The organism is Corallococcus sp. AB049A, from assembly GCF_003668885.1.
GTDB lineage: Bacteria > Myxococcota > Myxococcia > Myxococcales > Myxococcaceae > Corallococcus > Corallococcus interemptor.
In genome coordinates, this window is record NZ_RAWL01000019.1 from 1 (window position 1) to 40848 (window position 40848).

At 71.1% G+C, this 40848-nt stretch carries 33 protein-coding genes; 17 read left to right on the plus strand and 16 right to left on the minus strand.

Annotated features, from left to right (window positions below; translation table 11 throughout):
* The first annotated feature begins 43 nt into the window (after positions 1-43).
* From D7X55_RS03745 to D7X55_RS03755, 3 genes are all read left to right on the plus strand, one after another.
* The gene (locus D7X55_RS03745; protein WP_121722252.1) at positions 44-1648 is read left to right on the plus strand and encodes a restriction endonuclease fold toxin 5 domain-containing protein; all 1605 of its coding nucleotides are present in this window, start codon (positions 44-46) and stop codon (positions 1646-1648) included.
* Positions 1649-1660: 12 nt separating this feature from the next.
* Entirely contained in the window at positions 1661-2419 is a 759-nt protein-coding gene (locus D7X55_RS03750; protein ID WP_121722265.1) for an immunity 52 family protein, read from the plus strand.
* A 111-nt stretch (positions 2420-2530) separates the two neighbouring features.
* The gene (locus tag D7X55_RS03755; RefSeq protein ID WP_147468298.1) at positions 2531-3094 is read left to right on the plus strand and encodes a hypothetical protein; all 564 of its coding nucleotides are present in this window, start codon (positions 2531-2533) and stop codon (positions 3092-3094) included.
* Positions 3095-3221: 127 nt separating this feature from the next.
* Here the strand turns inward: D7X55_RS03755 and gor are convergent, their stop codons facing one another.
* Complete coding sequence (gene gor, locus D7X55_RS03760) at positions 3222-4652, minus strand: glutathione-disulfide reductase (protein ID WP_121722254.1); 1431 nt, start codon at positions 4650-4652, stop codon at positions 3222-3224.
* Positions 4653-4843: 191 nt separating this feature from the next.
* On the opposite strand from gor, the gene D7X55_RS03765 reads away from it, so the two are divergent.
* Both D7X55_RS03765 and D7X55_RS03770 read left to right on the plus strand, forming a co-directional pair.
* Positions 4844-8392 (plus strand): serine/threonine-protein kinase, encoded by a 3549-nt coding sequence (locus tag D7X55_RS03765; protein WP_121722255.1) that lies wholly within the window; start codon positions 4844-4846, stop codon positions 8390-8392.
* 7 nt (positions 8393-8399) lie between these two features.
* Positions 8400-9263, plus strand: a complete 864-nt coding sequence (locus D7X55_RS03770) for a methyltransferase domain-containing protein (RefSeq protein ID WP_199746854.1) — start codon at positions 8400-8402, stop codon at positions 9261-9263.
* Here the strand turns inward: D7X55_RS03770 and D7X55_RS03775 are convergent.
* Both D7X55_RS03775 and D7X55_RS03780 read right to left on the minus strand, forming a co-directional pair.
* On the minus strand, positions 9253-10113 hold the full coding sequence (locus tag D7X55_RS03775; RefSeq protein ID WP_233609555.1) for an SDR family NAD(P)-dependent oxidoreductase: 861 nt from the start codon (positions 10111-10113) through the stop codon (positions 9253-9255). The genes D7X55_RS03770 and D7X55_RS03775 overlap by 11 nt on opposite strands.
* Positions 10114-10180: 67 nt before the next feature.
* Entirely contained in the window at positions 10181-10951 is a 771-nt protein-coding gene (locus D7X55_RS03780; RefSeq protein ID WP_199746855.1) for a 3-keto-5-aminohexanoate cleavage protein, read from the minus strand.
* 132 nt (positions 10952-11083) lie between these two features.
* Between D7X55_RS03780 and D7X55_RS03785 the strand changes: the two genes are divergently transcribed.
* Complete coding sequence (locus D7X55_RS03785; RefSeq protein ID WP_120548537.1) at positions 11084-11626, plus strand: DUF2378 family protein; 543 nt, start codon at positions 11084-11086, stop codon at positions 11624-11626.
* A gap of 3 nt (positions 11627-11629) precedes the next feature.
* Here the strand turns inward: D7X55_RS03785 and D7X55_RS03790 are convergent, their stop codons facing one another.
* Entirely contained in the window at positions 11630-13897 is a 2268-nt protein-coding gene (locus tag D7X55_RS03790) for a hypothetical protein (protein WP_121722256.1), read from the minus strand.
* A 210-nt stretch (positions 13898-14107) separates the two neighbouring features.
* Between D7X55_RS03790 and D7X55_RS03795 the strand changes: the two genes are divergently transcribed.
* Genes D7X55_RS03795 through D7X55_RS03805 form a run of 3 tightly spaced genes read left to right on the plus strand, consistent with a single transcriptional unit; the run spans position 14108 to position 16362 of the window.
* A complete protein-coding gene (locus D7X55_RS03795; RefSeq protein WP_120548573.1) occupies positions 14108-14650 on the plus strand; it encodes a DUF2378 family protein in 543 nt (180 codons plus the stop codon).
* Positions 14651-14701: 51 nt separating this feature from the next.
* Entirely contained in the window at positions 14702-15850 is a 1149-nt protein-coding gene (locus tag D7X55_RS03800; protein ID WP_120548539.1) for an ImmA/IrrE family metallo-endopeptidase, read from the plus strand.
* The gene (locus tag D7X55_RS03805; RefSeq protein ID WP_120548540.1) at positions 15847-16362 is read left to right on the plus strand and encodes a hypothetical protein; all 516 of its coding nucleotides are present in this window, start codon (positions 15847-15849) and stop codon (positions 16360-16362) included. The genes D7X55_RS03800 and D7X55_RS03805 overlap by 4 nt, the downstream gene beginning before the upstream one ends.
* A gap of 3 nt (positions 16363-16365) precedes the next feature.
* Here D7X55_RS03805 and D7X55_RS03810 read toward each other — a convergent pair whose 3' ends face one another.
* The 8 genes from D7X55_RS03810 to D7X55_RS03845 form a co-directional block, all read right to left on the minus strand.
* On the minus strand, positions 16366-17109 hold the full coding sequence (locus D7X55_RS03810; protein WP_233609557.1) for a lysophospholipid acyltransferase family protein: 744 nt from the start codon (positions 17107-17109) through the stop codon (positions 16366-16368).
* A complete protein-coding gene (locus tag D7X55_RS03815) occupies positions 17106-18074 on the minus strand; it encodes a 3-oxoacyl-ACP synthase III family protein (RefSeq protein WP_121722257.1) in 969 nt (322 codons plus the stop codon). Before D7X55_RS03815 ends, D7X55_RS03810 begins: the two co-directional genes overlap by 4 nt.
* Entirely contained in the window at positions 18071-19936 is a 1866-nt protein-coding gene (locus D7X55_RS03820) for a cyclic nucleotide-binding and patatin-like phospholipase domain-containing protein (protein ID WP_121722258.1), read from the minus strand. The genes D7X55_RS03815 and D7X55_RS03820 overlap by 4 nt, the downstream gene beginning before the upstream one ends.
* An 87-nt stretch (positions 19937-20023) precedes the next feature.
* Positions 20024-23224, minus strand: coding sequence for an efflux RND transporter permease subunit (locus D7X55_RS03825; RefSeq protein WP_121722259.1), 3201 nt, complete (start codon positions 23222-23224; stop codon positions 20024-20026).
* A 9-nt stretch (positions 23225-23233) separates the two neighbouring features.
* Positions 23234-24445 (minus strand): efflux RND transporter periplasmic adaptor subunit, encoded by a 1212-nt coding sequence (locus tag D7X55_RS03830; RefSeq protein ID WP_121722260.1) that lies wholly within the window; start codon positions 24443-24445, stop codon positions 23234-23236.
* Complete coding sequence (locus D7X55_RS03835) at positions 24433-25992, minus strand: TolC family protein (RefSeq protein WP_199746856.1); 1560 nt, start codon at positions 25990-25992, stop codon at positions 24433-24435. Before D7X55_RS03835 ends, D7X55_RS03830 begins: the two co-directional genes overlap by 13 nt.
* A gap of 235 nt (positions 25993-26227) precedes the next feature.
* On the minus strand, positions 26228-26845 hold the full coding sequence (locus tag D7X55_RS03840) for a hypothetical protein (RefSeq protein ID WP_147470023.1): 618 nt from the start codon (positions 26843-26845) through the stop codon (positions 26228-26230).
* A gap of 86 nt (positions 26846-26931) precedes the next feature.
* Complete coding sequence (locus D7X55_RS03845; RefSeq protein ID WP_121722262.1) at positions 26932-28977, minus strand: HEAT repeat domain-containing protein; 2046 nt, start codon at positions 28975-28977, stop codon at positions 26932-26934.
* Between the two features lie 158 nt (positions 28978-29135).
* Between D7X55_RS03845 and D7X55_RS03850 the strand changes: the two genes are divergently transcribed.
* From D7X55_RS03850 to D7X55_RS03860, 3 genes are all read left to right on the plus strand, one after another.
* Positions 29136-29963 carry an alpha/beta fold hydrolase gene (locus tag D7X55_RS03850; RefSeq protein ID WP_120548550.1) on the plus strand — a complete coding sequence of 276 codons (828 nt, stop codon included), beginning with the start codon at positions 29136-29138 and terminating at the stop codon, positions 29961-29963.
* A 34-nt stretch (positions 29964-29997) separates the two neighbouring features.
* Complete coding sequence (locus D7X55_RS03855; protein WP_120548551.1) at positions 29998-30282, plus strand: DUF427 domain-containing protein; 285 nt, start codon at positions 29998-30000, stop codon at positions 30280-30282.
* A 117-nt stretch (positions 30283-30399) separates the two neighbouring features.
* The gene (locus D7X55_RS03860) at positions 30400-31428 is read left to right on the plus strand and encodes an ABC transporter ATP-binding protein (RefSeq protein WP_120548552.1); all 1029 of its coding nucleotides are present in this window, start codon (positions 30400-30402) and stop codon (positions 31426-31428) included.
* Here D7X55_RS03860 and D7X55_RS03865 read toward each other — a convergent pair.
* Positions 31419-31616: a hypothetical protein gene (locus D7X55_RS03865; protein WP_120548553.1), complete on the minus strand. Its 198-nt coding sequence runs from the start codon at positions 31614-31616 to the stop codon at positions 31419-31421. The genes D7X55_RS03860 and D7X55_RS03865 overlap by 10 nt on opposite strands.
* 154 nt (positions 31617-31770) lie before the next feature.
* Between D7X55_RS03865 and D7X55_RS03870 the strand changes: the two genes are divergently transcribed.
* The 4 genes from D7X55_RS03870 to D7X55_RS03885 all read left to right on the plus strand — a co-directional run bounded on the left by D7X55_RS03870 (position 31771) and on the right by D7X55_RS03885 (position 35282).
* A complete protein-coding gene (locus tag D7X55_RS03870) occupies positions 31771-32106 on the plus strand; it encodes a DUF2171 domain-containing protein (RefSeq protein ID WP_233609559.1) in 336 nt (111 codons plus the stop codon).
* Between the two features lie 143 nt (positions 32107-32249).
* The gene (locus D7X55_RS03875) at positions 32250-33350 is read left to right on the plus strand and encodes a kelch repeat-containing protein (RefSeq protein WP_199746857.1); all 1101 of its coding nucleotides are present in this window, start codon (positions 32250-32252) and stop codon (positions 33348-33350) included.
* Between the two features lie 74 nt (positions 33351-33424).
* Positions 33425-33742 carry a hypothetical protein gene (locus tag D7X55_RS03880; RefSeq protein ID WP_120548556.1) on the plus strand — a complete coding sequence of 106 codons (318 nt, stop codon included), beginning with the start codon at positions 33425-33427 and terminating at the stop codon, positions 33740-33742.
* Between the two features lie 106 nt (positions 33743-33848).
* Positions 33849-35282, plus strand: coding sequence for a M24 family metallopeptidase (locus tag D7X55_RS03885; RefSeq protein WP_120548557.1), 1434 nt, complete (start codon positions 33849-33851; stop codon positions 35280-35282).
* A gap of 3 nt (positions 35283-35285) precedes the next feature.
* Here the strand turns inward: D7X55_RS03885 and D7X55_RS03890 are convergent, their stop codons facing one another.
* From D7X55_RS03890 to D7X55_RS03900, 3 genes are all read right to left on the minus strand, one after another.
* Positions 35286-36449, minus strand: a complete 1164-nt coding sequence (locus tag D7X55_RS03890; protein WP_121722264.1) for a cytochrome-c peroxidase — start codon at positions 36447-36449, stop codon at positions 35286-35288.
* A 153-nt stretch (positions 36450-36602) separates the two neighbouring features.
* Positions 36603-37007 (minus strand): hypothetical protein, encoded by a 405-nt coding sequence (locus tag D7X55_RS03895; RefSeq protein ID WP_120548558.1) that lies wholly within the window; start codon positions 37005-37007, stop codon positions 36603-36605.
* A 212-nt stretch (positions 37008-37219) separates the two neighbouring features.
* Positions 37220-38974 carry a S8 family serine peptidase gene (locus tag D7X55_RS03900; protein ID WP_120548559.1) on the minus strand — a complete coding sequence of 585 codons (1755 nt, stop codon included), beginning with the start codon at positions 38972-38974 and terminating at the stop codon, positions 37220-37222.
* Between the two features lie 347 nt (positions 38975-39321).
* On the opposite strand from D7X55_RS03900, the gene D7X55_RS03905 reads away from it, so the two are divergent.
* The coding region (locus D7X55_RS03905; RefSeq protein WP_233609562.1) for a serine/threonine-protein kinase at positions 39322-40848 on the plus strand (1527 nt) is incomplete at its 3' end.

Consider the following 40848-nt stretch of genomic DNA (forward strand, 5'->3'; position numbering starts at 1 on the left):
CTGCGGCCGGGCGCTTTCGCGTCGGTGGGCCTGGGGGTGGACAATGCGCGCTGACGTCCTGCTCACGTGCGTGGCCCTCCTCTTCACCGGCTGCGCATCCGTGCCCCACGCGCCCGGAAGGACGCTGAGCTACACGGCCACGGACTCCCCTGGGACGTGGGAGTCAAACGACGGGGCGCCGCGTGCATCCGCTCCGGCGCCGAGTAGCACGCACCGAGAGGAAGCGCCGCCGCTGTACCGCCGCAAGGCCGTGCGCGAAGTGATGACGGGGGCAAGCCCCGTTCGCACGGTGGCCATGGCGGACGTCACCAGTCCTGACGATTCGCAGCCGGACGTCTGGGAGCGATTGCTGACGAACGCGGGCCTGGAAGCGCGGGACGAGCGCCCTCTGGGAGGGGGACTGACGCCCGCACAAGCCGCGCGTCTGCTGGACGTGCTGGTGGGCAAGCCCGTCACGTTGAGCGCCTTCCCGCCTCGCATGGCCGCGGGCTTCATCCTGCGCGAAGTGATGGAGGGAGGCGAAGTCACGCGGCAGGAGCTGTTGCGGCGGGTCGAGCGCTTCTCCCGGGAGCAGATCGCGGTGTTGCGACCGGACGGCTATCTGGCGTGGGCCCTCACTGGGCGCACGCAGCAGAAGGTGGCACCCGTCGAGTGGAAGGACGGTGCCTTCCGTGCGCACGGCTTCGAGCTGGGCCGATTCTACAGCGGCAAGGGCGGTGTCTTCCGCGCGATGGACGCGCAGCTCCAGTCCTCGGATTGGCGGCCCCTGGCCGAGGTGTACGACGACGCGGACGCCCTCAGCCGCACCCTGGATGGAGCGGAAGATGCGTTCGTGGAGCTGTACCACGCGCTGGGCCAGTTGCTCACGCGCCCCGTGGACAGCCTCGCGGGACTGAGCCACCTGCCAGCAGGCGTGGCGGCGCTCATCGCGGCTTCACCCATGTACTGGGATCGCTTCCAGTCCATGACCCGTGGCGAGCAGATCCGCGAGGTGTCGCGGCTGACGACAGGCCTGCTCATCACCGGGGGCGCAGCGTCGGCCACGACACGGACGCTGAAAGGGATATCGCTGGGAGCGGAGGTTTCGGTGCCGGTGCTCTCGCTGTCGTCGGAGGGCGCGCTGGCGCTGGAGCACGTCGCGGTGCCAGCAGGGCGCGCGGCGGTGGCACTCAGCGGCGGCCCTGGGGCGGCCATCATCCTCCAGCGGGCAAACGCGGCCTCGAAGGGCGGAGCGCCTTCTCAGGGGCCTGGACAGTGGGGACCGGCGAAGGAGTCCATGAAGCCGCCCGCTCGGCGCTATCAGGAGCAGATCACGGGACACTCCGCCGATGATGCCTACTGGGTCGGCGGCACGAGCACGAAGGCGGGTGGCGTGAAGTTCGACGGCTTCAAGGACGGCGTGCTGCTGGAGGCCAAGGGACCCGGCTACGCGAAGTTCTTTGATGGCCTTGAGCCCAAGGAGTGGTTCCGGAACTCCGGAGCGCGGATGCTCGTTGAGCAAGCAGAGCGCCAGAGCAGAAAAGTTCGTGGCACGGGTATTCCTGTCCGGTGGCATGTCGCAGAGATGGCGGCTGCCGATGCCTTCCGCGAACTCTTCAAGAACGCACGTGTTGTAGGGGTCGAAATCGTCCACACCCCAGCTTTCTGAGTGGATAACCTCATGCTCGTGAAGCTCGACTCAGAGACCTATCCCGATACCTACTTTGCAGGTGCCTACTGGGGGCCGCGCAAAGAGTCTCCCGAGGAGTGCGCCCGTCGCACAGCGGGCTTCCTCAATCTCTTGGCGGAGTGCGATCCGTTCCTGGCCCACTGGTACAAGCCCGCCAAGTCGCGCAGGGACGCGCGCAAGCATCCCCTCATGCCGCCCGACATGCCTACGCTCGCTGAGATGTTCCGGCGAGGCGTCAACCGGGAGAGAGGGGGGCCTGTCTTTGAGGACTTGGGCTTTAGCTTCTGGTTCGACAACGGCGGAACCCGTCGTGATTGTGCAGCCCTGCGCATCCACTGCGGCGGATATGCGGAAGCGTTTTCTAACTCCTGTTTCTTGTCGCTCCCCAGCGAGGGAGCGAACGCGGAGCGTATTTTCACGGCGTCCGTGCTGGCCGAGGTGGTGCGCAGCATGGCGCTGGCCTGGGAACCTGAATGGGTCTCGGCCCTGTCCCGCACGCATCGGGACCTAGACGACAAGGACGGCAAGGCCGACGTGTGGCTTGGCTGGGTGACATACCTCGCTCGTCATCGGGGCAGTGTGCCGCCACTCCCCGCCCCGGTGCGAATCGAGCCGGTCGAGGACAAGGGCACCCTGATCATCCTCACCCCCGAGCGCTTCACAGTGGCCAACCCGGAGCATGTGGCGCTGGCGCGGCGGGTGCGCGAGTTGCTGGTCAGGGCTGGTCTCATGCCGCCCATCTCGGTCTGAGATTCCAGTCTGCTGTTAAGTCGGTGAGCAAAGGTTCCTGACAAAAGACGGCGGCTTGATCCACGAAGCCGCTGACGCTCCACAAAACCAGCCCAACTTTAGAAACCCGATATGGCACGCCTGAATTCGTACGAAGAAATCGTCAAAGCCTACCAATGGGGACCGCGCCTGAAGGCGATGGAGGAACTCGAATACTTCGCGAAGCTTCCGTCGCTTGAAGAGGCCATTGAGGCAGTGGCAGACGCGCGAAAGGAGAACGGCGCGCTCTTCAACCACCAGCGCCACCTGGAGCAATCCACGGTGGATGAGGTCCGTCGGGTGCTAATCGCGAACCAAGAAGCGATTCGTCAAGTCCCGAGCTTCGATGAGTTGTTCGCGATCCTCGAGCGCCTGCTGACTCCGATTCGCGGTGCCAAGGAAATGTACATCTACGACGCCGCGCTGCGGTTGGGATCCTACCTGAAGAAGATGCCGGAACGCGTGTACCTGCACATGGGCACCAGGGTTGGCGCTGAGGCGCTCGGCATCGCAGTCGCGGAACGTGCGTGGATCGCGGTCGAGGAACTTCCCTCAGCCTTCAGTCCCCTGAAGGCGTACGAGATCGAGGACGCGCTGTGCCGGTACAAAGACGATCTCAAGAGAGTACATGGGCGTCTCAAGCAGCGGCTTCGCTGAGTCGCTTACTCGACGCCGCTAATCCGGTCACTCGAAGCTCTCGACACCAACGGGGCTCGCTCTCCTCATTGCGAGGTCAGGCGTGTTGGAACCCGTCATCGCTCGCTGATTCGCCCGTGGCCTTGCGCTACTTCCGCGTGTCCCCCGGAGGCGTGGCCACCACCTCTCGCCCCAGCTCCAGCATCGTGGCGCTCTCCGACGGATCCGGTCGCTTGTCCCGCAGCGTGACGAACTCCTCCGCGGCCGTGGGGTGGATGCCCACCGTGGCGTCGAGCTGCTTCTTCGTCACGCCGCACTTCAGCGCCACCGCGAGCCCCTGGATGATCTCCGGCGCGTCCGCGCCCACCATGTGGAAGCCCAGCACGCGCTCCGTGCCCCGCTCCACCACCACCTTCATCATCGACCGCTCGTCACGGCCCGTCAGCGTGTGCTTCATGGGCCGGAAGCTGGAGACGTAGACGTCCACCTTGCCATAACGATCCATCGCCTCCCGCTCCGTGAGCCCCACCGTGCCCACCGGCGGCTGGCTGAAGACCGCGGACGGGACGTTCTCGTGGTCCATCGTCACCGGGTTGTTCCGGTACAGCGTCTCCACCATCGCCCTTCCTTCCGCGATGGCCACCGGCGTGAGGTTCAGCCGGTCCGTCACATCCCCCACCGCGTAGATGCTCTCCACCGACGAGCGCGACTGCGCGTCCACCATCACCGCGCCCCGCTCGTTCAACTTCACGCCCGCCTCCTCCAGCCCCAGCCCCTGCGTGTTGGGCACGCGGCCGGTGGAGTACAGCACCGCGTCCACCTCCAGCGTCTCCCCCATGCGCGTCAGCAGGCTGAGCGTGCCGTCCTCGCGCTTCTCGATGTCCTGCACGAACGTCTCCGGGCGGATGTCCACGCCCTTCTTGCGCATCTCCTGCGTCAGCGCCGCGCGGATGTCGTTGTCGAACCCGCGCAGGACGGTGTCGCCGCGGATCAACATCGTCACCTTCGCACCCAGCGCCGTGAAGATGCCCGCGAACTCCACGCCGATGTAGCCGCCCCCCACCACCGCCACCCGGCGCGGCAGCGCGGGCAATTCCAGCGCCTGCTCGGACGTGAGCGCGTGCTCGATGCCCGTCACCTCCGGCAGGTAGGGCCGCCCACCCGTGGCCACCAGGATGCGCTCCGCCGTGTAGCGCTTGCCCGCGACCTCCACCGTGTGCGCGTCCACCACCCGGCCCCGGCCCTCCACCAGCGTCACGCCCGCGTCGCGCAGCAGCCGCCCGTAGATGCCCGTCAGCCGGTCCAGCTCCTTCGCCTTCACCGCCTGGAGCTTCTTCCAGTCCAGCGCCGGGCCACCCGCCGTCCAGCCGTAGCCGGCCGCGTCCTCGAAGTCGTAGCGGTAGTGCGCCGCGTACACGAGCAGCTTCTTGGGCACGCACCCGCGCAGCACGCAGGTGCCGCCCACGCGCCCCTCCTCGCAGATGGCCACCTTCGCCCCGGAGGACCCCGCGCGCCGGCTGGCCGCCACGCCGCCCGAGCCCGCGCCCAATGTGAACAAGTCGAAGTCGTAGCCCGCCATCCGGTGTCCTCCCTGCGTCAAAAGTGATGTTTCAGCGCTCCAGAGGGAAGGAACCCTGCCGGGCCCCGCCCGCCGGGCTGCCCCCCGGGGTCCGAAGCGCCTCCTGCTTCGCCTGCCGTCCGGCACATTCAAATCCCCTCCCGCACGAGAAGGGGGGATATCCTTGCGCGCGCGCAGGGCGGCTCCCCCTCATGTCTCACCCCCCTTCCTGTCAGACCTCCCGCCGGGCGGACGCCCCGGACATCGACACGTCTCCGGGCATGGACCCGGAAGTGGTGGGTCGGCGCTACCGCATCCTCGACCTGCTGGGGCGCGGCGGCGCGGGCACCGTGTGGCGCGCGCAGGACGGGCTGTCCGGCCCCGTGGCCCTCAAGCGGCTGCACAGGACGGTGGCGGACCTGGCGCGGCGGCCCGGCCGGGGCACCCCTTCCGCCTTCGCCACGCAGGGCATGGCGCTGTCGCTGGCCCACGAGTTCCAGACGCTGGTGTCCCTGCGACACCCCCATGTCATCCGCGTGCTGGACTACGGCTTCGACGCGGAGGGCCGGCCCTACCTGGCCATGGACCTGCTGGAGGACGCGCGCACGCTGGTGGAGGCCGGCACCGACGCGCCCCTGGCGACGCAGGTGGGGCTGCTCATCCAGACGCTCCAGGCGCTCGCGTACCTGCACCGGCGCGGCATCATCCACCGCGACCTGAAGCCCGCGAACGTGCTGGTGGTGCGCGGCCAGGTGAAGGTGCTGGACTTCGGCCTGGCCGTGGGACGCGACCAGCAGGGACCTCGCGCGCAGCCCGCGGGCACCCCGGGCTACCTGGCCCCGGAGCTCTTTGAAGATCAGTCCCCCTCCGAGCTGACCGACCTCTTCGGCTTCGGCGCCATGGCGTGCCAGATGTTCTTCGGCCGGCTGCCTCACGCTGGCCAGGTGTTCGCGACGCCGGGCTTCCCGCCCGCGCTCAAGGCCCTGCTGGAGCAGCTGGTGGCGCCCGAGCCCCACCGCCGGCCGCGCGACGCGGAGGCCGTCATCACCGCGCTGAGCGACGCCGTGGGCCAGCCCCGGCCCGCCGAGTCCGCCGCCACGCGCGAGAGCTTCCTCCAGTCCGCGCGCTTCGTGGGCCGCGTGAAGGAGCGCGAGCACCTGAAGGACGTGCTCGACGCGGCGCTCGCGGGGCAGGGCGGCGCGTGGCTCATCGGCGGGGAGAGCGGCGTGGGCAAGTCGCGCCTCCTGGAGGAGGTGCGCTCGCTGGCGCTGGTGCGCGGCGCGGTGGTGCTGCGCGGCCAGGCGGTGGACACCGGCGGCGTGCCGTACCAGGAGTGGCGCGCGGTGCTGCGCTGGCTGCCCATGCTCACGGAGCTGTCCGACCGCGAGGCGCGCGTGCTCCGGTCGCTGGTGCCGGACCTGGAGGCGCTCCTGGGCCGCGAGGTGCCCGCCGCGCCGGAGCTGGACGCGGACATGGCGCAGCTGCGCCTGCACCAGACGGTGGAGGACCTCTTCGCCCGCCTGCCGCAGCCCACCGTGGTCATCCTGGAGGACCTGCACCAGACGCACGCGGAATCCCTCCAGCTCCTCGCGCGGCTGGCGGCGAGGGCGCCGGGGCTGCCGCTGCTGCTGCTCGCGAGCTTCCGCGACGACGAGTCCCCGCAGCTGCCGGAGCGCCTGCCCGGCACGCGCATGCTGCGGCTGCAGCGGCTGAACGCGGAGGAGATCGCCCAGCTGGGCGAGTCCATGCTGGGCGCCGTGGGCCGCCAGCCCGGCGTGGTGGAGCTGCTGCGCCGCGAGTCGGAGGGCAACCCGTTCCTGCTGGTGGAGGTGGTGCGCGCGCTGGCGGAGGACGCGGGCGGCCTGGACCGGCTGGGCGCCATCACGCTGCCCCAGCGCGTGTGGGCGGGCGGCATGCGCGCGCTGGTGCAGCGCCGGCTGGAGAAGGTGCCCCGGGAGGCGCGGGAGCTGCTGGACGTGGCGGCGCTCCTGGGCCGGGAGCTGGACCTGGCGGTGCTGGAGCGCGCCGCGCCCGGCGTGGACGTGGAGGCGTGGCTCACCGACTGCGCGGCGGCGGCGGTGCTGGACGTGGCGGACGGCCGCTGGCGCTTCGCGCACGACAAGCTGCGCGAGCGGCTCTTGGAGGACCTGTCCCCGGCGCTCCGGCCCGCGCTCCACCAGCGCGCGGCCCTGGCGCTGGAGGCCGCGCATCCCCTGGGCTACGCCTCGGCGCTGTCGTACCACTGGGGGCAGGCCGGGGACGTGGCCCGCGAGGCGCACCACGCGCGCATCGCCGGCGAGGAGGCCCTGGCGGTGGGCGCGTGCCGCGAAGCGGTGCCGCTGCTCACGCGGGCGCTGACGGTGATGCCCGGGGCCACGCCGCTGGAGCGGGGCCGCGTGGAGGCGCTGCTGGCGGAGGCGCACTTCCAGCTGGGAGACCTGGAGGACTTCCGCGTGCTCGCGGAGGCCGCGCTCGCGCACTTCGGCTGGCGCGTGCCCTCGTCGCGCGTGGCGTGGGTGCTGGGCACGCTGGGGCAGGTGCTGTCGCGGCTGGCGCAGAGCGCCCGGCCGGACGCGTACGTGGATGACTCCACGCGGCGCCGCGAGTCGCGCCGGGTGGCGGGCCGGCTGCTCATGCGGCTGACCGACGCGTTCATCTACGCGCAGGAGGCGCTGCCCGTGCTCTGGAGCGGCCTGCGCATGCTCAACCTGTGCGAGCCCGCGGGGCCCACGCCGGAGCTGGCGCGCGGCTACACGGTGATGGCGGTGGTGGCGGGCACGGTGCCGGTGCACCGCGTGGCGGACGCGTGGGTGAAGCGCGCGCAGGAGGTGGCGGAGCGCGTGGGCCGCCCCGCGGACCTGGCCTACGTGCTCAACCGCAACGCCGTCTGCGCGGTGTACCAGGCGCGCTGGCAGGACGTGGAGACGTGGCTTGCCCGGGCGACGGCCATCGTGGACTCGGTGGGGGACCTGCGGCTGGCGGAGGAGTGCCGCGCGCTGCTCACCGTGTCCGCCATGTACCGGGGCCAGTTCGCGCGGGGCCTGCCGCTGATGGACTGGCTGGAGGCGTCCGCGGTGCGGCGGGGCTCGGCGCAGACGCGGCACTGGGCCCAGCACTACCGCGCCCACATGCTGCTGCGGCTGGGGGAACACGCGCGGGCCCGCATGGCGCTGGAGCCGGCGCTCGCGTGGACGGAGGCACATGGCGGCGCCACCGACCGCATCATCACGGACGGCACGCTGGCGCTGCTGTGCCTGCGCGAGGGCGACACGGCGGGCGCGCGCGCGGCGGCGGAGAAGGCGCTGGTGCGGCTGTCCGCGGGCAAGCCCGTGGCGCACTTCGTCTACTTCGGCGCGACGGCGGTGGCGGAGGTGCTGCTCACGCTGTGGGCGCGCGAGACGCCCGGGCCCGGGTTGCAGGCGCTCACGCACAGCGCGCGGGCCGCGCTCAAGGCCGTGGAGGACTTCGCGCGGGTGTTCCCCTTCGGCGAGCCCGCCGCGTGGCTGTGGCGGGGCTGGGAGGCGTGGCTCACGGGCAAGCACGCCAAGGCCTTCCGCGCGTGGAAGCGCTGCATCGTGGAGGCCGACAAGCGAGGCCTGCCCTACGAGGCCGCGAGGGCCCGGCTGGAGTGGGCGCGGCACCTGCCCTCGGGCGACGCGGAGCGCGCGGAGCTGCTACGGCGGGCCGTGGAGGACTTCACCCGGCTGGGGGCGCGCGAGGACCTGGCGCGGGCCCTGGCCGAACAGGGGACGGCAGGGTGACGAAGCGATGATGTGGCTGCGGGACGTGGCGTTGCTGGCATGCCCGGATTGCCGGGGCCAGCTGGTGTGGCACGGGCAGAGCGAGGACGCGCGGCTGGACGAGGGCCGTCTGCTCTGTGGTGGCTGCGGCGAGACGTGGGAGGTGGCGGACGGCCTGGCGCGGCTGTACCGCGAGGACCGCGTGCGGGGCACGGACCGCCTCATGCGCCACCTCTATGACGGGCTGCCCGCGCTGCACGACCCGCTGACGACGGTGCTGACGCCGCTGTTCCAGTCCGTCTCGGAATCGCGGATGCGCGACGGGTACATGCGCAGGCTGGAGCTGGGCGCGCTGAAGCCTCGCGATGACGGGCAGCCCGTGCGCGTGCTGGAGGTGGGCGTGGGCGCGGGCGCGAACCTGCCGCGCATCCGGGGCGCGCTGCCGCCGGGCCTGCCCGTGGAGGTGTGGGGCCTGGACCTGAGCACCGGCATGCTGGCGCAGTGCGAGAAGCGCCTGCGCAAGGGCCGGGGCGTGAAGGACACGCGGCTGATGGTGGCGGACGCGCACTCGCTCCCATTCCGGGACGCCACGTTCGACCGCGTCTTCCACGTCGGCGCGATGGGCAGCTACCGCCAGCCCGCGGTGGCGCTGCGGGAGATGGCGCGCGTGGCGCTCCCCGGCACGCCGCTGGTGGTGGTGGATGAGCAGCTGGACGCGGCCTTCCGCCCGTCGCTGTTCCAGCGCGCCGCCTTCCGCGCCCTCACGTTCTACACGCGCGAGGCGAAGAGCCCTCGCGAGCTGCTGCCGCAGGGGGCGGAAGACGTCATCGAGGAACAGGTGTCACCGTTCTACTACTGCCTCACGTTCCGCGTTCCGGCCGTCACGGGTTGAGCACCAGGTCCATCAGCTTGAGCGTCATGCCGCCCGTGAAGTCGATGGTGGCGCCGTTGAACCACGCGGCGTCATCTCCCACGAGCACGGTGACGAAGCGGGCCACGTCGTCCAGCGTGCCCATGCGCCCCGCGGGGTTCATGGCCGCGTGGCGCGCTTCCAGCTGGGCCAGCGCCTCCGGCGAATAGACGTGGCGCAGCGCGGGCGTCAGCACCGTGCCGAACTTGAGCAGGTTGACGCGGTGGCCCTTCGGGCCCAGCTCGATGGCCAGGTGGCGCACGTACATCTCCAGCGCGGCCTTGGCGGAGCTGATGAGGCCGGTGTTGCCCAGGTGCGTCTGATCCAACGGGTTCTGCAGGCCCAGCAGGCGCGCGTCCGGAGCCAGCAGGTCGCGCCGCACCAGGGCCTGCGTCCAGTACACGAACGAGTGCGCCATGCAGTCGAACGTGCGATGGATGCGGCGCGGGTGCAGCCGGTCCGGCCCTTCGGAGAGGAAGCGCCCCACGGACGCGCCCGCGATGGCGTGCACGAACAGCTTCACGCTGCGAGGGCCCGCGCGCTGGAGCAATTCGTCCGCGCCAGCCTCCGCGGCCTCGGGCGTGGAGGCATCCGCCTGCCGCAGGTGGATGTCCCGGCCCACGTCGCGCACACGGGCTTCCAGCTCACGCGCGGTGTCCAGGTAGCGGCCCCGGTGCACGCCGAAGACGTTCAGGCCCGGCTTGCGCGCGACGGCCTCCGCGATGGCCGCGCCCGTGCCGGAGGAAGCACCCAGGATGAGCGCCCACGCAGGGGACGGCGGATCCTCCTCCCGGGCTGGAGGGGATCCGCCTGCTGAGGGAGGCTCGTGCATGGTGCCCCAATCATAGGAAGCCGGGCGCGGCGGGGCTTGGGAGATGATCCATGCGGGCCGTGAAGACTCACCGTTCGCGCATGACCCGGATGGCCGCGGACACCAGCGCGGCGTTGTCTTGCGCGCGCTGCCCGTCCGGAAGCACCAGCGTGTCCTCCAGTCCAATGCGCGTGTCGAAGCCGTGGCGCCGGGCCCAGCCGAGCACGGCCCACGCGCCTCCTTCCGAGCCGTGCACGAGCAGCGGCCTTTCGAGGCCCGTGGCGCGCAGCAGCTCCACCAGCGTCCGCGCCTCCTGACACGCGGCCTCGGGTTGGGAGGACTGCGTCTCCACGAGGATGCGCAGGCACTTCGAGGCCTGGGGCCACGCGGTCAGCCGTGACACGTCCTCCGGAAACCACACGCCCGCCTCCACGCCGATGCCCGCGTCGAGCAGCGCGTCCGCGATGGACTCCCAGCCGGGCTCGGACAGGTTGACGGAGGCGAAGTCGGGACGGGTGCTGACGGACAGCGCCTTCCAGCTGGCGACGCGCGCGTGGCGGGCCTTCACGTCCGGGACCATCCACGCGCCCGTGCTGACGCCCACCGGCACGCCCGGACACGCACGGCGGAGGTCCGCCACCGCCGCGCCGAGGTCCGCCGCGTCCAGGGACTCGAAGCCGTGCGCCGCGCGGGGGTGCACGTGGAACGCACCCGCGCCCACGGCGTGACAGGCGGCGGCGTCCTTCGCCAACGCTTCCGGGGTGACAGGCACGCGGGGATGATCCACGGCCGCGCGGGCTCCGTTGAGACAGGCCTTGAGCAACATGCTCCCCATGAAGCCATGGATGGCGCTGTCCACGGGCCTGCTGAAGTTGCTCCGTCCGCTGGTGGAAATCCCGCTGCACGAAGGGAGGGGTGGGTTGTTCCGGGGTTCGTGACGGTCTACCGATGAAGGACGCATCCCCGCGCCAGGGAGGAGGCACTTCCCGTCATGCGTCGCCTGGAAAAGGTCGTGTTCAGCCACACGGTCGAAGGCTTGGTGGTGGTCCTGGAAGGGCACCTGGATGGAGCGCTCCGGGCGCGGCTGAAGCGCGTGGGGCTGGACCTGGACCAGAAGCTGGCGCCCGCCTATCCCCGGGAACAGTGGCACCAGATGCTGCTCCTCGCCGCGGAGGCGCTCTTTCCCCACCGCCCGCCCGCGCAGGCGCACTGGTTCCTGGGGGAGCGGTTCGTCTCGGCCTACTTCGCCACCCACATGGGCCGCGCGCTACAGAGCGTGCTGCGGTTCCTGGGGCCCGCGCGCACGCTGGAGCGCACCACGCGCAACATGGCCTCCGGCAACAACTACCTGCAGGTGGACGTGCAGCGCCTGGCCGCCACCGACTACCGGCTGACGGTGACCGACGGCGGCGTCCACCCGGAGTTCATCGGCGCGCTCTGCCACTTCGGCACCCTGACCACCGGCGTGAAGGGGCTCTCCACCGAGGTGGAGACCCACGCGCCCCCCGCCGCGACGTACCGGATCCGCTGGTAGCGCTCAGCCGTGGGAGATGACGAACTCCTGGTCTCCCACGCGCACCTGGAGCAGGCGCTGGATGCCCGACCCCAGCTTCCACCGCAGGGCGAGCTGATCCATCCACGAGACGAACGCGGTGACGCGGAAGTCGTCGCAGGCCAGGTCATCCAGCGCCGTGAACACCTGCTGCACGGCGGAGGTCGCGTCGTTCTCCGCGATGACGGCTTCCGACTGGATGGCCTTGTTCAGCGCGATGAGCTTGTCGAGCAGGTCCTTCCAGAACACGTACACCTTGCCGTACGGCCGGCTCCCGATGTCGCCTCCGTAGCGCGAGCTCTGCACCAGCACGTCCGCGAACGTGCCCGTGCCGCCGGTCTGCTCCCAGTGTGACGCGACGAAGCCGTCCGCTCCCGCCTGGGTCTTCAGGTGGTACGCCACGCTCGCCTTCGCCCGGTCCAGCGTCCAGTCCTTCGCCCCGTCCTTGAGGTACGCGTCCCAGAGCGGCGTGTAGAGCTCCTCGCGGCGCTGGAGGCTCGTGCGCACGGGCTGGTTGACCCGGGGCATGGCGCGCGCCAGGGCCCGCGCGAAGGCGTTGCGTTCGAAGACGGGCTCGGAGCCCAGCTTCGCCAGCAGCCGCCGGAAGCTGGGGTTGTCCACGCGCAGGTCCAGCCGTGTTTCGGTCTTGGTGCCGGCGGGCGCCGCGCGGAAGAGGCGGTCCACCAGTGCTGGCGCGTCCTCGGGCCGGACCGCGCCCCAGAGGGTGGCCGCGTCCACCGCGCGCTGGATGAGCTCCTTGGACAGGCCGTCCTCCACCTGGCTCTGGCCGAAGAAGGCGTATTCGAATTCGTCCGCGCTGGGCGTGAGGCTGAAGCGCGGCATCTGGGCGCTGAAGTCGAGCCCCCAGCGGGACGTCTTCCCGTACAGCACGCCGGAGCTCGTGTAGCTGCGCGCGCCCAGGAACGCGTAGCGGCGCGGCCCCTGCCGGTGGTCCCGGGACGCGTGCTGGACCACGGCCTTGAGCTTCCGGCGGTCCTCCTGCGAGGCGAAGTTGAAGTCACGCCAGCCCAGGCCCAGGCCCCAGACGCGCTGGGACTCCACGGACTTCATGTGGAAGTAGCGCCGCAGCCAGGCGTCGTTCACCCGGCGCTGGATGGACGCCAGGTCGCCGGAGACGAGCGCGCCGTGCGCACCCGCCAGCTCCGCCACGGGCACCTCCAGCTCCAGCAGGGTCGCGTCCTCGGTGGTGCGCGCGTACTCGTACTCGAAGCCGGCCTTGAGCGAGCCGCTCACCACGCTCTCCACGAAGTCCTTCAGCTCTTCATACGCGGCCGTCACCGCCGCGACCGTGGGCTCCACCGCCTTGAGGAACCCCAGCTGCTTCAGCAGCGCGGCGGCGACGCCGAGGAGCGCGGGCTGGAGCGAGCCCTGCTCCAGGCCATCGACGATCTTCAAGGCGTCCTGCACCTTGGCGTCCACGGCGCTCAGGATGGAGGCGAGCAGCGGCGACGTGTATTCCAGCGACACGCCCGCGGAGACGTGGACCGCCGCGGCGTCCGACGTGGCCTTGCGCACCGACACGCGGAAGGGGCCGCCGTCCTTCGGGCGGGAGAAGACGATGCGGAACGTGTCCTGGAGGGACACGGTGCCGCCGATGGACGCGCCCGCTTCCGCCTTCAGCTCGAACACCAGCTGCCCGGCGATGCGCTTCGCGAGCGCCGTCACCAGGGACGTGCTGATGGCGGACCAGGACACCTTCACGCCGGCCTTCAGGGCCACGCACGACTGGAACGACAGGGCGTCACCGGGCTGGAGCGCCTGCACGTCCGCGAGCACGAAGGGCAGCCGCAGGGACTTCACGTCCGAGCCCATCGCGGCCTCCAGCGTCTGGGTGGCGGCGTGGTGCCGGTAGTCCGCCACCTGCACCTGGAGCGAGCCTGATCCGCTCAGTCCGACGAAGGGGAAGTCGCCCTGGCCGTTGGCCTCCGCGCTCAACTCCGCCGCGTACTTCAGCCAGCACGCGACGCCGTCCGGGGAGAAGAGGGGCTCCACCGTGGAGCCATCCAGCTCCTTGGGGGGCACGCCGATGATGCCGTACGCGTCCTTGTCGTCCCGGTCGTTGAAGAGCTCGACGGGGACCTTGAACGCGCCGGTCAGGGACACCTGGCCGCCCTGGATGGGGATGGCCTTGTTGCCGTTCAGCTCCGCGTGGCCCAGCGCCTGTTCATGCGCGGCGTTGCCCAGCGCGAGCTTGAGCGTGTTCACCGCGGGAATGTGGATGCTCCAGCTCATATGCCCCCCAAGGCCGTGTCCCATGGACCGGTGAGCAATCATTGACGTGGAGCCCGCCTGGACGCTTCTGACGGCGGGGAGGTGCGACTGTCCTCACCGTGAAATCGTCATCACCCCGGGGATGTAGGGGTTGTCCACAGGTGCATGTTCGAACTAACCAGGGGGCACCCAAGCCACGTCATCCCCCGAGACGTGGCGGAGGAGCCCCTCGTGTCGAACCCGTCGGAGATCGTCTTCGGCCATACGGTCGAAGGACTGCTGTTGGCCTTGAAGGGCCGGCTGGAAGGTCCGCTGCGCGCGAAGCTGAAGGAAGCCGGGCTGGACCTGGACCGGAAGCTGGAGCCCGCGTACCCGAACGCGACCTGGCAGAAGCTGCTGCAGATTGGCGCGACGGAGCTGTTCCCGGACGTGTCCATGAACGAGGCGCAGTGGCTGCTGGGCGAGCGCTTCGTCGCGGGCTACTTCGAGACGAACATGGGCCGCGCGCTCCAGACGGTGTTGAAGCTGCTGGGCCCCGCGCGCGCCCTGGAGCGCACGTCGCGCAACCTGGCCTCCGGCAGCAACTTCCTGCACGTGGACGTGGAGCGCCTGGCGGACACGGACTACCGCATCAAGGTGAACGAGGGCGGCACGTATCCGGAGTTCATCGGCTCCATCTGCCACCACGGCACGCTGACCACCGGCGTGAAGGGCCTGACCACCGTGGTGGAGTCCCGCCAGGGCCGCGCCGCCATCTACCGCGTGCGCTGGTAGTCGTCCCCCGGTGGCCTTGCCACCCGGGAGGCCCTGCTTGATGCTGGAGGCATGACGCAAGGGCCACCCACGGATGACGCCTCGGATGCCCTGAGGGAACTGGGACGCCGGCTCTCCAGGCGGAGGAAGGAAGCCGGGTTGGAGGTGGAGGCCCTGGCCGCGCGTGCGCGGGTTTCCGCGCACCTCATCCGGACCTTCGAACAGGGCGAGCAGGCGCTGGGGCTCAGCGCGCTGACCCGGTTGGCCTCGGCACTGGGACTCTCGCCCACGGCCTTCTTCCATACGTCCGCGCCCGTTGAGAAGGCCCTCATGGAGCCCACGGCGCTGTTGAAGGGAAGCACGGCCAGCGCTTCGCTCTCCGACGTGGATCGGGCCTTCCTCGTGGACGGGCTCCGGCAGGCACGGGCCTTCAGTCTGCTGGGGGCGCTCCGGCAGGTCCCCCGGCTGGCGGAGCAGTTCCAGCCCGAGCCGCCTCCCTCGAAGAATGCCCACCAGGCGGGATATGCGTGCGCCCGGAGGGTCCGTGCCCTGCTGCCGGAGCGGCAAGGGCCGCTGCGCAATCTGGGCCGGCTGATGGAGAGTCACTTCGACATCCTCGTCCTCCGCCATGCCTTCACGAACCCCGCCGTGAATGGGGTCAGCTGCCGCTCTGGCGACGCCCGCCTCATCGTCATCCATGAGGCGCTGATGCATGAGCCGGTGCGCCGCTTCGTGCTGGCTCATGAGCTGGCGCACCAGCTCCTCGACCTGTCGGAGAGCGACGTCCAGACGGATGAGGGGCGCTTGGACTCGTCACGCTTCTGGATGGAGAACCCTCCCGCCGAGAAGCGGGCCAATGCCTTCGCCGCCATGCTGCTGGCGCCCGAAGAGGCCGTGGCCCAGAGCCTGGGGGCCGCGAAACCGGAAGGCTATGGCCTGAAGGCGGCCCGCGAGTTGGTCATCCGGGCCCGCACCCACTTCGGCCTCAGCTTCTCCGCCATGGCCTGGCATCTCTACAACCTCCGGTACATCCGGGAGCGGGAGACCGTGGAGGCCCTTGTGATGTCACCGGACGAAACAGTCCTGGACAGCTTCGAGGAGGATACGCGCTTCACCGGCATCGAACGCCGTGCCCTGGATGCACATGCCCACGAGTTGATTTCGTCGAGCCGGGCTCGCGAGCTGCTCGGACGTCCTGTCGAGGATCTCCTCGCCACATGAGCCAATACGTTGTCGACACCGACGTGCTGGCGAACATCCAGCGCGCGGGTCATGCCGCTACGCTGATGGCGCTGGGAGCCCTGCCCGTCGTCATCACCGACACGGTCTGTGATGAGTTGACCGTGGGCGCCTCCCAGGCTGGCGCCCCGGAACGGCTGGTCCAGGAAGCGGAAGCGATGCTGAAGGCCATCGCGGGGGCGCCCATCGTGCTGGTGCCGCAGAGCCCGGAGGCCGAGACCCTGGTCCAGCTCCAACTCCCGCCGGTGACAGAAGGGATGGGGGAGCACTCGGTGATTGCCTACGCTTGTCACCATCCCGACGCGACGGCGATCCTGCATGATCGCCGCGCCCTCCACCGGGGCATCGAGGAGCTTCGCGGGCGAGTCCTCTCCCTGCACGGGTTCCTGGACGTGCTGCGCCGGGAGCACGGGCTTGCATTGAAGGCCGCCCACCAGATCTCTGAGTGGTACTGCGCCCGCTTCAAGCCGCAGCGACGCCCGCTCTGGGGGTGATGCTCAGGACGGCCGCGCCGCGTCCAGCAGTCCCTGCACCGCGCGCGTCACGTCGCGGTGCACCGTGAGCAGGGCCTCCCGGTCCGCCGCGTCGAAGCCCGGGGCCAGGTGGGTCGTCAGCGGTTCTCCTACCCATTGGGTCATCTTCACCGGGAAGGGGAGGGACAGCGGCCACAGGCCCGTGGCGCCCACGCCCAGCCACAGTGGCAGTCTTCCGGGCATCCCCACGCGCTTGCCCCACGCGTAGCCGTCGTTCAGGCCCACGTAGGCGTCGTCCATGCCGTGGCCCGCGATGGGGACGATGGGCAGCCCGTAGCGCACGGCCAGCCGCAGGTAGCCCAGGCGCTCTCCCCAGTCCACGCGGTAGCGGTGACGGAAGTCGCGGCAGCCCTCGCGTGTGCCTCCGGGCTGCACCAGCACGTGCTCGCCTTTCGCTACTGCTTCGGCCAATAGCGGCCCGTCGCCGGTGACGAAGCCCAGCCCGTCCGCCACCTGACGCATGCCGGGGATGCGGTCGAACGCGCCGTGCGCGATGCCGTGGGGGAGGTAGCCCAGCCGGTCGTGCAGCGTCACCGTCAGCATGCACAGGTCCACCGCCAGGGGGCGCCCGTGGTAGCCCACCAGCAGCTTCGCGCCGGGCTTCAGCAGCGGCTCCAGGTTCACGACTTCGTAGCGGTGGTAGCGCTGGAGCAGGCGGAACGTCGTCAGCCACGCGGCCCTCGCCGCCACCGCTGCCGCTGAGTTCACCCGCTCACCCGGTACAGCACCGCGCCGTGCGCCACGCCGGCGCCCACGCCCACCAGCAACACCCGGTCCCCGGGCTTCACCGGCCGCGTGCGCCACAGCCGGTCCAGCCCCACGCCCAGCGACGCGGAGCCCACGCTGCCCACGGTGTCCACGACCGTGACGCTCTTCTCCTCCGGCACCTCCAGCGCCTGGAGGATGGCCGCGAACATGCTCCCGTTCGGCTGGTGCATGAGCACCCACTCCACGTCCGCCACCGTCAGCCCCGCGCCCTGGAGCACCGCCGAGGCCGCGCGCGTGAGTGCTCCCAGCGCCACGCGGGTCATGTCTCGCGATGCGGTGAGGAAGCGCATGCCTTCGCGCTGGCCCGTCTGGTGCGGGTTCTCCAGCACGACGTCCGGCGGCAGCGTGCCGTCGTTGCCGAACGCCACGCCCAGCACGCCCTCGCCGGGCCGCGCCTCGCCCAGCACGACGGCCGCAGCCGCGTCGCCCAGCACCAGGTAGGGACGTGGATCCTCCGGCCGCGTGGTGCGCGACAGGAGCTCCACGGACACCACGCCCACCGGCCCCAGGCCTGTCGCGACCGAGCGCGCCGCCAGGTCAAATGCGCTCAGGAAGCCCATGCACGCGTTGCCCACGTCCATCGCGTCGCACGTCCCGGACAGCCCCAGCGCCGCCGCCACCCGGCTGCCATTGGCCGGAGTGATGACGTCCCCGCCCATGGACGACACGAAGAGGATCCGCTTGAGCGCCGTCGCCGGGAGCCCCGCTGCCTCCAGTGCGCCCCGCAGCGCCTGCGCGCCCAGGTCCGCCGCGCGCATCCCCTCCGGAGCGAAGTGCCGCGTGCGAATGCCCGTCTTGCGCTCCACCTCCGCCGCGTCCCGGCCCACCCGCGCGCAGACCTCCGCGGTCGTCACCGGCGGACCGGGCAGCACGCTCGCGGTGCCGAGGATGCGGACCGGAATCACGCGGCCCTCCTTCCGCCGGCCGTGCTTCCTCGCGTGCGCAGGGCTTCCCAGGCCTGCTTGAGCTCCAGCAGCTTCTGCTCCAGGCCCATGTCGCGCGCGGCTTCGTCCAGGACCTCGTCCACGTGCGTGAAGCGCATGGATCCGAGCAGCGGTTGATCGCGCGTGCCCACGTCGTATCTCAGGTCGCCTCGCGCGGACTCCAGGTCTCCGCTGCGGTGCAGGAGCAGCACGCCACTGGCCAGGAGATCCTTCGCCCTCGCCACCGGGTTGAGCGCGGAGAGGAACAGCCCCACCGCTCCAGGCAACAGCGGCCTCGCCGCGTGGTGATGGCCCGCGGGGAAGATGTTGCTGGAGAAGATCAGGTCCGCCCCCGAGTGCAGCAACACGTCCACCGGCACCATGCTGGTGAAGGCCCCATCCACGTAGCGCGCGGGCGGCTGGAGCGTGGGCGCCCAGACTCCTGGCGCTGAACCGCTCGCGCGCACCGCCAGCGCCAGCGGCCCCTTCTCCAACACCACGCAGCGGCCCGTGGTCAGGTCCGTCGTCACCGGCAGGAAGCCCACGGGCAGCTCCTCCAGCGCCAGGTCTCCCAGATCGCCGCGCACCAGCCACTCCATGGCCTGCGTCGTCACGACCGACGACAGCGCCGCCGCGGACAGGTGCCCGCCCCGCGCCCGGTGCTGGAGCCTTCTCAAGCCATCCAGTCCCTCACGCCCGTCACGCGCGGTGCCGCAGTAGTACGCGCCCACCAGCGAGCCCATGCTGGCGCTGCTGAGCAGATCCACCGGCACGTCCAGCGCGGCCAGCCTGCGCAACAAGTGCACGTGGTAGAAGCCCCACACCCCGCCGCCGCTGAGCGCCAGCCCCACGCGCCGGCCGGTGATGGCGCGCGCCCACCGGGACAGCGCGTCCCGCGTCCCCGCATCCAGTCCCAGCGCCGCCAGCGGCCGCGCGTCCCCTGGCCGCACCACCCACCGCCCCCAGTCCAGCCGCAGCCGGCACCCGGGCGGAGGCACTTCCTCATCCCAGCCGTCCTCGTCCGGCAGCGAGCGCCCCAGCAACGTCGGGCTGCCCTGCGGCCGCCACGGCGACAGCAACACCGTGGGCAGCACCTGCGCGCCCGGCGTCCCCACGGCGTCCGACTCGCCTCCCGGGGGCACCAGCCACACCTCGCGCGGCGTCAGGCCCTCCGGCGCCGGCACGCCGTCCAGCAGCACGCAGTCGAAGTCCTCCCCCTCGGCAAGCACCGGCGCGTGCGGAACCACCGTGCGGCGGAACACTCCGTCCGCGCCGCGCACCGCGCCCTCCGAGCGCTTCGTCCCCGCGCGCACCAGCAGCACCCGGTCCCCGAAGTCATGGACCATCACCTTCGCCACCAGCTCCACCATCAGGGACAGCGTCGCGGGCGGCAGCTCCAACCCCCGCGCGCGGAACGTCACCACGTCCGTGCGCGACGCCACGCCACCTCCAGAGCCACCGGCAAAGCCTCCGGGCCGGGGCACCGCCGCCACCGCCTCCAGCTCCGCGCGCGGAAGAAAGAGCGCATGCGACGCGGACTCCGCCGTCACCGTGACGGGCCACGTGCCGCGCGCGAGCGCCTCCACGCCCAGCGACATGCCCGGGCGCAGGTGCAGGAGCACCGTCCCTCCCGTCGTCACCCGCCACTCGCCCGAGCGCAGAAGATGGACACCGTCCACCGGCTCGCCTTCACGGCAGATGACCTCGCCCGGCTGGGGCTCCACCGGCCGGGCCCTCTCCAGCAGCCGCAGCAGGACGGACGCGCGCGTGTGGCGCAGCGCGGGCGATTGCTTCAACGAGTACAGCCACCGACGCCGCTCATCGACAGTCAGGGGAGAAGCCATGCGTCGCCCAAGGATAATCAGGACGCTCCAGCGCCGGATAGCGCGCCGGAGTGCCTGCCCGCCGTGCGGGTCCTGCGCGATGCGTCGCTACGCCGGCTGGGGTCGCGGCGGCTCCCCCTCCGGAGGGATGGACGGCGGCGGCGGATTGTGCGGCGGCCCGCTCTGCGGATTGCCGTGCTTGCGGTGTTTCAGGATCTTCGTACGCGCCCCCTCCACCAGCGCGTAGAGCACCGGGATGAAGATGAGGTTCACGAAGGTGGAGAAGAGCATCCCGCCGAAGACGGCCGTGCCCAGAGACTTGCGCGCGGAGGCGCCCGCGCCGGTGGCCAGCATCAGCGGCACCACGCCGAAGAGGAACGCGAAGGACGTCATCAGGATGGGGCGCAGCCGCGTCTCCGCCGCGTTGATGGCGGACTCCACCACGCCCTGACCCTGCGCGCGCAGCTGCTCGCCGAACTCCACGATGAGGATGGCGTTCTTCGACGCGAGGCCCACCAGCATCACCAGGCCCACCTGGCAGAACACGTCGTTCACCAGCCCGCGCAGGTTCTGCAACAGGAGCGCGCCCATCATCGCGACGGGCACGGCGAGCATGACGACGAAGGGCAGGGCGAAGCTCTCGTACTGCGCGGCCAGCACCAGGAACACGAACACGATGCCCAGCGCGAAGATGACGAGCACGGTGTTGCCCGCGCTCTTCTGCTCCTGGGACAGGCCCGTCCACTCGAAGGTGAAGCCCGGCGGCAGGGCCTGCTTCGCCACAGCCTCCATCGCGTTGAGCGCCTGGCCGGTGGAGACACCGGGCGCGCCCTGGCCGTTGATGTTCGCGGAGCGGAAGAGGTTGTAGTGCGTGATGTTGGGCGCCGTCGTCATCGGCGTCACCTTCACCAGCGACTCCAGCGGCACCATGGCCCCGGTGTCCGAGCGCACGTACAGGCTGCCGATGTCCTTCGGGTTGTCGCGGAAGGGCGTCGCGGCCTGCACGAACACGCGGTAGACGCGGTTGGAGAAGGTGAAGTCGTTCACGTACTGGCTGCCCAGGTACACCTGGAGCGTGGAGAACAGCGAGGACAGCGGCACGCCCAGCGCCTTGGCCTTCTCCCGGTCCACGTCGATGTTGAGCTGCGGCGAGCCCGCGGTGAACGCGGAGAACACGCCGCGCAGCTGCTGCTCCGCGCTCGCACGGCCCACCAGCGCCTGGGTGGCCTGCGCCAGCTCATCCAGCGTGCGGCCGCCCTGCTGGTCTTCGAGCACGAACTCGAAGCCGCCCACGCTGCCCACGCCGCGGATGGCGGGCGGTTGCAGGGGCAGCACGCGCGCGCCGCCCACCTGGGACAGCTGGGGACGCAGGCGCTCGATGATGCCCGCGACGCTGGACTCCTTCGTCGTGCGCTCCTCCCAGGGCTTCAGGTTGATGAAGAGCGAGCCGTAGTTGGCGCCCGTGCCCAGCAGCGAGAAGCCGCCCACGGTGAAGATCTGCGTCACCTCCTCCTGCTGCTTGATGATGTCCTCCACCTGGATGAGGACGTTGCGCGTGTACTCCAGCGACGTGCCCTCCGGGCCCTGCACCGCGATGATGACGTAGCCCTGGTCCTCGTCCGGGATGAAGCCCGTGGGCGTGGACCGGTAGAGCAGGCCCGTGGCCACGAGGAACACGGCGAAGATGCCCACCACGACCCAGCGCAGCTTGCCCAGCATCAGGCGCAACAGCTTCCCGTAGCCGCGCCGGAGCGCGTCCAGCCCCTCGTCGAACTTGCGCGCCAGGACGAACTTCTGGCCCTCGTTGGGGCGCAAGAGGCGCGCGCACAGCGCGGGGGACAGGGTGAGCGCGACGAGCGCGGAGAGGCTGATGGAGAACGCGATGGTGAGCGCGAACTGGCGGTAGATGGCGCCCGTGGTGCCGGGGAAGAAGGACACCGGGATGAACACCGCGGACAGCACCAGCGCGGTGGCCACCACCACGCCGGCCACCTGCTGCATGCCCCGGTGCGTGGCCTCCTTCGCGTCCACCTTCTCGTGCTCGATGACGCGCTCCACGTTCTCGATGACCACGATGGCGTCATCCACCACCAGGCCCGTGGCCAGCGTGAGGCCGAAGAGCGTCAGCGTGTTGAGAGAGAACCCGAACGCGTTGACGAACATGAACGTGCCCACCAGTGACACCGGCAGCGTCGTCACCGCCACCAGCACGCTGCGCCAGCCGTGCAGGAAGATGAAGATGACCAGGACCACCAGGAGGATGGCCTCGCCCAGCGCCTTGAGCACTTCTTCAATGGAGGCGCTCACCGCGGCCGTGGTGTCGAACGCCACCTGATAGGTGAGGCCCGGCGGGAAGCTGGCGGACAGCCGCGTGAGCTCCGCCTCCACGCCCTCGCGCACCTCCAGCGCGTTGGAGCCGGGCAGCTGCGTGATGCCCAGGCCCACCGCGTCCTGGCCGTTGAAGCGGAGCAGCTGCTGGTAGTTCTCCGCGCCCAGCTTCACGTCGCCCACGTCGCGGATGCGCACCAGCGCGCCGTCCTGTCCGCGCTGGATGACGATGGCGCCAAACTCCTCCGGCGACGTCAGCTGGCCCTTCACCTGGAGGGACAGCTGGTACGCCTGCTCCTTGGAGGACGGGGCCTGGCCCACCTTGCCCGCGCCTACCTGGACGTTCTGCTCCTGGAGCGCGTTGAGCACGTCCTGCGCGGTGAGGTTGCGGCGGGCCAGCTCCGTGGGGTCCAGCCACAGGCGCATGGCGAAGCGGCGCTCGCCGAAGATGCGCACGTCGCCCACGCCCTTCACGCGCAACAGCGCGTCGCGGATGTAGACGTCCGCGTAGTTGCTGATGAACTCCGTGTCGTAGCGCTTCTCCTTGTCATAGACGCCAAAGGAGACCAGCAGCTGCGTCTGCGCCTTGCGCACGGTGACGCCCAGCGCGTTCACCTGCGAGGGCAGCTGGGGTGTGGCGGTGGCCACGCGGTTCTGCACGTCCACCGCGGCCAGGTCCACGTCGCGCGACGGGTCGAACGTCGCGGTGATGGTGCTCTGGCCGTCGTTGGTGCTGGTGGAGGACATGTAGCGCATGCCCTCCATGCCGTTGAGCTGGCGCTCCAGCACGGTGGTGACGGCGCTCTCCACCGTCTCCGCGGACGCGCCCGTGTACGTCGCCGTGATTTGAACCTGCGGCAGCGCCAGCTCCGGGTACTGCTCGATGGGGAGGCTGGGAATGGAGATGGCGCCCACCAGCGTGATGAGGATGGACAGCACGCTGGAGAAGACGGGGCGCTGGATGAAGAAGTCGGTGAACATGGCAGCCCCCTACTGACCCGCGTCCGAGCCGCCGCCCATGCCCTGTCGCGCGGGCGGCAGGGGCATGCCCTCCGTCTGGCCCCGCGCCTGCTGCGCGGGCTTCGGCTGGATGGGCATGCCGTCGCGCAGCTGCTGCACCCCGCTGATGATGACCTGGGTGCCCGCGTCCAGGCCCTTGAGCACCTCGTAGTCGTTGCCCTCCACCAGCCCCAGCGTCACGGGCTGGCGCTTCACCACGGTGCCGGCGTCGCCTTCGCCCACCACCAGGGCGAAGGACTGGCTGCCCTGCCGGGTCACCGCGGTGGTGGGCATCTTCAGCGCGTCCCGCACGTCGTAGACGAGCTGCGCGCGCACCAGCTGTCCGGCACGCAGGCCCACGGTGTTGTCGAAGGCGGCCTGCACCTCCACCAGCTGCGTGTTCGGGTTGGGCGTGGGGGCCACGAAGAAGGCGGGGGCGCGGACAATGGGCTCGCCGTCCTCGTCGAGGATCTCCAGCGGCGTCTGGCCCACCTTCACCCGCGCGGCCTGGTCCACCGGCACCTGCACGGACAGCTCCAGGGCGCGGCTCTGGTCCAGGATGGTGAGCGCGGTCTGCGGCGTCACGTAGTCACCCAGCTTCACGGGGATGTCGCCCACGACGCCGTCGAAGGGGGCGCTCACGTTGAAGAAGCCCAGCTGCACCTGCTGGTTTTGAATCTGCGCCTCCGCCTGCTGGGCCTGGGCCTCCGCTTGCGCCGCCTGGGCCACGGCCTGTTCGTAGTCCTGGCGGCTGACGAGCCCCTCCTTGAGGAGCTGCGCGCTGCGCTCGCGCGTCCGGCGCGCGAACTCGCGGTTGGCGACCGCGGAGGCCTTCTGGGCCTGGGTGGCGCGCAGGGAGGCCTGCTCCTGCCGGGGGTCCACGACGAGCAGCACCTGGCCCGCCTTCACCTTCTGACCGGGGCGGGCGGGAATCTTCTGGATGTAGCCGGCGACCTGCGGGACGACGGTGATGCTGCTGCGGGAGATGAGGGTGCCCACGTATTCGCGGGTGTCGCGCACCGGGCCGGGCTTCACCGCCATCACCTGCACGGGCATGGGCTTGCCGCCGCCCTGGCTCTGCTGGCCTCCCTGGGGGCCGCCTCCGGGCGAGGCCTGACCGGGCTCCTTGCCACCGCTGCATCCGCCTGTCGTCAGCGCGAGGACGAGTCCCCACGCGCCCCAGCCGCTCCTCACCAATCGCATGCCGCCTCCGACAGGAATGCATCCACCTGGGCCTGGCGGAACTGGAAGTCCCGGAGGACGAGCTCCAGTTCGGCCTGCCGCAGGGCCCCGGCTGACTGCACCAGCTCGAGGCTCGTTCCGGTGCCCACCTCGAAGCTGCGGCGGGTGAGCCGGTCACTCTCTTCCGCGAGTCCGCGCTCGCGCTCCGCCAGGTCGCGCGTCGCCTGGGTCACCTGCACGACGCGCTTCGCCTGGGTGACCTCGATGACGACATTGCGCTCGCGAGCGGTGGTGTCCGCGCGGGCCTGCTCCAGTTGTCCGCGGGCCTGGCGCAGGCGGCCCTCGCGCGCGCCGCCGTCCCAGAAGGGCAGCACGAGGCTTGCGCCGACGTTCCAGATGGGCACCTCCGCGAAGCCCGGGTTGACGGTGAGCGCGGTGGTGGTGCTGGTGAGGTTCAGGGTGGGCGCGTACTGGCGATACACCTCGCCGATGGCGCGCTCGGCCACCACCTGGCGCGACTTCGCGGCGGCGATGTCCGGGCGGTTCTCCACCGACTCCAGCGTGCGGCAGGTGGCCTTCGCGCCCTGGAGCAGGGTGGTCAGCTCCAGGCCCGGCTTGAGGCCCACGGCGGACGGGGTGCCCAGGGCCAGGCCCAGCGCCTCGCGAGCCTGGCGCAGGTTCTCATCGCCGGTGACGACGTTGCGCCGGGCCACCTGGGCGTCCTGCTCCACGCGGACGACGTCCAGGCGGGTGCCGGCGCCCAGCTCGAAGCGGCGCTGCGCCAGGGCCAGGCGCTCCAACGCGGTGCGCAGGTTGACGCGGTTGACCTCCGCCAGGCGCTCGTTGGAGGACACGGAGACCAGTGCCTGCGCGAGCCCGCGAGTGAGCTGCCGGCGCGTCTCCGCGAGCGACAGGGCGGCGGTGCGCCGCGACTCCTTGGCGCTGCCCAGGGCGTAGAGGCCGGCCAGGTTCACGACGGGCACGTTGGCGTTGAGCACGCCGATGCCCAGCAGCTCCGTGGGCGTGAAGCCCTCGGCGCCGCCCACGCCACCTCCGATGCCGCCGCCCGCGCCACCGCCGACCGCGGGGATGCTCGGGTTGAGGACGTTGTACTGGACGGACAGGTTGCCATCGAAGGCGGGCAGCAGGCTGGCGAGCGCGATGCGCCACGTGCCCGCGGCGAACTCCACCTGGCCCAGGACGGCCTGGAGGTCGGTGGAGCGCTGGCGCAGGAGCGTGAGCGCTTCGTTCCAGGATTGGATCTGCTGGGGCGCGGCGGGCGCGGGAGTGAGCAGCGGATCCGACACGTTCGCCTGGAAGGGCGGAGGCACGTCCGGAACGTCGTCCGGGTTCTGGGACGCGGGCTGCCGCTGCGCGGGAGGATTCGGAGCCTGGGCTTTCGGCGCCGAGGCGGGAGGCGAGGGCGGCGGAGGCGCGGGTGGAGCGCGCCGCGGTGGCGCGGTGGACTGCGCGACGAGCGGCAGGGAAGGTCCGGAGCCGGTAGATGCTGTCGCCTCGCCGGGGACCCCGGCGGGGACGAGCAGGGCTGCGAACACGAGCGCATGCATAGGGGTGCTCCCCAGGTAGGGGCGAGGCCAGCCCCCGGCCACAGGTCGCGCCCCCCGGCGCTCCGATGGACGACACAGCAGGGCGGGGAAGTGCTCAGCAGTCGATGAACAGGCCTCCCGCCAGTGGTGGGAGGTCGTGGGCCAGGGAAGGCCCCAACGTGCATCACGAGCGCCGAGCAGGCGTCTGTCTCGAAGGGAGGCCGGGCGTTCAGCACGCCACGGCCGTCACGCCCTGCTATTCGTGATACTTGCCCGCATCCGCGCTGGGAGCGATGAACGGCAAGGGCACGGAACCATCAGGTGGATCGAAGGACCGGCCGACCTCCGACGTGGGGACCAGGATGCCGGGCCCAGCATCCGTGGGCACCCGGGATTCATCCGGCTCGCCATCCCGGAGGCGACGGAGGAGCCGGCCATCGCTCCCGACGGCATACTGCGCGCCTGAGTGCAGCGCGGGAACCGTCAGCCCACAGGCCTGGGGATCCTCATCGATCCGGATGAAGAGGATGCCTTGCCGCTGAATGACCCGGTACCGGTGTGACTCACGCCGGTCCACGCAGGGCGTGTTGGCATCTTGTGGCCCCAGGAAGTCAGCGGCGGCGACTTCAAGCGCGCGCAGGACACTGCCGCTCAATTCGACCGTGCCTGCTTCGATGGCGGGCTGCTCGAAGAACTGTGGGAACTCGATGGACGTGTCGTTCGTCCAGGGCTCACGCGTGGGCGTGGACCGCAGGCAGCCCGCCAGGAGCAGCGCTGCCGGAAGCATGAAGTGCTTTGTCGCCATGAGCCCTCGTGAACGCGCCGGCCTCGGGCCCTGGATTCGCTCGGGAATGTCGCGGGCGTTGATCTGCACGACTCCGGGTGTCGCCGCGGGCTGCGCGCAGGCCAGCGCGACAAGCAGCGGCGACGCACCCAGGAGCCTTGCACCGGCACCCGCCATCACTGCACCGGCAGCATGCCCAGCCGCTGCTTCGCGAACTTGTTCTGCGGGTCGAACCGGAGCGCTTCCTCCAGCCGGTCGCGGCCCTTCTGCGGGTTGCCCTGCACCACGTAGAGGTCCGCCAGCCGCACCAGCACGTCCGCGTTGTAGGGCTGCAGGTCCAGCGCCTGTTCGAACTCGCGCGTCGCCGTGACGACGTCGCGCTTGCGCATGGCCAGCTGCCCCAGCATCACGTGCGGCTGCACCAGCCCGCGCGTCTCCGGCTCCGTCGCCAGCGCCTGCAGGGCCGGCATCGCCCTTGGGTCCCCGAACGCCGCCAGCGTCAGCGCCGCGCCCTGCCGCACCCACAGCGAGCCGTCCTTCAGCAACGGCACCAGGTCCTCCGTCGCCTCGCGCGCGTTCGCCGCGCCCAGCCCGTCGATGATGTCCGAGCGCAGCGTGGGGTCCGTCGTGCCCTTCAAGGCCGCGCGCAGCGCCGGCACCGCGTCGTGCTTGAACCGGCGCGCCAGGAACTTCGCCGCCGCGCCCCGCAGCGTGCCCGCCTCCGCCGTGTCCGCCAGCACCGCCTCCAGCGCCCCACGGCTTCCCGCTGCCGTCTTCTCGTCGAACGCGTCCGCCAGCCGCAGGCGCCGCTGCTGCCGCGCCTCCGCCTTCGGCCACCACTTCACCAGCGACGCCTGCATCGCGTCCGGCGTCTGCTTCGCATGGCAGGTGTTGCACGCATTGGGGATGTCATGGCGCGCCGTGTTCTGGGGCACCGGCACGTCCAGCGCGTGGTCCGCGAAGTGGTCCAACACGCCCGACACCACCGGAGGCATGTGACACGCCAGACAGTCCTGCGCCGCGGCCGCCTTGTGGTGCGTGTGCTGCTCGCCCTGCGCCACCACGTCCTGATGACAGCCCTGGCACGTCGCCGCGTTCACCGACGCGCGCGCCGCCACCGGCTTCTGTTTCTTCACCTCGTTGGGCGCGCTCGGGGCGTGCGGCGCCGTGTGGCACGTCAGGCACGTGGCCCCGCCCTTCAGGTGGCACTGGGACTGGATGAGCGCCTGGTACTCGAAGCTGGAGGTGCTGGGCCGCCCGTCCGCGAAGAAGTCTCCGGACCGGTCGTTGCCCACCAGCAGCACCATGGGCTGATAGCTCGCGTCGTAGCGCTGGCCGGGCTGGAAGTGGTGCTTCGCGTCCAGCATGGGGAACAGCGTGCGGCGCGGCCCGTGGCACTGCGCGCACACCGCGAAGCCCTCGTCCTTCGACAGCTTCGCCGGCTGGATGATGTCCGCCGGCAGCTGCGACTCCGCGTGCCGCCCGCCGGGTCCGTGGCAGGACTCGCACGCCACGCCCGCGTCCGCGAACTTCGTCTCCCACTGGTGGCTTGCCCTGTCGTAGCGCGCGTCCAGCCCCGTCACGTGGCAGTCCATGCACGCGTGCTGCGCGCTGCGGCGGAAGTTCGCCCAGAAGAACGGGTGGTCCGGCGCCAGCGCCCCCTGCTTCTTCTCCGAGTAGTCCACCCACTCGCCCTTGCCCGTCACGTGGAAGTACACCGGCAGCACCTGCCAGCGGCCGTCCGGCAACAGCGTGATGGGGTCCTGCATCCGCTTGCCGCCCACCACCCACTGCACCGGCCACTCGCCCAGGTTCCCGTCCGCGCCCTTGGTGCGCATCAGGTAGTGATTGCCGTCGCGGCGCATCCACGCCTCGCTGGACTCGCCCTTGAAGTGCGTGCCCGCCGTGAACGTGCCCGCCACGTACGCCTTCGTCGCCGGGGACAGCGCGCGCGAGTGCCAGTCGTGCTTCCAGCCGGCGTGCTGCTCCTCGTGGCAGTCCGCGCACACCTGCGAGCCCACGAAGTGGTTCGGCTGCGCGGGCGGCGCCTCCACCGTCTTCACCGGCACGGGCGCCGGGGGGGCCGGAGCCTGGGGCGCTGGAGCCTGGGCCACCGGCGGCGCCGTCGCGGGCGTGGGCGCCGGGGCGCGCAGGAAGAAGAACAGGCCCGCCGCGAGAACCACCACCGCGAGGGCGACAAGGACAGGGCGAGAGGAGCGCATCCGGAAGGTGCGCCCATGCTCCTCCCAAGCGATGGATGGCACAAGCGGCGCTCCGCGCAAGCCCTTCTCCTCCAGTGGACAATGACCTCCCAGGGAGGGCTGCGGTCCTGGCGAGGTCTGGATTAGGGTCCCCCTTCAAGCCAAGGGAGGCCGTGCCCATGCCCATGCGGTCCGTGAATGGAACCCGGCTGTATTACGAGGACACCGGCGGCTCCGGAGACGTGGTCCTCTTCAGCCACGGGCTCCTCTGGAGCACCCGGCTGTTCGACCCGCAGGTGGAGGCCCTGCGCGGCCGCTTCCGCTGCATCGCGTACGACCACCGGGGTCAGGGCCAGAGCGACGTGCCCCCGGACAAGGTCATCGACGTGGAGACGGTGTACGCGGACGCGGTGGCGCTCATCGAGTCCCTGGGCGTGGCGCCCGTCCACTTCGTGGGCCTGTCCATGGGCGGCTTCGTGGGCATGCGGCTGGCGGCGCGGAGGCCGGAGCTGCTGCGCTCGCTGGTGCTGCTGGAGACGTCCGCCGACCCCGAGCCCCCCCTCAACGTGCCGCGCTACACCGCGCTCAACCTCGTCGCCCGCTACGTGGGCCTGGCCCCCGTCGCCACGCCGGTGATGCGCATCATGTTCGGCACGTCGTTCCTCACCGACCCGGGCCGCGCCGAGGAGCGGGCGCTGTGGGACGCGCGCCTGAAGGGCAACCGCCGGGACATCTACCGCGCCGTCAACGGCGTCATGAAGCGCAAGGCCATCGCGGACGAGCTGCCGCGCATCCGCACGCCCACGCTCGTCATCGTGGGGGAGGAGGACCGCGCCACCGTGCCCGCGAAGTCGGAGCGCATCCACTCCCTCATCCCCGGCTCGAAGCTGGTGCGCCTGTCGCGTGGCGGCCACTCGTCCACCGTGGAGGAGCCGGCGCTGGTGAACGCGGAGCTCGCTCCCTTCCTCACCCAGCACGCGTCCGGTCAGGCCGCGCAGGTGGGCTGACGCGCCGTTAGCGAAGTCCCCAGGAGGCTTTCCCATGCCAGTCGCGAAATGGAACGGCGCGGTGCTCGCGAAGAGCGACACCTACGAGACCGTGGAGGGCAACATCTACTTCCCGCCCGACAGCCTGTCGCGCGAGCACTTCAAGCCCAGCGCCACGCACACCACCTGCCCGTGGAAGGGCGAGGCCAGCTACTACTCGGTGGAGGTGGACGGGAAGACGAACGCGGACGCGGCCTGGTACTACCCGGAGCCCAAGCCGGCCGCGTCCAACATCCAGGGCTACGTGGCCTTCTGGAAGGGCGTGACGGTGGAGCGCTGAGGTTGGAACTGTAGGGGATGTAACGGGCCCCACGGGAACGAGGCTTCACGGAGGGACGCGAGCGGCGATGCTGCGGCCTTTCGCGGGGGCATGGCCCTCGCGTGGAGGAGCGGAGCCTTGGCGACGGTGTCCCTGCAGGACGTGCGCAAGGTGTACCGGGGCGGGGTGGCCGCGGTGAAGGGCGTGACGCTGGACATCGCGGACGGCGAGTTCGTGTCGCTGGTGGGCCCGTCCGGCTGCGGCAAGTCCACGACGCTGAACCTCATCGCCGGCCTCGAAGAGCTGTCCGGCGGCGAGCTGCGCATCGACGGGCAGCTGGTGAATGACCTGTCTCCGCGCGAGCGCGACATCGCGATGGTGTTCCAGAGCTACGCGCTCTATCCGCACCTGGACGTGGCGGGGAACCTGGGGTTCCCGCTCAGGGTCGCGGGCATGGGCGCGAAGGACGTGGACGCGCGCGTGCGCGAGGTGTCCGGCGTGCTGGGCCTGGAGGCGCTGCTGTCGCGCCGGCCCAAGGAGCTGTCCGGCGGACAGCGGCAGCGCGTGGCACTGGGACGCGCGCTGGTGCGCAGGCCCAAGGTGTTCCTCTTCGACGAGCCCCTGTCCAACCTGGACGCGGCCCTGCGCACGCAGATGCGCGGCGAAATCAAGAAGCTGCACGAACAGCTCAAGGCCACGTTCATCTACGTCACGCACGACCAGGCGGAGGCCATGACGCTGTCGGACCGCGTGGTGGTGATGAGCCAGGGCGAGGTGCAGCAGGTGGCCCCCCCGCGCGAGCTGTACGACGCGCCCGCGAACCTCTTCGTGGCGGGCTTCTTCGGCTCGCCGCGCATCAACCTGGTGAAGCCGTCCACGCTGGGCCTGTCCGACGCGGACACGGTGCTGGGCCTGAGGCCGGAGCACCTCCAGGTGGGGCAGGGCGAACGGCCAGCGGACGCGCGCGAGGGGCGCGTGTACCTGGTGGAGCCCATGGGCGCGGAGGTCTGGGTGACGGTGGAGACAGGCGGCGAGCGGCTGGTGGCGCGGGCGCCTGGAGACTTCCGGGCCTCCAGTGGAGACACGGTGTGGCTGCGCCACGACGCGCGCTACCTGCGCCGGTTCGACGCGAAGTCCGGGCGCGCGGTGTCAGCGGGTCAGGCGTAGACCTGTTCGCTCTCCACGACGGGTTCCAGCCGGCGCTGGAGGGCGGCGAGCCGGTCGTAGCGCTGGTGCAGCGCCTCCTTGTGCTCGGCCCGGTCCGCGTGGGCGATTTCATCCAGCAGCGTCTGCAGCGAGGAGTCCACGGCGTCCTTCAGCACGCGGGATTCGTCATTCGACAGTTCCAGCAACATGGGGGGCCTCCTTGAGGCAACGTTAGGCACCGCGTGTCAGGGCCGCGCGCAGGGCAGGCGCGCAGCCGTGGAAGAAGGCGGCCCGAGGGCCCACCGGGCTGCCTGCCGCGTCGCGCACGACAGCGGGAGCGACCCCACTCTTGGTGAGGACCCCATGAGCGCGAGGAGCGACGCGATGATTCACGCGGGAGCGGTTCGTGAAGGCATGTCGGTGCGCACCGCCGACGGACATTCGCTGGGCCGGGTGGCCGGCGTGGGCGACACGCACTTCGAACTGGAGCAGGGGTTGGTGCCCATTCCCCGGCGCGACTACCTGGTCGAGTACAGCGACGTGGAGGCCGTGACCGGCGACGAGGTCCTGCTCAAGCCGGCGGACCACCCACAGCTCACGCTGGAGGAGGACGACGACGGCGGAGCCCTGCCGCCGCGCCACAGCGAGGGCCTGGAGGCGGAGCCCACGAACGACCCCGTGGGTCCCTCGCGGCACTAGCGCGTCCAACCCGGCAGGCAGGCCAAGGCCCTGGAATCACAGGGTCTTGTGGCTGCCTGGGTGTCAGACCGGCAGGTTAAACGGACCCCTCGACCAGACGTCCCGGTGGGGTCATGCGACGGTTTTCGACATCTTGCGTCACGATGCTGTGGTTGGGAGTGGTGTTCGCGTGCGGGCCCGCGCCGCGAGCGGACGCGGGCGGCGTGGAGGCGCCGGTGCCGGGCATGTTGTCCACGCCGAGGCGGCTGTTGCCCTACGTCGCGTTGGAGGACGGGCGGGTGCTGGCGGCGGGAGGCCATGACGGCAGCCGCACGCTGGGCAGCAGTGAGGTGTTCGACCCGGACACGGGGCGCTGGCGGACCACGGGGGCGCTGCGCACGGCGAGGCGCAACCACGCGGCGGTGCGGTTGTTGGATGGGCGCGTGCTGGTGGTGGGCGGCTCCAACGGCGTGACGGTGGGCGCGCTGGCGAGCGCGGAGCTGTACGCGCCGGACGCGGGCACGTGGACGCAGGCGGCGCCCATGCGCGACGCGCGCAACGACCCTGCGGCGGTGGTGTTGCCGGACGGGCGCGTGCTGGTGGCGGGCGGCACGGACGTGGATCTGCGGCCGGTGCGTTCGGCGGAGCTGTTCGACCCGGTGACGGGGACGTGGAGTCCGGCGGAGGCGCCCGCGTACGCGCGAGGCGGCGCGGGGACGGCGGTGGTGCTGCGCACGGGCAAGGTGCTCTTCGTGAGCGGCTTGCAGTCGGAGCTGTACGACCCGGCGACGGGCCACTGGGAGAAGGCGGGCGTGGTGGGCGGCGCGGCGGGGACGCACCGGCTGGGGCACACGGTGACGCTGCTTCCGGATGGGCGCGTGCTGGTGGTGGGAGGCACGACGACGCAGGCTGCGAGGACGGCGGAGGTCTACCTGCCGGAGCAGAACACCTGGGAGCAGGTGGAGGCGCCCGCGGTGCCGCGAGAGCACCACGCGGCGCTGGTGACGGCGGAGGGCGCGGTGCTGGTGGTGGGCGGCGAGCACTCGTCACGAGGCACGCTGGACTCCGCGGAGCGCTTCGATCCGGCGAGGAACACCTGGACGCAAGCGCCCACGCTGCACGAGCCACGAGGCGAAGCCGGAGCCCTGTGGCTGCGCCGGGGCACGGTGCTGGTGGTGGGCGGAGTGAACGAACTGGGCACCCTGGCCACGAGCGAGGAATACGTCCCCGCCCCGGCCGTGGCCCAGGTCGAGCCGGGCGAATAGCGAACGGATGGCTGGCACTTGGGGGATGCCGATTTGAGAAGCGTGGCAGCCGCAGCTCTGCTGAGCTTTCGTCCATGAACCCTGGCCCTCCGCACCACGCGTCCATCGACGACCCCGTGGCCGACGACTACTGGTCCTTCGAGGACGACCACGGGCGCAAGCACGTCTCCCGCGTCACCCTGGGCCGGCCCGTGCCCATCCCCCAGGATGCGAATGGGGACTGGTACTGCCCGCTGATCATCGGACACGCGGTGCCCATCACCGTCAGCATGGTGGGCGTCGGTCCCGTGGATGCCCTGCTCAACGCCGCGCGCTTCGTCCGCGAGCACTTCCACGAGCTGCGCAAGGTCAGCCCCCGCGCCCCGCCGCCAGGGTCCACGGATTCGAAGTGAAGCCAGGACAGTGCGTCTGGCTTTTCCCGGGATGACTGACAACGGCGGTTCCTGAGACTCATTCGCGCCGCGCGGCGTGAAAGGGCGCGTGACAGACTGCGCGCCCATGCGCTCCTGGAAACACCTGCTCGTCGTCCCGCTCGTCTGTTCCTCCGCCTGCGCCACCGCGCCCGCCGCTCCCTCGAAGCCCGAGGCCCCGGCCGCCGCCGCGCCGGCCGCTCCCGTCGCCGCCGTGACTCCGGCGGCTCCCGTGCGCCCCTTCGGCACGCTGCGCGAACAGGCCGCGCGCCAGCAGGCGTGGCTCAAGGAACGGCTGGAGACCGGCGTGCCCCAGCTCATGCGCAAGTACGGCGTGCGCATGTGGGTCGTCCCCATGCGCGAGTACAACGAAGACCCTGTCTTCAAGGCGCTCGTCGCCCCCACCACCTTCTCCGCCCGCCGCCGCACCATCTACGTCTTCTTCGACCGGGGCGGGGACCAGGGCGTGGAGCGGCTGGCGCTCGGCGGCAGCACCCAGGGCGGCCTCTATGAGGCCCGCCGCGCTCCCATGATGGTGGACCGCGGCGGCTCGCAGCGCGCCGCGGAGCTCCTGGGCCCTGAACAGTGGGTGCTCCTCAAGCAGGTCGTGGAGGAGCGCAAGCCGGACTCCATCGCCATCGACGTGTCCCCCGCCATCGCCTTCGCGGACGGCCTCACCCACGGCGAATACGAAGGCATGACCCAGGCCCTGGGCCCCACCTGGACCAGGCGCCTCAAGCCCGCCGGCGGCCTGCCCCTGGACGTGCTCGGCTGGCGCAGCGCCGACGAGGTCCGCTTCTACGCCGACCTCCAGAAGTACGCCTGGAACCTCATCCAGACCGCCTTCTCCAGCGCCGTCATCACCCCCGGCACCACCACCACCCAGGACGTGGAGTGGTGGATGCGCCAGCGCCTGGCCGACGACGGCCTGGACACCTGGTTCCAGCCGGACGTGGACGTGCAGCGCCAGGGCGCCACCGACGAACAGCTGGGCGACAACCCCGTCATCCAGCGCGGCGACGTGCTCCACTGCGACTTCGGCGTCACCGCGCTCCGCCTCAACACCGACACCCAGCACATGGGCTACGTGCTGCGCGACGGAGAGACGGACGCCCCCGCGGGCCTCAAGGCCGCGCTCAAGGCGTCCAACCGGCTCCAGGACATCGTCACCGGTGAAATCAAGCCGGGCCGCACCGGCAACGAAGTGCTCCGCGCCTCGCTCACGAAGATGAAGGCCGAGGGCATCGACGGCACCGTGTACTCACACCCCATTGGCCTGCACGGCCACGGCGCCGGCCCCATGATTGGCATGTGGGACCGCCAGGAGGGCGTGCCCGGCAACGGCGAGCACAAGGTGATGCCCAACTCCTGGTTCTCCATCGAGCTGCAGGCGACCCGCCCCGTCCCGGAATGGAAGGACCAGCCCGTGCGCTCCGCCCAGGAGGAGGACGTCGTCGTGGACGCGGAGGGCACCGTGCACTGGGCCCTCCAGCGTCAGACGTCCTTCCACCTGGTGCGCTGAGGCCTACTTCGCCGCGCCCGTCATGGACTTGAGCAGCGTCACCAGCGCCTGCTTCTCCTCGCTGCTCAGGTCCAGCTTGACGATGGTCTCCGTGCGCACGCCCGCGAAGGTGCCGTCCGGGTCGCCGCCCTCGTTGTAGAAGTCGACCACGTCCTCCAGCGTCTTCTGCGCGCCGGTGTGCATGTACGGCGCGGAGAGCGCCACGTTGCGCAGGGTGGGCGTGCGGAACGCGCCCTCCACCTCCGTGGGCTTCGCCTGCGCCTGCGCCTTGAGCGTGGACAGCCGCGCCGCGTCCGTGCCCGAAGGCGCGTCGCTGTACTGGCCCGCGGCGTTGAACGTCCAGGACACCACCGCGTCCACCGCGTCCGCATGTCCGCGCCGCCCGGCGCCGGTGTCCTTCAGCCCCAGGTTGTGGAACTTGTCGTCCGACAGCGAGCGGCCCTTGTGGCACACCACGCACTGGCCCTTGCGCACGAACGTCTTCAGGCCCAGGTACGCCGGGTCCTTCTCCTGCGTGCCCGCCTCCACCGCCTGGAGGAAGCGCCGCACGTCCGCGTCGAACGGCGCGTCCGTGCGGTTCAACGTGCGCTGGTACGCCGCCAGCACCTTGCCCACGTTCGCCATCACCCGGTCCGGGTCGGACTCGTCCGCGGGCGCCTTGCCGAACAGCTGCGTGTACGCCGTCGTGTACGAGGGCTCCGCCACCAGCCGCGCGCGCACCACCGTCGCGTCCGAGTTCATCTCGATGGGGTTGGTCAGCGGCAGCACCGCCTGCGACCAGAGCCGGTCCGCCCGGCCGTCCCACATGAACCAGCGGCTGTAGCCGATGTTGAGCAGGCTGGGCGGGTTGCGCTCCGACGGGTGGCCTCCGCAGCCCTCCGCCGTCGCCGTCTCCACCGTGTAGGACTCACCCGCGTGGCAGCTCTTGCAGGACACCGTCCCGCAGCGCGACAGCCCGGGGTCCTCGAACAGCCGTTGCCCCAGCGCCGCCGCGTCCGCGTTGTCCGCCCACTTGTTGGTGGGGTCCGGCTCCGGCTTCGCGCTCTGCGTGTGCAGGGAGCTCAGCTGGTCCAGCTCATCGTCGGTGGGAAAGGGGGCTTCGGATTCACAACCCGCCCCCAGCAAGGCCAGGGCGAGCACGGCGGTACGCGGACGGAGACCAATCATGGGCCGGGCCAGCTTCGCGCCCTTGTGTTCAGCAATCAATGGTCCCTGTTCCCCCGCCGGGCATGCGAGCGTCCACGCACGAAGGCCGGGGGGCCCTGTTGGGCGCGCCCCGGCCTTCACGGCGTGAAGCTCTTCAATGGGACTTCGGGAGTGCTACTCGCAGGCCAGCTTGAAGCTCACCACCGGCGCCGCGAACTTGGCGATGGTCATCTTCGTGGGGCCCGGGGTGACCGTGGGCGCCGCGCCGTTGGCGCACTTGAGGCCCGCGTCCACCGCCAGCTCCACGTTCAGCTCCTTGCCGTCCGGCAGCCCGCCGACGTTGTAGCTGCAGCGGTTGTTGCGGCTCTGCTTCACCTCGCCCCAGCCCAGCGCCACGCCGTCGTTCTCCGACACCTTCACCCGCACCGCCGAGCACGGATCACCCGACAGACCGCTCGCGGGGTACGCGACGCTGCCCGTGACCGTGGCGTTGCCCGCGCGACCCGCGGCCGCCGCACCACCCGACGAGGCGCAACCCGTGGCGGCAACGACGAGGGCGGCAACAGCAATTCGCAACATGGATATCCTCAATTCAAGAATGAAATGGTTTTCGCGCCGGGTTGGCCGCCGTCCCGGCAGCCATTGGCGCGCGCCACGTACAATTCCGGCGCGCTTTCATTCCACGGAGAAGTGCATTCGCGATTGCATCACGCGGAGCATTTTCACTTTCTCGAACATCCATGCTCCGCGTCCGTGCCGCGCCTCATGGCTCCCATGAATTGGGATGCGGCTCACTGCAGCCGCAGCAAGGCGTCACGCGCGTGCACCACGCCGTGTCCGAAAACGGGATCCCATCCGGCGGTGCCCAGGTCGTGCGCGGAGGCCTCCAGCGCCTCGCGCACCTGCTGGGGCGTCAGCTCCGGCCGGGCGCTCCAGAGCAGCGCGGCCACGCCGCTCACGTAGGGCGCGGCCATGGAGGTGCCGGAGACGTGGGTGTAGTCCACGGGCACCAGCGACAGCCGCGCGTCCGAGCCCAGCCGCTCGCGCAGCATGGTGCTGGCGGCCTGGTTGACGCTGACGGCGGGGGCCCAGTGGCCCGCGCGGGGCAGCGACAGGATGTCCACCGCGCCGCCCGCGGGGGCGTCGTCGGCGCCGAAGACGACGGCGTGCGCGCCCTGGAGCATCACGTGGGTCATGGCCTGGGACACGGGCACCGCGCCGGGCCGCACGTAGGCCACGAAGCCGTCACACGTGGCGTCCAGGCACGACGACAGCGAATCCCCCAGGCCGCAGTCCACCAGCCGCCCCGCGGTGTCGCCCGTGGGCGAGTACAGCAGCGAGCGCGAGATGGGGGACGTGCCATCCAGGGACATCTCCGCGAAGGCGCCCATCCCCCGGGGGAAGGTGGACAGCACGTCCACGCCGGGCGCCACCAGCGACAGCTCCGCGCCCGCGTTGGAGAAGCTCGCGCGCCGCTCGTTCGCGTCCACCGCGCCCACCGCGAGCACGGACGGGTCGGACGCGGGGTAGAGCACCGGGCCGCCCTGGTTGCCCGCGGCCGCCACCACCAGCAGGCCGTGCTTCAGCAGCGCGCGGAAGGACTCCGTCGTGCTGCGCGTGGCCGAGCCGCCGCCCAGCGACAGCGACACGACGCGCGCGCCCTGGGACTCGCACCACTCCATGGCGGAGAGCACCACGCTCATCTGCGTCTGCCCGGACAAATCCAGCACGCGGGCGATGACCAGCGACGCGCCAGGCGCCACGCCCGCGATGCCGCCCGGCGAGCCCCGGGCGCCGGTTTCACCGCCGTGGCCCAGGCGCGCCGCGATGATGCCCGCCACGTGCGTGCCGTGGCCCTGGCCCCACTGGCCGTGGGCGCTGCGGTCGCTGGCGTCGTCATCCCTGTCCACGAAGTCGTGGCTCGCCACCACCGCGCCCTGGAACTCCGGGTGCTCCATGTCCAGCCCGCTGTCGATGACGCACACCCGCACGCCCTCGCCGCTGGGCGCGCCCACGTCCAGCTCGCCGTCGTGGTTCGCGTCCCACACCTCCGGGGCCTGCACCAGGCGCAGGCCGCCGGTGTACTCGTCGGGCGGCCCGAAGCTGGCGGCCGTCACCTGGCGCGACAGCGGCGCGAAGAGCCCGGGCGTCAGGCCCTGGGCGAACCAGACCTGGTCCACCTCCACGCTCTCCACCAGCGCGTTGCGCTCCAGGGCGCGGCGCTCCTCGGGCGTCACGCGCGCGGCCACCGCGGGGATGTTGCGGTAGATGGCGCTCACCTTCGCGCCGGTGCTGGCCGCGTAGCGGGCCCCGGACGCGGAGACGCTCGCCGCCTGGGTGCGCTCCTCCCGGCGGAAGCGGATGATGACGGACTCGCGCCCGTCGCTCTGCACCGGCGAGGGCTCCTGGCCATCCAGCTTCTGGCGGGCCGTCATCTCCCCAGCGACGACACCGGGGCACACCTGCCCCTGCGCGGTGGTGCGCGAGGACGACTCCGGCGCACACGCGGACAGCGCCAGCAACCCGACGAATCCCCATGCCTTCATGACGCGGACTCCTTCCAAGCAGGACGCCCCTCCCGAGGGCAGTCCCCCGCTGGGCGGAGGACCAGGAGGAGCCCGCCCCCCTCAGCTGGGAAGGAAGCGGCGTGCTGCCCTGAGGGAACGCATCCCCGCGTGGACGCGCATCGTCTCCGGGCCCAGGGGGCAGCCTGGACGTGCGCGGGTGCACAACAGACCTGTTACCGGGTGGAATACAGCTCCAGGAATTCCGTCAGCTCCGGGACTTTCCATTTTTCGTGCCCGCGGTGTCAGGGGCTGGCAAGGAGGGGCAGTGCGAGGTGCGCGGCTTGATTCCATGGGGGAGTCCATGCTGCGCTCCGGAGCGCCAAGTCATGAGCACCGCACCCACAGAGTCCCCCCGTTTCTTCGGGCGCTATGAGCTCGTCCACCTCCTGGGCCAGGGCGGCATGGGAGAGGTGTACCTGGCGAAGCTGTCCGGGGCGGCGGGCTTCGAAAAGCCCTGCATCGTGAAGACCATCCTGCCGGGGCTGGTGAAGGACCGGCAGTTCCTGGACCGGTTCCACCACGAGGCCAAGGTGCTGGTGCACCTGGTCCACTCCTCCATCGCCCAGGTGTACGACATGGGCGAGGCGGACGGCACCTACTACATGGCGCTGGAGTACGTGGCGGGCGTGGACCTGGGCTACCTGCTGGAGCAGGCCCGGGTGCAGGGCCGGGCGGTGCCCACGCCGGTGGCGCTCTACATCGGCCAGCGCATGGCGGAGGGGCTGGGCTACGCGCACCGCAAGACGGGCACGGACGGCGAGCCCCTGGGCATCGTCCACCGCGACGTGTCCCCGCACAACGTGATGGTGTCGTACGAGGGCGAGGTGAAGGTCATCGACTTCGGCCTCGCGAAGTCCACCGCGCGCAGCAAGTACACGCTGCCGTCCACGGTGATGGGGAAGCTGGGCTACATGTCGCCGGAGCAGGTCCGCGCGGAGCCGCTGGATCACCGCAGCGACATCTACTCCTGCGCGGTGGTGGTGTGGGAGATGCTGGCCGGCCGTGGGCTGGTTCCCCACGGCACCGTGGGCGAGATGATGGCGGCCATGTCGCACCCGGTGGTGCCGCCGCTGACGGACTTCCGTCCGGACGTGGAGCCGTCGCTGGAGGCGGTGCTGCGCCGCGCGCTGGCGCCTTCGCCGGCGGACCGGTACGCGCGGGCGGATGAGTTCGCGCGGGCGCTCAACGCGGAGCTCTTGCGCTCGGGCAATCCCATGGGCGCGGAGGAGGTGGGCGAGTTCGTCCGCGCCATCTGCCCGGAGGCCTTCGCCGAGCAGCGCAAGCTGACGTCCAGCGTGCACGGGGAGCGGCGCACGCCGTCGCCCGCGCCCCGGAGCGGCGGTTCGGGCACGGGGTTGTATGGAGGCCCCGGAACCGGCTCCGGGAGCAACGAGGCGCCCGTCGCGGCGGCCCTCCCGGAGGCGCCGGCCGGTAACAGGCCGAACACCGGGCGCATCGACGTGGACGGCGCGGCGCTGGGGCCGGGGGGCACGTTCGTGTCCCATCCCTCGGGCTCGGGTTCGGGCTCCGGTGGCGTGGCCAGGTCCACGTCAGGATCCGGCGGCGTGGCGCGCAGCACCGACGAAGTGGACGCGGCCGCGCTGGGCGCCACGGCGGTGCACCTGTCGCCCGCGACGCCCCAGGGCGCCGTGGTGGCGGGGGCTTCCGGACAAGTGCCGGCGGTGCAGCCCGAGTCCCGCCGTCCGGTGGCGCGGATCGCCGTGGCGGCGCTGCTCCTGGTGGGCGCCTCCGTGGGCATCACCGCCTACGTGCTGCGCCCGCACGCGTCCGAGCAGCCCGTCGTGGTCCCCCAGACGCTCCCGCCGTCCGAGCCGGTGGTGACCGCCGCGCCC

Bases quoted from the DNA above. Each gene is read 5' to 3' on its own strand.
- D7X55_RS03755 (WP_147468298.1), top strand. From the start codon at position 2,531: ATGGCACGCCTGAATTCGTACGAAGAAATCGTCAAAGCCTACCAATGG.
- D7X55_RS03850 (WP_120548550.1), top strand. From the start codon at position 29,136: ATGCCCATGCGGTCCGTGAATGGAACCCGGCTGTATTACGAGGACACC.
- D7X55_RS03750 (WP_121722265.1), top strand. From the start codon at position 1,661: ATGCTCGTGAAGCTCGACTCAGAGACCTATCCCGATACCTACTTTGCA.
- D7X55_RS03835 (WP_199746856.1), bottom strand. From the start codon at position 25,992: ATGCATGCGCTCGTGTTCGCAGCCCTGCTCGTCCCCGCCGGGGTCCCC.
- D7X55_RS03830 (WP_121722260.1), bottom strand. From the start codon at position 24,445: ATGCGATTGGTGAGGAGCGGCTGGGGCGCGTGGGGACTCGTCCTCGCG.
- D7X55_RS03900 (WP_120548559.1), bottom strand. From the start codon at position 38,974: ATGAAGGCATGGGGATTCGTCGGGTTGCTGGCGCTGTCCGCGTGTGCG.
- D7X55_RS03885 (WP_120548557.1), top strand. From the start codon at position 33,849: ATGCGCTCCTGGAAACACCTGCTCGTCGTCCCGCTCGTCTGTTCCTCC.
- D7X55_RS03875 (WP_199746857.1), top strand. From the start codon at position 32,250: ATGCTGTGGTTGGGAGTGGTGTTCGCGTGCGGGCCCGCGCCGCGAGCG.
- D7X55_RS03775 (WP_233609555.1), bottom strand. From the start codon at position 10,113: ATGCACGAGCCTCCCTCAGCAGGCGGATCCCCTCCAGCCCGGGAGGAG.
- D7X55_RS03845 (WP_121722262.1), bottom strand. From the start codon at position 28,977: ATGCGCTCCTCTCGCCCTGTCCTTGTCGCCCTCGCGGTGGTGGTTCTC.
- D7X55_RS03765 (WP_121722255.1), top strand. From the start codon at position 4,844: ATGTCTCACCCCCCTTCCTGTCAGACCTCCCGCCGGGCGGACGCCCCG.
- D7X55_RS03825 (WP_121722259.1), bottom strand. From the start codon at position 23,224: ATGTTCACCGACTTCTTCATCCAGCGCCCCGTCTTCTCCAGCGTGCTG.
- D7X55_RS03785 (WP_120548537.1), top strand. From the start codon at position 11,084: ATGCGTCGCCTGGAAAAGGTCGTGTTCAGCCACACGGTCGAAGGCTTG.
- D7X55_RS03890 (WP_121722264.1), bottom strand. From the start codon at position 36,449: ATGATTGGTCTCCGTCCGCGTACCGCCGTGCTCGCCCTGGCCTTGCTG.
- D7X55_RS03865 (WP_120548553.1), bottom strand. From the start codon at position 31,616: ATGTTGCTGGAACTGTCGAATGACGAATCCCGCGTGCTGAAGGACGCC.
- gor (WP_121722254.1), bottom strand. From the start codon at position 4,652: ATGGCGGGCTACGACTTCGACTTGTTCACATTGGGCGCGGGCTCGGGC.
- D7X55_RS03745 (WP_121722252.1), top strand. From the start codon at position 44: ATGCGCGCTGACGTCCTGCTCACGTGCGTGGCCCTCCTCTTCACCGGC.
- D7X55_RS03870 (WP_233609559.1), top strand. From the start codon at position 31,771: ATGAGCGCGAGGAGCGACGCGATGATTCACGCGGGAGCGGTTCGTGAA.
- D7X55_RS03895 (WP_120548558.1), bottom strand. From the start codon at position 37,007: ATGTTGCGAATTGCTGTTGCCGCCCTCGTCGTTGCCGCCACGGGTTGC.
- D7X55_RS03855 (WP_120548551.1), top strand. From the start codon at position 29,998: ATGCCAGTCGCGAAATGGAACGGCGCGGTGCTCGCGAAGAGCGACACC.
- D7X55_RS03770 (WP_199746854.1), top strand. From the start codon at position 8,400: ATGATGTGGCTGCGGGACGTGGCGTTGCTGGCATGCCCGGATTGCCGG.
- D7X55_RS03790 (WP_121722256.1), bottom strand. From the start codon at position 13,897: ATGAGCTGGAGCATCCACATTCCCGCGGTGAACACGCTCAAGCTCGCG.
- D7X55_RS03880 (WP_120548556.1), top strand. From the start codon at position 33,425: ATGAACCCTGGCCCTCCGCACCACGCGTCCATCGACGACCCCGTGGCC.
- D7X55_RS03805 (WP_120548540.1), top strand. From the start codon at position 15,847: ATGAGCCAATACGTTGTCGACACCGACGTGCTGGCGAACATCCAGCGC.
- D7X55_RS03820 (WP_121722258.1), bottom strand. From the start codon at position 19,936: ATGGCTTCTCCCCTGACTGTCGATGAGCGGCGTCGGTGGCTGTACTCG.
- D7X55_RS03800 (WP_120548539.1), top strand. From the start codon at position 14,702: ATGACGCAAGGGCCACCCACGGATGACGCCTCGGATGCCCTGAGGGAA.